Source organism: Stenotrophomonas muris, from assembly GCF_052751275.1.
Map to the genome: position 1 here is coordinate 114,953 of NZ_CP199879.1, position 57,671 is coordinate 172,623.

The window sequence follows — 57,671 nt, forward strand, 5'->3', positions numbered from 1 at the left end:
TTGAGGTAGCTGTTGCGCGGGTCGTAATACTCGTCGTGGTCGCCGCTGTAGCCCAGCTCGTCGAACAGGTGGCGGTTGATCGCCGCCATCTTCAATGGACTGTTGTCGATGCTCTCCACTTCCGAGCGGAGGTGGTCGACGTGGCTCTGGATCAGCGCATCGTAGGTCGACGGCTGCAGATCGGGGTATTCATCGCGCGCGATCAGCAGCGCGGTCGGCAACAGTGGCAGCGCCTCGTCTTCGAGGTCGGCCAGTGCATCCCAGTCGGGGAGTGTGATCCGGTCCTGCATGGCCACAGACTGGCGTCATTCGCTGGCCGTTTCAAGCGGTGCCGCGTGAAAAATGCAGGGGTCAGATCCCTTTCGCACGCGAAAGGGATCTGACCCCTGCAGGGTTGCCGGCCAGCGGCCGGCACTACTGCGGGTGCCGGGCGCAGCCCGGCCGTACCTTACTTTTCGATGCCCGGGCCGAATTTCAGCTCCGTGCCGTCCTTCAACTGCAGCTTCTCGGCCTGGCCGGCGTTGAGTTCCAGCACGTAGCGCGCCGGGCCACCGCTGGGGTAGGGCGGGCACATGTCGCCGGCCGAGCACGGCGGTACGTCGCGCTGCTGGCTGACCAGCCTGCGCTGGCTGTCGAAGTACAGGATGTCCAGCGCGATCCTGGTGTTCTTCATCCAGTACGCCTGCATTTCTTCGCGGTCGTGGATGAACAGCATGCCGTGGTCGGCCGCCATCTGGTCGCGGAACATCAGCCCGCGCGCGCGGGTTTCGTCATTGGTGGCCAGCTCCACCTGGTAGCGGGCGCCATCCAGTTCGACCCAATGGCGGGCCGCGTCGGTGGCACAGCCGGCCAGGGCCAGCAGCGGAAGCATCAGCAGCGAACGCAACAGCGACATCGTCAGGATCCTTCGGAAGGGTCAGAGCACGACCGGCGGCTCGCCGCCGACGATCACCACGTCGGCGCGACGGCGCGCGAACAGGCCCACGCAGACCACGCCCGGCAGTTGGTTGAGCTCGCGCTCCAGCTTTTCCGGATCGGTGATCTGCAGGTTGTGGATGTCCAGGATCTGGTTGCCATTGTCGGTGACCACGCCTTCGCGCCAGGTCGGCTGGCCGCCGGTCATGTCGCGGATCTGCCGGGCGACCAGGCTGCGCGCCATCGGGATCACTTCCACCGGCAGCGGGAACCTGCCCAGCACCGGCACCTGCTTGCTCGGGTCGACGATGCAGATGAAGCGCTCGCTGGCCTCGGCGATGATCTTCTCGCGGGTCAGTGCGGCGCCGCCGCCCTTGATCAGGCACTTGTTCGGATCGCACTCATCGGCGCCGTCCACGTACAGCGACAGGTTGCCGCTGTGGTTCAGCTCGATCACTTCGATGCCGTGCTGCTTCAGGCGCGCGGTGCTCTGCTCGGAGCTGGACACGGCGCCCTTGATGCGGTGCTGGATGCGGGCCAGGGCATCGATGAAATAGGCCACGGTGGAACCGGTGCCGACACCGACGATCATGCCGTCTTCGACGTATTCGATGGCTTTCTCGGCGGCCAGGCGCTTGGCTTCGGACATGGGAGAACTCTCAGGCAGGGAATCAGGATTTCTTTTCCAGCGACAGCAGCAGCTTCCACTGCGCGGCGGTCACCGGGAACACCGACAGGCGGTTGCCCTTGGCAACCAGCGGGAAGCCTTCGCCCAGTTCCTCGGCGTGCAGCTTGATCTCGTCCAGCGCGATCACCTGCTTCAGCTTGCGGTCGAAGGCCACGTCCACCAGCATCCAGCGCGGGTTCTCGCGCGTGCTCTTGGGGTCGTAGTAGTCGGATTTTGGATCGAACTGGGTGTCGTCCGGATAGGCGGTGCTGGCCACCGTGGCCAGGCCGACGATGCCCGGCACCTTGGTATTGGAGTGGTAGAACAGGATGCCGTCGCCCACCTGCATGCCATCGCGCATGAAGTTGCGCGCCTGGTAGTTGCGCACCCCGTTCCAGGGTTCGACCTTGACCTTGGCCAGGTCATCGATGGAGAAGGCGTCCGGTTCGGACTTCATCAGCCAGTAGCGCTTGCGGGCGGTCATGCGTTCACGGGGGCAGCGGAGGGGAACAGGGTGCCGTCTTCGGTGCAGATCGCATCCACCGGCACGTCCCACGACGCCACCGGCAAGGACTCGACCTGCTGCACCGCGAACGCAGCACCGACCAGCCAGGGCGGCGCCGGCCGGTCTTGGCGGAAGGCGAAGCTGCGATCATACCAGCCGCCCCCCATGCCCAGCCGCCGGCACTGTGCGTCGAAGCCCACCAGCGGGGCCACCACCAGCGCCATCTGCGCCGGTTCCAGCGTATCGTCCAGCGCTACGTCCGGTTCGGGAATGCCGTAGCGGTTGCTGGTCAGCGCCTGCCCCGGCCGCCACGGCGCGAAGCGCAGCACCTCGCCGGCCAGCACCGGCAGGCAGTAGGTGAGGCCTTCGGGCAGTTGCAGCTGCCAGCGGTGCAGGGCGATTTCGCCATCCAGCGCCCAGTAGCCGGCCACGGCGCCTTCGCGTGGGGCGAACGGCAGGGCGAGCAGGGCATCGGCAAGGGATTCGGCGGCAGCAATGCGCTCACCGGCGGAAAGGTCGCGGCGGCGTTGCCGCAGGTCGTGGCGCAGGGCCTGGCGCGGGTCGGTCATGGCAGCGTGCGGCAAGGATCAGCCGCCATTGTGCCGGAAAGAACAAGGGCGACGCCCGAAGACGCCGCCCTTGCTGGAATATTGCATTCTCCGCAATGTCGATGCATGCGAAACGACCTTGAACCCGGGGGCTCAAGTGGGAACGCTGGAGAACCATCGGGCTTCCCGCTACAAGGCGGACCTGCACTCCCGGCGCTGTCGCGCTCCCGGTGTCGTTCTTAAGGGACAAGGCGAATGTTTGCACATGCCGTCGAGTACCGCAGAGAACGCGTGGCCATTATAGCCAGCGTGCAGGATCTGGATAGGCCGTTCGTCGGCAACAGTCCGTGCCAATTCAGATATGCGAAAAGGGGACGGAGGGGATTAAGACGTTTCCGGCACGGATGGGGCGAATGCGCCTTAATCCCCTCCGTCCCCTTTTTCTAGGGGGTGCCGTCGATCGCGCGGTCGAGGCGCCTGTTCAGGTCGGCCAGCGTCTGCTGCAGGGCCACGGCCTGGCGGGCGTTCTCGTCGCGCAGCAGCTGCAGTTCGTGGGCCAGGTTCAGTGCGGCCAGCACGGCGACGCGGTCGACGGCGGCCATGCGGTTGCTGCCGCGGATTTCGCGCATGCGCGCATCGAGCAGGCGCGCGGCGGCCATCAGGCTGTCGCGTTCATCGCCGCCGACACCCACCGTGTATTCACGATCGAGGATGCGGACACTGACCGGTTCGGCGCTCATGTGTGCTGCTCCAGGGATTTGAGCCGGCTGATCATTGCTTCCACCCGCGAGCGTGCCTGCTCGTTCTTGGCCAGCAGCGTGGAACGCTCGGCCACCAGCTGTTCCTGCTGGTGGCGCAGGCTGCGGTTCTCCTCGGCCAGGCGCTGGTTGCGTTCGAGCAACGCTTCCACGCGGGCGGCGAAGTCCTGCAGCTGGGCAAGGGGATCGGCGGGTTCCATGCGGGCACGATAGGCAAGCCGGGCAAGGGCGGTCAAGCGTTGTCGCAGCAAGGCCTGGCGGCCGCAGAGAGGACGCCGCCGGGTTGCTACACTACGGGGTCTCACGGGCGCGCGCGTGCGCGCCCCGGGTTTCCTTTCCGAACGAGCCGCACGATGACCGAACTTCCCTCCGTCGACGACGTTACCCGCGCCAGCCAGGAACTGGGCCTGGGCGCTACCGCTGCCGAGCTGCACGGTGCGCTGTGTGGCTGGCTGGCCGCCGGTGGCGCCCCCGGCAACGACTGGCCGGCACGGGTGCTGGCCGACGACAACCTGCCGCCGGTGGCTGCCGACAGCGTGCTGGGGCAGCTGCTGCAGGCGACCATCAAGCAGCTGGAAGACCGCGACTTCGCCTTCGAACTGCTGCTGACAGACGGCGACGATGTGTCCGCGCAGGCCGATGCCATGTTCAGCTGGACCCGCTCGTTCCTGGGTGGTTTCGGCCTGGGCAGCGGCGGCCGTCGCCCGACCTTGTCCGAAGAGGGTGAAGAAGCGCTGACCGACATGGCCAGCCTGGCACGCGCCTCCAGCGAGGATTTCGAAGCGGGTGGCGATGATGACGACGAAGCCCTGTCGGAGATCGAGGAGTTCATCCGCGTGGCGGTACTGCTGCTGCACGGTGACGTGGTGCTGGCCTCGCGCCATCGGCAGCGCCTGAACTGATGGACATCAAGCAGCGCACCGGCATCGCGGCCGGCGAATACAAGCGTCGGCGCCGCCAGCTGATGGACATGGCCGGCGAGGACGCGATCCTGGTGCTGCCGGCCGCGGCCGAGAAGGTGCGCAGCCTCGATACCCATTACCCGTTCCGCCAGGACTCGGACTTCCGGTACCTGAGCGGTTTCCCGGAGCCGGAGGCGGTATTGGTGCTGATCCCGGGCCGGCGCCACGGCGAGGCCATCCTGTTCTGCCGCGAACGTGATGCCGAGCGCGAAGCCTGGGACGGCAGCCGTGCCGGCCAGGAAGGCGCGGTGGCGCAGTACGGCATGGACGATGCGTACCCGATCGATGATCTGGACGACATCCTGCCGGGCCTGTTGGAAGGCCGTTCGCGCGTCTACTACCACTTCGGTCGCGACGCCGATTTCGACCTGAAGCTGATCGGCTGGGTCAACCGCGTGCGTTCGCAGGTGCGCCACGGCGCGCAGCCGCCGCATGAATTCCTTGAACTGGGCCATCTGCTGCACGAGCAGCGCCTGTTCAAGTCCGGCGCGGAAGTGGCGCTGATGCACCACGCTGCGCAGATCAGCGTGCGTGCGCATCTGGCGGCGATGAAGGCTGCCAGGGCCGGCATCCACGAATACGAGCTGCAGGCCGAGCTGGAACGCGTGTTCCGCGCCAGCGATGCAGTGCCGGCGTATTGCAGCATCGTCGGTGCGGGCCGCAACGGTTGCATCCTGCATTACCGGGACAACAACGCGCGTTCGCGCGACGGCGAGCTGGTGCTGATCGACGCCGGTGCCGAGTACCGTGGCTACGCCAGCGACATCACCCGCACGTTTCCGGTGAATGGCCGCTTCAGCGCCGAGCAGCGTGCACTGCACGACCTGGTCGGCGATGCACAGGCCGCCGCGCTGGCCCAGGCCAGGCCGGGCGTGCCGTACGAGGCCGGTCACCTGGCCGCGGTGCAGACCCTGACCGAGGGCCTGCTGCGGCTGGGCCTGCTGAAGGGGACGCTGGAAAAGAACCTGTCCGAAGGCCTGTACCAGCGTTTCTACCGGCACAAGACCGGGCACTGGATCGGGCTGGACGTGCACGATGTGGGCGATTACCGCCTGGCGGGCGATTCGCGGCTGCTGGAGCCGGGCATGGCATTCACCATCGAGCCGGGGCTGTACATCGGCGTGGACGATACGACGGTGGAACCGCGCTGGCGCGGCATCGGCATCCGTACCGAGGATGATGTGCTGATCACCGACGACGGTCATCGCGTGCTGACCGAAGGTCTGGCGCGCAGCGCCGACGAGATTGAAGCGGTGATGGCGGGGTAAGGGGTGTTCTGCAGGGCTTGCAGCCCTGCACCCGCAGAGGCAACAGCAAGAGCAACAGCAACAGCAACAGCAACAGCAACAGCAACAGCGCGCATTCCGTGGGATGGCGGGGCACTGTGGGTGTGCGGGGACGCCGTGAACCCATCCATGGGGGCTTGGTCGCGGCATCCATGCCGCTCACACCCCGCAAACCCACAGTACCCCGCCTTCGACAGGTTCACGCGGCTGTTGGCAACCGCGGTTATTGGCACGCGCGGCTGTTGGTAGGTGTCGACCTTGGTCGACACGGAGCGAGCGCAGCGAGCGACCCGCTTCTGCTTTTCTTTCTTCTTTTTCCGTGGTTGGACGCAGCAGAAAACTGTCAAAGGACGGGCGGGGTGGGTTTGCAGGACCGTTGGCGCCATGGATGGCGCCATCGAGCCCCCATGGATGGGTTTACGGCGTGTCCTGCAAACCCACCCCGCCCGGCCAAGCGCGGCCTTTGATATCAGCGCCCAACCACGAGGGGCTCAGCCGTTGGCCGCCGCAAACGCCGGCCGCGTCAGGTTGTCCGCCTCGCCCTCGGTGCACAGCACTTCGTCTTCAATGCGGATGCCACCATACGGACGGAAGAAATCCACGCGGTCCCAGTTGATCGCATCACCATGGCCGGCATCCTTCACTTCGTTCAACAGCATGTCGATGAAGTACAGGCCCGGTTCAATGGTCACCACCATGCCCGGTTCCAGTACGCGGGTCAGGCGCAGGTACGGGTGGCCCGCCGGGCGCTCGATGCGGCCGCCCTCGTCGCTGGCCGCGAAACCGGCCACGTCGTGGACCTGCAGGCCGATCAGGTGGCCGATGCCATGCGGGAAGAACGCGGCGCTGACGCCGGTCTCCAGCGCGGTCTGCGGCGAGACCTTGATCACGCCGAAGTCCTTCAGCACGCCCATCAGCGAAAGATGTGCGTCCACGTGCAGCTGCCTGTAGTCGAAGCCCGGGCGCACCGCTGCGCACATCTGCTGCTGGGCGGCGTCGACGGCAGCAATCATCGCAGCGAATTCGTCGTGGCCCTGCGCGGCGTAGGTACGGGTGATGTCGCTGGCGTAGCCGTGCGCGCTGGCGCCTGCATCGATCAGGAAGCTGCGCAGCGGCTGCGGCGCCTTGCGGCCCAGCTCGGTGTAATGCAGCACGGCGGCATGTTCATTGAGCGCCACGATGTTGCCGTAGGGCAGCTCGTTGGCATCCTGGCCCACTGCCTGGCAGTACGCCATGTGGATGCTGAATTCGTCGGCGCCGTTGCGGAACGCGGCTTCGGCGGCGCGGTGGCCGCGCACGCCCAGCACCTGCGCCTGGCGCATCAGCGCGATCTCATACGGCGTCTTGCTGCCGCGGTGCCATTCCAGGTAGTTCACCACCGGTGCCGGGTTGTTCGGCACGTAGCTGCCCAGCGCGCTCTGCGGCTCGCCGAGGATCGCGCAGCGCGACGGGTCGGCCGGCAGCAGGGCCAGCGCCTCTTCGGGCTTGCGGATGATGTGGATGTCGAAGTGCTCCACCCACCAGCCACTCGGTGCGTCCGGTACCACGTGCCAGTAATCGAAGGGCTGGTGGAAAATCACCGCCGGGCGCTTGCCCGGGGTGAACACGATCCAGCTGTTGGGCACCCGGGTCAGCGGCAGCCAGGCCTTGAACTGCGGATTGACCGCGTACGGGTAGTCGCGATCGTCGAACACCTGGTAGTGCAGGGTGCCGCTGGGCACGACCAGATGGTCGAAGCCGCCGCGGGCCAACGCCTGTTCGGCACGTCGGCACAGCACGGCCAGGTGGTCGGGGTACAGGGCGCCGGGGTCTTGCTGGATCATTGCGGTGGCTCGACACGGAAAACGGCCCTAGATTCTGCCGCATACCGGGAAAAACCGCTGTGCTGGAACCGGCACTCAGGCCGTCGAAACCGGTGCCTCGTCGCTGTCTTCGCCTATCCACCGGCGCAGCAGCTGCCGATGTTCGCGTGACAGGGTGAGGAAGCGGAAGCCGGTCCAGCTCTGGCCGGGCACATGCGCCGGCTCGCTCCACAGCAGGTGCACGCCCACGTCAATGGCCTCGTGGCGGCCGTCACCGATCGGCAACGGGAAGCGGAACTGGTACAGCGCGTCCTCGCGCAGCGGGGTGCTGGCCAGCATCAACATGCCAGTCTCGGAGACATTGCCGAGCCGGCCCACCACGCATTCGCGCATCTGGTCGGTGACCGGTACCAGGTCCGAGACCTGGCGACGCGGCGCGCGGCGGGTGTCCTGCGGCGGTTGCACGTTCAAACGGACGCCTCCCTGTAACGGCCGCCGGCCAGCGCACGCAGCGCACCGAGGCTGGCCTGCCATGCGCGATCGACCAGCCGCCCTTTGTCTTCGGTGACCAGCTGCGCGCGTCCGGCGCTGAGCTGCCGGGCCAGCGTATCAAGGTCGGTATCGGCGATCTTCTGCCCGCGCGGATTGACGAACAGGGCGTGGCCGGTCAGCAGGCTGTACCAGGACAGGCGCTGGCGGCGCAGGGTGCCGTCACCGTTGTCGATGTCGAACCAGCTGCCAAAGGGCAGGGTCACGAGCTGCTGGTAGGCCGCCTCTTCGGCGCTGCTGCGCGGCGTGCGCGGGGCGTCGGCGCTGCCGCTGGCAGCATGTTCGCCCAGTCGTGCACGTGCCTTCAGGCGCGCACTGAGCTCGGTGCGCGAGGTGCTTTCATCCTCGCCTCCTGGCGTGGCCAGGCGGCGCGCAACGGCGGCGGCTTCCTCGGCGTGATAGCCGACCTGCACGAGCGCCGATTCCACCTCGTTGGCCAGCACTGCATCGGTGCCACCGTTGGCATCGACGGCCTGCGCGGTCACCGCGGCGATGCGCTCGGTCTGTAGCAGGCGTTCCTGCCACTGCGGCGAATCTTCGCCATGGCGCAGGCGGGTGAGGGTGAGTGCATCGGCCCAGGCCTGGCGCAGCAGGGTCTGCACGAAGCGCGGCGGCGCCTGTGTGTCGCAGCACTGGTCGATCTGCGCATTGGCCTGGCGACGCGCCAGTTCCAGCCGTTCCTTGCCACGCGCGGCCTCGACGTGGCGGCGCTCGGCCAGTTCGGCGCGATGGGCCGCCGCGCGCTGATGCTGCTGTACGTCTTCGTTGGCGGCGGCGAAGGCCTCGGGCGAGCGTGCATCCTGGCCGAGCAGACCCTGCACGCTCTGCGCCATGCGCTGCAGCAGCTGGGGGTCCACGTCATCGTCGCCCAGCCAGTTGGCGCCGACTTCGGCAATCTGGTTGAGCAGTTCGCGTGCAGGGTGTTCATCGCGCACGAAGAAGCCGGGGTCGGCCATCGCCGCACGCGCCAGTGGTACCTGCAGGCGCGCCAGCAGGGCGGCCGGCACCGGGTCGGGGCGCTGCTGTTGCTGCACCTGCTGCATCAGCAGGCGCAGCAGGTCGAGGTTGTCGCGGTCGTGGCTGCCCAGCTGGGCCTGCGCGCCGTGCTCGCTGCGCAGCTGGGCGACCACCGCAGCCTGCAGGTCGGCGACGCCGGTGGCCGCGCTGGACTGGGCCTGCAGCCGCGCGAGGACCGCATCGACGGCCGCACTGGGCACGGCAGCGGTGTCCGCAGGAGGGGCAGTGGCATGGCGGGCCTGCTGCAGCAATTCATGCAGCGCACTGCCGGTGGACGTGGTCACGCCAGCGGTGGCTGCGCCCGGCGTACCCGCGTCGTTGAATGCGTCCTGCACCAGGTTCGACCAGGAACCGGCCGGAGCGGAGCCGTTCCAGCCGGTCAACGGCGCGGCGGAACGCTTGGCAGGCTGGGTCGTGCGGCCGCCGCCCACCGACTGGGTGATGATCCGCCGGGTGCTCGACGAGCGTGCCAGGTACGGGGTGTAGACCAGGCCCGGCAGCACGCCATGCTGGGCCAGCAGCGCATTGGCGCGGTCCAGCACATCGCCCAGGCGTTCCAGCACCTGCCGCTCGAAGCTGCGGTACAGCGCAAGCTGCACCTCCACGCCAAGGGCGTCCTGTTCGGCGATCCGGCGCACCATCGCGCACAGGGCCTGCGGTGCCAGTGGCAGGGTGTCGGCCTCGAACGCCGGCGCCGCCGCGAGCACGCCCAGGCGCTGTCCCAGCAGGTTCAACGTATTGGTTGAACGCAGGGTCTCGCGCCGGATCATTTCGGTCAGCAGCAGGTCGCGATCCACCTCGTGCTCATCGACCAGCGACAGGCCGAGCGCGCCCGGTAGCGGGGGCGGCGAAGCAGGGGCCGCAGCGGCGGTGGACGGCTCGCGCAGGCCCGCCAGCGCTTCGGCCACGGCATCGAGCATGCGGTCGGCGAAATGGCCGGCGAAGGCGTGCAGCTGGCCACGCTGGGCCATCAGGTCCGCCTGCTGCATCGGATTGCGTGCACGGTCGGCGTCGTGCAGCAGCGTCTGCTCCAGCGCTTCGACGGTCAGGATCAGGGGCGCGGCCAGCGTTTGCCGGCACAGGCCGATCAACGCACCCAGCAGTTCACGCACCCGCGATGGCAGGTCGCTGGCGGCCAGGCGTGCTTTGTCGGCAGAGGTGATGGAAAAGACAGCTGACATCGGCGAGCGGTACCCGGATTCCCGCGGATCGATCCTGTGAATCTACCGTGTCGGCCGCAGTCGGCGCTACTTTAGGCTGAACGTGTCTCACGTTCATCGGGCAGGGCCGACGGATGAACGGTAGTGCCTGCCGCTGGCCGGCAGCGCTGTCTTTACCAGAGTGCCGGCCAGCGGCCGGCACTACCCGGTATGGCGGAAGGCTTATTCCTCCAGGAACAGGCTCACCACATCGTTGGTGAACCGGCGGCCCAGCTCGGTCGGCTGCACATGACCCTCCGCCACCTCCAGCCAGCCGCGCTGGACGGCCTCGGCCAACGGAGCGTCCAGCACGCCGCGCGGCAGCCCGGTGCGCGACTCGAAATCGCGAAGGCCGAACCCTTCGTGCAGGCGCAGCAGGTTGAGCATGTACTCGAACGGCAGGCGCTCGGCTGCGATCACATCGTCACCCCCGAAAGAGGCCGGCGTGCCAGCGCTGTCCAGGTAGGCCTGCGGATGCTTCAGCTTCCAGCGGCGCAGCACGTGTTCTTCGGCGCCCGAGCTGATCTTGCCGTGCGCACCGGCACCGATGCCCAGGTAATCGCCGAAACGCCAGTAGTTCAGGTTGTGCGCGCTTTGCCGGCCGGGGCGCGCATAGGCGCTGACCTCGTACTGGCCGAAACCAGCCTGTGCCAGCAATGCCTGGCAGTGTTCCTGCATGTCCCAGGCGTTGTCTTCATCGGGAATGCCCTGCGGCGGCCGCGCGAAGAACACCGTGTTCGGTTCCAGGGTCAGCTGGTAGTGCGAGATGTGCGCCGGTTGCAGTGCAAATGCACGCTCCAGGTCGGCCTCGGCGCCGGCCAGGGTCTGTTCCGGCAGCGCATACATCAGGTCGATGTTGAAATTGTCGTAGCCCGCGTCCTGCGCCATCTTCACCGCGCGCTCGGCTTCGCCACTGTCGTGGATGCGGCCGAGGCGCTTGAGCATGGCGTCGTCGAAACTCTGGATGCCGAAGCTGAGGCGGTTCACGCCGGCCGCGCGGTAGCGGTCGAAACGGCCATGCTCGGCGGTGCCCGGGTTGGTTTCCAAGGTGATTTCGGCGTTGGGGGCAAAGCGCAGGCGCGCGCTGGCCTGCTGCAGGAAGCGGTCGATCGCTTCCGGCGGGAACAGGCTGGGCGTGCCGCCACCGAAGAACACGCTGTGCACCACCCGGCCCCAGACCAGCGGCAGGTCCTGGTCCAGGTCGCGCAGCAGTGCATCGATGTAGGCCTCGAACGGCAACTCGCCCTTGGCCTGGTGCGAATTGAAATCGCAGTACGGGCATTTGCGCACGCACCACGGCAGGTGCACGTACAGCGACAGCGGTGGCGGCACCAGCCGCGGTGCGCTGTCGTGGTCAGCGGAGCAGGCTTCGCCGGGCAGGTGGTTGCAGTGGTCGTGGGCGTGCGGCATGGGCTTCATCGGTAGTGCCGGCCGTTGGCCGGCTTCCCTGGTTCGATCAGGTCGGGCGTCAGTACAGCGTCGCCAGCTGTTGCTTGAGCTGCTGCAGGGCAACGGCACGGTGGCTGATGGCGTTCTTCAGCGCCGGCTCCATTTCCGCGGCGGTCAGGCCGTGGGTGGTGTCCAGGAACACCGGGTTGTAGCCGAAACCATTCGTGCCACGCAGCTCACGGATGATCTGCCCTTCCCAGCGGCCTTCGCAGATCAGCGGCTGCGGGTCGGTGGCGTGGCGCAGCAGCACGATCACCGCATAGAAGCGGGCACTGCGCTGGCCATCGGGAACACCGGCCATCGCGTCCAGCAGCTTGGCGTTGTTGGCAGCGGCGTTGGTCGGGTGGCCGGCATAGCGCGCGCTGTACAGGCCCGGTGCACCACCCAGGGCATCGACGATCAGGCCGGAATCATCGGCCAGCGCCGGCAGGCCGGTCGCTTCGCAGGCGGCGCGTGCCTTCAGCAGCGCGTTCTCGACGAAGGTCAGGCCGGTCTCTTCCACGTCGCCCAGGCCCAGCTCGGCGGCCGAGGTGATCTGCAGCGGCAGGTCGGCGAGGATCTCCTGCATCTCCACCAGCTTGCCGGCATTGTGGCTGGCCAATACCAGTTTCTTCATTGACGGGGCTCCAACAGGTCCCAGGTGTTGCCATACAGGTCGCGGAATACCGCGACCGTTGCATAGGGTTCTTCGCGCGGCGATTCCAGGAACTCGACGCCTGCGGCCAGCATCGCCGCGTGGTCGCGGTGGAAGTCGTCGGTGTTGAGGAAGAAGGCAACGCGGCCACCGGTCTGGTTGCCGATGCGGCTGCGCTGTTCCTCGTCGCTGGCACGGGCCAGCAGCAGGGCGGCGGCGCTGCCGTCGGTCGGGCCGACCACCACCCAGCGCTTGTGCCCCTGGTCGATGTCTTCGAGCAATGCGAAGCCGAGCTTGCCGGTGTACCAGGCAATGGCTTCGTCATAGTCGGCCACCACCAGGGTGGTCAGGGCGATGCGCCGGTTCATGCCGACAGCGCCGCCTGCTGCGCGGCCAGCAGCTCGGCCACGCCCTTCTCGGCCAGGCCCAGCAGCGCGTCCAGTTCATCGCGACGGAAGGCGTGGCCTTCGGCGGTGCCCTGCAGCTCGATGAAGCCGCCACCGTCGTTCATCACCACGTTCATGTCGGTGTCGCAGTCGCTGTCTTCGGCGTAGTCCAGGTCCAGCACCGGGGTGCCGCGGTACACGCCCACCGACACTGCTGCAACTGCGCCCAGGACCGGGTTGCGCTTGATGTCGCCACGCTTCATCAGCACGTTCACCGCATCGACCAGGGCCACATAGGCGCCGGTGATGGCGGCGGTGCGGGTGCCACCGTCGGCCTGCAGCACGTCGCAGTCGAGGGTGATGGTGCGTTCGCCCAGCGCATTGCGGTCCACGCAGGCACGCAGGCTGCGGCCGATCAGGCGCTGGATCTCCAGCGTGCGACCGCCCTGCTTGCCACGGGCCGCTTCGCGGTCGCTGCGGGTATGGGTGGCGCGCGGCAGCATGCCGTACTCGGCGGTGACCCAGCCTTCGCCCTTGCCGCGCAGGAAGCCCGGCACGCGGTTCTCGACGCTGGCGGTGCACAGCACGCGGGTTTCGCCGAAGCACACCAGCACCGAACCTTCGGCGTGGCGGGTGAAGCCGCGTTGGATGACGACCGGGCGGAGCTGGTCGGGCTGGCGGCCGCTGGGGCGGGAGTCGGACATGGTGCGGGTTCCGTAATGGCGAGGGAGTACGCCGCCACGCCCGTGGCCTTCACGGGGCGGGCAAGGGGGCTCTGGTGAGGGCGCTAGGGTACCATTCCCCCTTTGCACGCACCGGACACATTCCATGATTCGAAGCATGACCGCCTATGCCGGCGGCGAGCGGGTCACCCCGTGGGGCACGCTGGGCTGCGAGCTGCGCTCGGTCAACCACCGCTTCCTGGAGGTCGGCACCCGCCTGCCCGAGGAACTGCGGGCGCTCGAACCGCAGCTGCGCGAGCGTATCGCCGCGCGCCTGAGCCGCGGCAAGCTGGATCTGGTGATGCGCCTGCGCGCGCCGGAGGCGGCTGCCAACCTGCAGGTGGACGAGGCCCTGCTGGGCCAGCTGGGCCGCCTGGCCCACCGCCTGACCTCCGATTTCCCGAACCTGCAGGTCAGCTTCACCGACCTGCTGCAGTTGCCGGGCGTGACCCGCGGCGAGGCAACGGATGCCGCCGCCCTGCAGGTCGAGGCGCTTGCCCTGCTGGACCAGGTGCTGGACGGCTTCGTCGAAGCGCGTGAGCGCGAAGGCGGCAAGCTGGCTGCGGCCATCAGCGAACGCGTGGACGGCATCGAACGCATCGCCACCGAAGTGCGCACCTTGATTCCGGCCATTCGCGACGGCCAGCGCGCCAAGCTGGCCGCCCGTCTGGCTGACCTGCCGCACCCGGTCGACCCGGGCCGTGCGGAGCAGGAGCTGGTCCTGTGGCTGCAGAAGCTGGACGTGGATGAAGAGCTGGACCGGCTCGGCAGCCATATCGTCGAGATCCGCCGCGTGCTCAAGCAGCGCGAGCCGGTCGGCCGCCGCCTGGACTTCCTGCTGCAGGAGTTCAACCGCGAAGCCAATACGCTGGGCTCGAAGTCGGTGGACAGCCGCACGTCCAATGCCGCGGTGGAGCTGAAGGTGCTGATCGACCAGATCCGCGAGCAGGTGCAGAACATCGAATGATGTTGCGTGCAGCGATACAGCAGGGGCGCCTTCGGGCGCCCTTGTCGTTCCAGCGCATCAGCGCACGCTGACGCCCGGCGCCCCTTCACCCAATCGCCCGACCACGGCCGCCTGGCCGAACCCTGCGTCGTGGAAGCAGGCCAGCACCGCATTCACTGCCTCCGGGGCGCAGGACACCAACAGCCCGCCACTGGTCTGCGGATCGGTCAGCAGTGGCTGCCAGTGGCCGGCCAAGCGTTCGGCGAAGCGCACTTCGGCGCCATACGAGGCCCAGTTGCGGGCGGAGGCGCCGGTCACGCAGCCGCGCTGCAGCAGCTCCAGCGCCTGCGGCAGCAGCGGCACCTGTGCACTGTCCACTTCGGCAGCGACGCCGCTGGCGCGGCACACTTCCAGCAGGTGGCCGAGCAGGCCGAAGCCGGTGACGTCGGTCATCGCGTGCACGCCGTCCAGCGCGGCCAGCGGCACGCCCACGCTGTTCAGGCGGGTAGTCGACGCGATCATCTGCCGGTAGCCCTCTGCATCCAGCACTTCTTTCTTCAGCGCCGACGAGTACACGCCCACGCCCAACGGCTTGCCCAGCACCAGCACATCGCCGGCGCGGGCATCGGCATTGCGCTTGAGCCGCTGAGGATCGAGCACGCCGATCGCGGCCAGGCCGTAGATCGGTTCCACCGAATCGATGCTGTGGCCGCCGGCCACCACGATGCCGGCGTCGGCGCAGGCACGCTCGCCGCCCTGCAGGATGCCGCGGATGGTGTCCTGCGGCAGGGTGTTGATCGGCATGCCGACGATGGCCAGCGCGAACAGCGGCCGCGCGCCCATCGCGTACAGGTCCGACAACGCGTTGGTGGCGGCGATGCGGCCGAAGTCGAACGGGTCGTCGACAATGGGCATGAAGAAATCGGTGGTGGCCACGATTGCCTGCCGGTCATCGAGGCGGTACACCGCGGCGTCGTCGCTGGTCTCGCGGCCAACCAGCAGTTCGGCCGGTGCGGGAAGTGCTGGAACGCCGCGCAGCAGTTCGCTCAGCACGCCCGGCGCGATCTTGCAGCCGCAGCCGCCGCCATGAGCGAGAGAGGTCAGTCGTCGCGTGGCATCGGCCGTGGATGGGGCGGGTGACTGCGCGTGCGTGGCCATGCCGACATCTCCTGCGGAAACACGAATGGCGGAAGGCAGCAGGAGTCGAACCTACCAGGGAACGATCGACGCCCCCTACTGGGTTTGAAGCCCAGCCGCATGCCCGGATGCGCATGCCTTCCGAAAGTACGGCGGTACCGGTGGGCTCAGTCGCGGGCTGCGTTCCACTGCAGGTCGCCGCGCGGCCGATGCTGGTCACCGACGCGTCGAGTGTAGCCAACGCGATTGAAGAACTCCAAGATCTGGATGCTGCGTTTGCGGCCCAGGCCGATGGCATCGCGGAAGGCCGCCGCATCCACCGCGCCGCTGGCCTGTGACTGCTGCGCGACGATCGCGGCGAGTTCCGCAATGCGTGCGGGTGCATAGAACAGGTCCGGCACCACCTGGAACAGTTCGCCACGTGCGGCGGCGCGGCGCAGGACGGCGCGGACATCGTCTTCGGTCAGTCCGAAGTCGGCGGCCAGAGTACGCACCCACGGCGGATCGAAGCCACCGGCGTGCAGTTGCGGCAGCACGCGTTCCAGCAGCAGGCGCTCGCGTTCCGGTGGCGCATGGTCATGGCCGGGCAGGCGCCACCAGGCGCCCACGCGTTGCACGCTGCCGTCGTCCAGCAGGTCCTGCAGCAGCGCATTCCAGAGCCCCGTCGCAAGCGCGGGCAGGGTGCTGCGTTGCAGGCGCCCGCTGTCGACACCGGGTTCGTCCGGGCGTCGCTCATGCCAGCTACGCAGCGATGTGATCACCTGCTCGTGCAGCACCTGCCAGTGCGAGGCAAGGATGACCACCGTGTCCTCGCGGGTGATGATGCGCTGTGCGTCTGCAGGAAGATCGATCCGGTCGGCCGCGCGCCGGCAGTAGCGTTGCAGCGCGGCCATGGCAATGCCGAAGGGCGCCTGCTGCAACAGCGGGCCGATTCCCGCACCTGTGGCCAGCTGCTCCAGTGCGCCCAGCCAAGCGAGCCGTGCCGGGCTGCGCCGGCGCCGCTGTGGCGGGTCCGGGTCGAGCACGACGCCACCGCCCAGCGTGTGGGTCGCGGCGGAATCGCGGGCGATGAAGCGTTCACCACACATCGCACAGACCGGTGCATCGAACACCAGCTGCACCAACTGCCCATCACCTTGGTCACGGTCCTCCAGCAGCACCACATGGGCCTGCCGGTGCATCGTGCCCCAGTGGATGTGCAGGGGTGCCCAGTCGCGCAGTGGTGCTGCCCGTGCGGACAAGCGCAGGCGCACATCGACGCGGGTGGTGGCCAGCAGCGCGCGCGGGTCGGCAATCCAGTCGCCACGATGAATCTCGTCGCGGGCGATGGCGGCCAGGTTCAACGCGCAGCGCTGTCCGGCCATGGCGTGATCGCTGGGCTGGTTCTGCGCGTGGATGCTGCGTATGCGCACATCGGTGGCGGCGGGCATCAGTTGCAGGTGCTCGCCCACCGTGACGCCGCCGCCATGTACCGCGCCGGTCACCAATGTGCCGTGGCCGGCCAGCGAGAACACGCGGTCCACCGGCATGCGGAACAGCTCGCTGCGCAGCGCGGCCTGGCGCGCGTTGGCATCGCCGGCGGCCCATGCGTGCAGGTGGGCGCGCAAGGCGTTGATGCCTGCGTCATCGGGGGACGTGCTGTTGCAGGCGAACACGGGGGAACCCTGCAGCGGCATTCCGGCCAGCAAAGCGGCAATCTCGATCTCGACCCGGGCGATGCGCGCGGCGTCCACGCGGTCGATCTTGGTCAGCGCCACCGCGCCGCGATCCACGCCCAGCAGCTGCAGGATCGCCAGATGCTCGCGGGTCTGCGGCATCACGCCGTCGTCGGCGGCGACGACCAGCAGGGCGACATCGATACCGGTGGCGCCGGCCACCATCGTGTGGACGAAGCGCTCATGACCCGGCACATCGACGAAACCCAGCATCGCGGCGGGGCCCGTGCCGTTCGCGCTTTCCACCGGGACATAGGCATAGCCCAGTTCAATGGAGATGCCGCGCGTGCGTTCTTCCTGCAGGCGATCGGTTTCGATGCCGGTCAGTGCCCGCACCAGGCGCGTCTTGCCATGGTCGATATGCCCGGCGGTGCCGACGATCATGGTTGCAGCGTGCTCCATTGGGCGAGGAAGTCCGCTTCGTCGGCCGGTTCCAGGCAACGCAGGTCCAGCCACAATGCGTCCTCGCCGATGCGGCCCAGCACCGGTCGCGGCAGCTGGCGCAGGCGCTTGGCCAGGCGGTCCAGGCCGCCACGTTGCGCAGTGGTGATGCGCAGGCCGGCACTGCCGAGCTGCGCCTGTGGCTGCGCACCACTGCCGATCTGGCTGTGCATCCGTGCCTGTTCAAGCATGTAGCCGGTCGGCAGCGCCGAGCGCAGCGGCGGCAGCAGGCGCTGGGCCTGCGCATCCATGTCCTGCTGCGTGCGCGAGAGCGTACGCAGTGTCGGCAGCCGTTGCGCCAGCAGCTCCGGCTCGCGGTACAGCGCCAGTACCGCCTCCAGCGCGGCCAGGCCCATCTTGTCCATGCGCAGCGCACGCTTGAGCGGGTTGCGGTTGATCCGCGCGATCAGGTCGGCGCGGCCGGCGATGATGCCGGCCTGCGGCCCACCCAGCAGCTTGTCGCCACTGAACGAGACCAGGTCGGCACCGGCCGCCAGTGTTTCCTGCACGGTCGGCTCGTGTGGCAGGCCGAAGGCCGCCAGGTCGCACAGGCTGCCGCTGCCCAGGTCCACCACCAACGGCAGGCCATGGTCGTGCGCGATCGCTGCCATCGCCGCGGTGTCGACCTTGGCGGTGAAGCCGGTGATCGCGTAGTTGCTGGCGTGCACCTCCATCAGCAGTGCGGTGCGCGCGCCGATGGCATGGGCGAAGTCGGCCGGGTGGGTGCGGTTGGTGGTGCCCACTTCCAGCAGCCGCGCGCCGGCACTGCGCATCACATCGGGAATGCGGAAGGCACCGCCGATTTCCACCAGTTCGCCGCGCGACACCACCACCTCGCGGCGGTTGGCCAGGCTGTTGAGCAGCAGCAGGACCGCCGCCGCATTGTTGTTGACCACGGTGGCGGCTTCGGCGCCGGTCAGCTCGCAGACCAGCGCCTGCACCCGTGCATCGCGGTCGCCGCGGCGGCCGCGGGTGATGTCGAATTCCAGGTCAACCGGTGCGGCCATCGCGCGGGTGACGGCCTGCACCGCGGACTCGGGCAGCAGGGCGCGACCCAGGTTGGTATGCAGCACGGTGCCGGTCAGGTTGAACATCGGCTGCAGGTTCAGCCGTGCATCGGCGATGAGTGCGGCATCGAGCGCCGCGACCAGTGCCGGGCCGTCAATGGCCTGATGCAACTGCTCGGCCGAGAGCTGCGTGGCACTGATGCGCTCACGCAGCGCCTGCAGATGTACGCGCAGCAACTGGGTGATGCGGCTGCGGCCGTGGCCCTCGATCAGTGTTGCCAAGGCAGGCAGGCGCAGCAACCGGTCCAGCGAGGGCAGCGCGGAAGCCGATGCCGGGGTGGGGGGCGTGGCTGTCATCGCCTCACTCGCCGTCGGATTGCCACAGCAGCGGATTCTGGCTGGCGCGTGCATAGCCTTCCTCGCCCAGCAGCAGGTCCAGCGCCAGCGTGCCAAGGTCATCAGCCACCGGTTCCAGCGACGGATCTTTTTCCAGATACAGGATCTTGCGGTAGCTGTGGCAGTGGTCGCAGGTTTCTGCACGTACCGCGCTCTCGCGCACCGCCTGGCCGGTATCGCCGTCGGCATCAGCCAGGGCGCGATAGGCGATGTCCTTGCCAGCGGCGCCACACTGGCTGCACTGCACGCGCACGTAGTGCCACTGGCAGGCGCACAACGAGCACGACAGGTAGCGGTAGGAGGCATAGGGCGGGCGGGCCTGCACCATGCTGGTCACCGGCAGGGTGCCGCACAGCGGGCACAGCCCTGGCGCATCGGCCAGCGGCTTCAGGTCGCTGGGGCGGAAGCTGGCCGCCAGTACTGCCCAATACACCTGCAACGCATTCATCACCAGCAGCGCAGCGACCGCGTCGACCGGGGGCGCGTCAGCGCGTTCCAGCACGGCGTGGGCCTGCGCATCCAGCCAGGTGTCGTCGGCGGCGGCGACGCGCAGCAATTCCTGCCGTGTTTCCGCCGGTAGCCCCGCTTCGTCGGCGCAGTGCCGGCACAGCGTGCGCAGCCAGTCGCGCCAGCGCCCGTCCAGATGAAGTGTGTTGGCGGGCCGCAACGGCATGCCGGCACTGGCGGCCGCGCTGGACTGCTGCGCGCGCGCGTGGTCCTGCAGCGCCTCGCGTTGCTGGGGTGTCAATTCCTCCAGCAGCGCCTGCTGTGCATCGGCCAATGCCGCCAGCAGCTGCAGGTAACCGCCGATGGCGCTGTGCGCGGCCAGGCTGCGCAGGCGCGCCGCGCGTGTGGCGAACAGCGACCCGGTATCAGGCAGGATGATGCGCGGCACGTCGCGCGAGGCGAGCGTCTCGATCTCACCGGGTTCAAGGATGCGTTGCGCCATGCAGGGCCAGCCAGAAGAACCAGCCTCCATCCTCGCCGTTGTCAGCGCTGGCGTCCAGCGCACTGTAGGCCATTTGAAATGGTCGGGGTCAGATCCGTTTTCCACAGGAAAACGGATCTGACCCCATCGGTTGTTGCCGTGTTCATCGTGTCGACCAAGGTCGACACCTACCAAAAGCACCGGGGAACTGTCGAAGGCGCCTCTGCAGGTGCAGGGCCGCAGGCCCTGCCGTTACCCCTCTTCCCGACGTCCGCGCAGGATGTCCCGGAACCATTGCCGGTGATGCTTGTACGCCCACCCATAGGTCACCTTGCCCTGGGTCATCGCCCGCACCGAGCCCTTGATCCAGAGCGCCGCATAGATGTGCACCACGATCGCGCACACCAGCACCCAACCGAACAACGCATGGGCCAGCACCGAGAAGCGGATCAGCCCGATCGGGAAGAGATGGCTGAAGTATTGCCGCCAGATCACGAAGCCGGTCAGCAGTAGTGCCGACAGGCAACCAATGATCGCCCAGAACAGGAGCTTCTGGCCGGCATTGAAGCGGCCCACCGGCGGCAGCTTCTCATCCTCGTTGCGCAGCACATCGCGCATGCCGCGCATCCATGCGCGATCGTCGGCCGTCGGCAGATTGTCGCGCCACATGCGGAACGCCAGAAACGCAAAGCCGACCACCATGGCCAGCCCGATGAACGGATGCAGGATGCGCGTCCACGGGCCGCCACCGAACAGCTGGGTCAGCGGAAACAGCGCGGGATGGAACAGTGCCAGCCCGGACAGCGCCGTCAGCACGAAGCAGATCGCCACGATCCAGTGATTGATGCGGGTCGGCGCGCGGTAGCGGATGATCTGCCGCGGGTGCGGGGCGTACTTCATGGCCGCTGCTCCTCTTCGATCCTCTTCGCCTCGTGTTCGGCTTCCTCTTCTTCCTCGTCATTGACCGTGTTGCGGCCGATGCCGATGTAATGCAGGAAGCCGGCGAAGGCGGTGGCGGCGATCGCCAGCACGCCCAGCGGCTTGGCCACGCCCTTCCAGACTTCCACCATCGGGCTGATCCGCGGGTCCTTGGGCAGGTCGGCATACAGCTCCGGCTTGTCCACATGCTGCAGCACGTACATCACGTGGGTGCCACCCACGCCCTGCGGGTCGTACAGGCCGGCGTTCCCGTAGCCGCGCGATTTCAGGTCTTCCACGCGGCCGGCCGCGTGCTCGGTCATCGCCTGCTTGCTGCCGAAGGTGATCGCCCCGGTCGGGCAGGTCTTCACGCAGGCCGGTTCCTGGCCCACCGCCACCCGGTCCGAACACAGTGTGCACTTGTAGGCCTTGTGGTCCTTCTTGGAAATGCGCGGCACGTCGAACGGGCAACCGGTCACGCAGTAGCCGCAGCCGATGCAGTTCTCTTCCTGGAAGTCGACGATGCCGTTGGCGTACTGGATGATCGCGCCCGGCGACGGGCAGGCCTTCAGGCAGCCCGGGTCGCTGCAGTGCATGCAGCCCTCCTTGCGGATCAACCACTCCAGCTTGCCCTTCTCGTCCTCGTACTCGCGGAACTTCATCACCGTCCACGACTGGTCGCTCAGGTCGGGCGGGTTGTCATAGCTGCCAACGCAGCTGCCGACCTCGTCGCGCAGGTCGTTCCATTCCATGCAGGCGACCTGGCAGGCCTTGCAGCCGATGCATTTGCTCACATCGATCAGCTTGGCGACCTGGCCGGTGTGCGCACCGCGCGCTTCCGGCGAGGGCGTGGTGGTGGCCGAGCGGCGGATGATGTCCAGCGATTGCAGTGACATGGCGTGTCTCCTACACCTTCTCGACCTTGACCAGGATGCACTTCGATTCGGGCGTCTGCGAGTTGCCGTCACCGATGGCGTTGGTCAGCGTATTGGCGATGTATCCGGGCTTGGCCGCACCGAGGAAGCCCCAGTGGATCGGCACGCCCACCTGGTGCACGGTCCGGCCATCGATCTGCAGGGCCTTGATGCGCTTGGTCACCATCGCCACCGCTTCGATGTGGCCACGCTTGGAACTGACCCGCACGCGGCTGCCGTTGCTGATGCCCAGCTCGTCGGCCAAGGCCGCGCCGATCTCGACGAACTGCTCGGGCTGGATGATGGCGTTCAACTTGCCGTGCTTGGTCCAGAAGTGGAAGTGCTCGGTCAGGCGGTAGGTGGTGGCCACATGCGGGAACTCGTCCGGCGAACCGATCTGTGCGCGATCGCTGGCGAATACGCGGGCGGCCGGGTTGTTCAGCGTCAGTGCCTGGCCGGGGCTGAGCGGATTGCTGCGCAGTGGCGTGTCGAATGGCTCGTAGTGCTCCGGGAACGGCCCTTCGGCCATGCCGGCCTTGGCGAAGAAGCGGGCGATGCCTTCCGGGTTCATGATGAACGGGCCCATCCCGCCGGCGGGATCTTCGTCGGCCTTGAAGTCCGGTACGTCCACGCTGCCCCAGTTCTTGCCGTTCCAGGCCAGCAGCGTGCGGCGCGGGTCGAACGGCTGGCCGGCCACGTCGCACGACGCGCGGTTGTACATCACGCGGCGATTGGCCGGCCACGCCCAGGCCCAGCCCAGCGTGTTGCCGATGCCGGTGGGGTCGCTGTTGTCACGCCGCGCCATCATGTTGCCGGTCGGGCCCCAGGCACCGATGTAGATCCAGCAGCCCGACGCGGTGCTGCCATCGTCGCGCAGGTCGCCGAATGCGGCCAGCTGCTCGCCGGCCTTGCGCACCAGCCTGGTCGGATCCTTCGGATCGAACACGTCGGCCAGCGCCCTGCCGTTGTATTCCATCGCCAGCTCTTCCGGCGTCGGCAGCTCCGGGTTGGAATACTTCCAGGCCAGGTCGCGCACCGGCTCCCACCACGCACCGCCGTCCTTCTCGTACATCGCCTTGATGCGATGGAACAGCTCGGACATGATCTCGATGTCGCTGCGCGCTTCACCCGGCGGATTGGCGCCCTTCCAGTGCCACTGCAGCCAGCGCGAGGAGTTCACCACCGCGCCGTTCTCCTCGGCGAAGGACGTGGTGGGCAGGCGGAATACTTCGGTCTGGATCGTGCTCGGGTCGACGTCGTTCAACGCGCCGTGGTTCTGCCAGAAGGCGATGGTCTCGGTTTCCAGCGGGTCCATGCTGACCATGAACTTCAGCTTGGAGAACGCGCTGATCAGCTTGCCCTTGTTAGGCGCCGAGGCCAGCGGGTTGAAACCCTGGCAGATGTAGCCGTGGATCTTGCCCTCGTTCATCAGCTCGTACGCCTGCAGCATGTCGTACGGCTTGTCGAGCTTGGGCAGGTAATCGAAGCACCAGTTGTTGTCGGCGGTGGCGGCATCGCCCCACCACGATTTCATCAGGCTGACGTGGAACTTCGGATAGTTCTGCCAGAACGACATCTGGTTGGCGCGCAGCGGCTTCTGCGTGCGCTTGGCGATGTAGGCGTCGTAGTCCTGCTCGTCCTGCCTCGGCAGCGTCAGGTAGCCGGGCAGCAGGTCGGACATCAGGCCGATGTCGGTCAGGCCCTGGATGTTGGAATGCCCGCGCAGCGCGTTCATGCCGCCACCGGCCACGCCGATGTTGCCCAGCAGCAGCTGCACCATGGTGCCGGCACGCACGTTCTGTGCGCCGATCGAGTGCTGCGTCCATCCCAGCGCGTACAGGATGGTCATCGCCTTGTCCTTGCCGGCGGTGGACGCGATCATGTCCCAGATCTGGCGGATGCTGTCGGCCGGCGTGCCGCAGATGCGCTCGACCATCTCCACGGTGTAGCGCGCGTAGTGTTGTTTCAGCAGGTTGTAGACGCAGCGCGGGTCCTTCAGCGTCGGGTCGCTGCGTACGTAGCCGTCGTCACCGTAGGCGTAGTCCCAGCTGGAACGGTCGTAGCTGCGCTTCTCTTCGTTGTAACCCGAATACAGGCCGTCCTTGAAGGCGAATTCGTCCTTCACCAGGAACGGCATGTCGGTGTAGTTCAGCACGTACTCGTGCTGGATGCGGTCCTCGGTCAGCAGGTAGTTGATCAGGCCGCCCAGGAACACGATATCGGTACCGGTGCGGATCGGCGCGTACACGTCGGCCACCGCGGCCGAGCGGTTGAAGCGCGGATCGACCACGATCAGCCGGGCCTTGTTGTGGGCCTTGGCCTCGGTCACCCATTTGAATCCGCACGGGTGTGCCTCGGCGGCATTGCCACCCATGATCAGGATCAGGTCGGCATTCTTGATGTCGACCCAGTGGTTCGTCATCGCACCACGGCCTAGCGTCGGGGCAAGACCTGCCACCGTCGGGCCGTGTCAGACACGTGCCTGGTTGTCGAATGCCAGCATGCCAAGGGAGCGGACGACCTTGTGGGTCAGCACCGCGGTTTCATTGCTGGTGGCCGAGGCCGCCAGCATGCCGGTGGTCAGCCAGCGGTTGACCGTCTGCCCGGCTTCGTTCTTCTGCACGAAGTTGGCATCGCGGTCTTCCTTCATCAGCCGCGCGATGCGGTCCAGCGCATCGTCCCAGCTCAGCCGCTTCCAATCGTTGGAGCCCGGTGCCCGGTACTCGGGGTAGAGCAGGCGCGACTTGCTGTGGATGATGTCGGCCAGGCCGGCGCCCTTCGGGCACAGCGTGCCGCGGTTGACCGGATGGTCCGGGTCACCCTCGATATGGAAGATGCTCGGCTCGGCGTTCTTGGCGCCGTCGCCGAGGCTGTACATCAGGATGCCGCAGGCCACCGAACAGTAGGTACAGGTGTTGCGGGTCTCGGTCGCGCGGGTCAGCTTGTACTGCCTGACCTCCGCGAGCGCGATGCCGGGCGCGAAGCCCATCAATGCCAGGCTGGAGCCGACCAGGGTTGTCCCGGTCACTTTCAGGAACTGGCGGCGGCTCATCGATGGCATGCCGTTCTCCTGGGATGGCGGGGAGGCACGGGCCTCCGGGCTGTCGTTGGGTACGGCCCGGTTATAGCACAGGCCCCCGCACGCCCATGTGGCACAAGGCCCGGCGCCGGCGGGGCGGGCGCGCAACGGGGCCGCTCTGGTAAAGTTGCGTGCCCGCCCCCCGGGGAAGCGTCTGCCGGGCCTGGTTCCAGGATGTTCCGCGCAGCCCCCGCCGTCCTGGCGCGATCCTCCGCGCCGGATCTGGAACACCGAGGAAAAATTTTGCGAAATCAACCAGTTGGGTTCCGCGCATGAGCGCCCCGTCGAAGCCGTCGGACGCCGTTGCGCGCGGCACGCTGTACATCGTTGCCGCCCCCTCCGGCGCCGGCAAGAGCAGCATCGTCAATGCCACCCTGGCGCGTGACCCGCAGATCGCGCTGTCGATCTCCTTCACCTCGCGCGCGATGCGCCCGGGGGAAGTGAACGGCCAGCACTACCATTTCGTCTCTGCGGAAAGGTTCGAAGAAATGATCGCCGCCGGCGACTTCTTCGAGCATGCGTGGGTGCACGGCGACTGGAAGGGCACGGCCCGGCAGTCGGTGGAGCCGCAGCTGGCCGCCGGCCAGGACGTGCTGCTGGAAATCGACTGGCAGGGCGCGCAGCAGGTGCGCCAGCTGGTGCCGGGCACGGTCACCGTGTTCATCCTGCCGCCGTCCAGGCAGGCCCTGCAGGATCGCATGCGCAAGCGCGGCCAGGACAGCGAGGCGGTCATCGCCCAGCGCCTGGGCGCGGCGCGCGATGAAATGCTGCACTTCAACGAGTTCGACTACGTCATCGTCAACGAGGTGTTCGACACCGCCGTGGACGAGTTGTGCGCCATCTTCACCGCCAGCCGCCTGCGCCGGGAGGCCCAGAAGGTCCGCCACGCCGGCCTGATCCAGGCCCTGCTGACTCCCGATCCGGGCGCAACTGACTGATTCCAAAAGAATCGGGTAGGGGTTGGCTTGATTTTGTCCAGCCCCTGCCAGTACACTCCGTCCCCTTTCCCTCATTCGACTGAGCGGCCGACCGGTCGCCGGGAGCCCGTATGGCCCGCATCACCGTAGAAGATTGCCTGGAAGTCGTTAACAACCGTTTCGAACTGGTCATGATGGCATCCAAGCGTGCCCGCCAGCTCGCCAACGGCGTGCAGGCCACGCTGGACAACAGCGAGACCGAGGACAAGCCGACCGTGCTGGCGCTGCGCGAAATCGCCGCCCGCAAGATCGACAACGCGCTGATCGACGAAGTCGAGAAGGCCGAGCGTGAGCGCGCCGAGCGCGAAGCGCTGGAGTGGGCTGCCGCCGAAGTGGTCGCTGACGAAGACATGTCCAAGAACGACGATTGATCGCATCGATCAACGTAATCGTTGGATACACCGAACAGCCCGCCCCGTGCGGGCTGTTTCGCATTCAGGATTTGCCGTAAACGTCGCGCTGGAATAGGCTGCGGGCATGAACCCAGGCCCCACTGCCAAGGTCGCCGCAGCCCCCACTGCCGCCGTACCCGACTACGTCCTCCAGCTTGAACGCGCCGCCCATTACCTGCCGCCGGAACAGCTGCCGCTGTTGCGCCGTGCCTGGGAAGTCGGAGCCTCCGCGCACGCTGGGCAGACGCGCAAGTCGGGTGAGCCCTATATCACCCACCCGGTGGCGGTGGCCCAGGTGCTGGCCGAGCTCGGCCTGGACGTGGAAGCGCTGATCGCCGCGATCCTGCACGACACCATCGAAGACACGCCGCTGACCCGCGAGGCGCTGGCCGCCGAGTTCGGCGAAGCCGTGGCCGAACTGGTCGACGGCGTCACCAAGCTGGACAAGCTGAAGTTCCGCGACCGCCAGGAGGCGGCCGCCGAGAGCTTCCGCAAGATGCTGCTGGCGATGTCGCGCGACCTGCGCGTGATCATGATCAAGCTGGCCGACCGCCTGCACAACATGCGCACGCTGGGTGCGCAGAGCCGCGAAGCGCGCGGCCGCATCGCCCGCGAGACGCTGGAGATCTACGCGCCCATCGCCCAGCGCCTGGGCATGAGCCTGGTCAAGAGCGAGCTGCAGAACCTCGGTTTCAAGGCGCTGTACCCGTGGCGCCACGCCATCATCGAGAAGCACATCCGCAGCCAGCCGGTGGTGCGCCGCGAAGCGATGGCGCAGGTGGAAGTGCAGCTGTCGCAGCGCCTGGCCAAGGAGGGGATCGAGCATCGGCTGATCAGCCGCATCAAGACCCCGTGGAGCATCTACAACAAGATGCGCGACGAGAACAAATCCTTCGACCAGGTGATGGATGTGTTCGGCTTCCGCCTGGTCGTGCGCAGCGTGCCCAGCTGCTACCACGCGCTGGGTTCGGTGCATGCCACCTTCAAGCCGCTGGATGGCCGTTTCCGCGACTTCATCGCCATTCCCAAGGCCAACGGTTACCAGTCGCTGCACACGGTGCTGTTCGGGCCGTATGGCTCGCCGATCGAAGTGCAGATCCGTACCGAGGAAATGGACCTGATCGCCGAACGCGGCGTGGCCGCGCACTGGACCTACAAGTTCGGCGGCGATTCGCCCAACAGCGCACAGAGCCGTGCCCACGCGTGGATCGTCGAGCTGATCGACTCGCAGCGTGCCGCCGGTTCCTCGCTGGAGTTCCTGGACAACGTCAAGGTCGACCTGTTCCCGGACGAGGTCTACCTGTTCACCCCGAAGGGCAAGATCCTGGCCCTGCCGCGCAATTCCACCGCGCTCGATTTCGCCTACGCCGTGCATACCGACGTCGGCAACATGGCGGTGGCCTCGCGCGTGGACAAGAAACTGGTGCCGTTGCGCACCAAGCTGGTGTCGGGGCAGTCGGTGGAGATCATCACCGCACGCTCGGCCACGCCGAAACCGCAGTGGCTGGAATTCGTGGTTACCAGCAAGGCGCGCACCGCCATCCGCCACCAGCTCAAGCAGCTGGAGCACGAGGATGCCGTGCAGCTGGGCCACCGCATGCTCGACCGTGCGCTGGAAGCGATGGATTCGTCGCTGGAGCGGCTGCCGAAGGGGCGCCTGGATGCGTTCCTGGCCGAACACCGCTTCCCGCGCCTGGAAGCCCTGCTGGCCGAGGTCGCACTGGGCAACTGGATGCCGACCCAGGCCGCGCAGGCGCTGATGGCCTACGCCGAACTGCGTGGCGGCCCGCATTCGCGCCACCACTCGCAGGAAAAGATCCTGATCAACGGCAGCGAGCGTGGCGTGGTCACCTTCGCCGGCTGCTGCCAGCCGATTCCCGGCGACGAGATCATGGGCTACCACACCGCCGGCAAGGGCATCGTGGTGCACCGCATGGACTGCCCGAACCTGGCCGAGCTGCGCAAGTCGCCCGAGCGCTGGGTGCCGATCGGCTGGGACACCACCGTCTCCGGCGACTACGACACCTCGCTGGTGGTGGAAGTGGAGAACGGCACCGGCGTGCTGGCACAGCTGGCCGCTGCCATCGCGCAGAGCCACTCCAACATCGAGCGCGTGGACTACCTGGATCGCGATTTCAACGCCGCCGTGCTGGCGTTCAACATCCAGGTGCGCGACCGCAACCACCTGGCCGAAGTGATGCGCCGCCTGCGCCGCCTGTCGGTCGTGCAGTCGGTACGCCGCCAGTAGGTCCACGCCATGCGTGGATGACGTTCCGCGCACACGACATACGGGGTCGGATCCGTTTCCCGCCGGGAAACGGATCCGACCCCCAGCCGATGCCGCGCCCACCCGGTACAATCACCGCTCTGTTTTCCCCCAAAGCACCGGAGCGACCCATGTCCCGCCAGATCATCAACACCGAAAAGGCCCCCGCCGCCATCGGCCCGTACTCGCAGGCCGTGCGCGCCGGCAACACCGTGTACTTCTCCGGCCAGATCCCGCTTGACCCGGCCACCGGCGACATCGTCGGCGCTGGCGACGTCGAAGCGCAGGCCCGTCGCGCCTTCGACAACCTCAAGGCCGTGGCCGAAGCCGCCGGCGGCTCGCTGGACAAGGTCGTGCGTCTGGGCCTGTACCTGACCGACCTGGGCGAGTTCGCCAAGGTCAACGCGGTCATGCAGGACTACTTCCAGGCCCCGTACCCGGCCCGTTCCACCATCGAAGTCTCCGGCCTGCCGAAGGGCGCCAGCTTCGAGGTCGACGCGGTGATGGTCATCGACTGACCACCACGTGGCACGCAAGGCGGCGGTCACCCCGGTCCTGTCACCGTCCGGCGAAGCATCCCTGGCGATGCTCGCCGGCGTCGGTCCGGCCGTGGCCGCCAAACTGCAGGCGCGTGGCCTGGCCACCCTGCAGGATCTCTGGCTTCACCTGCCCCTGCGCTATGAAGACCGGACCCGGCTGACCCGCATCGAAGACCTGCGCAACGGCGTGCCGGCGCAGGTGGAAGGGCGGGTGGTCGCGGTCGAGCGCGGCATGCGCTACCGGCCGATGCTGAAGGTCGCGGTGGAGGACGAAGGGCAGGGCACCCTGGTGCTGCGCTTCTTCCATTTCCGCCAGCAGCAGGTCGGCCAGTTCGCGGTCGGCAACCGGCTGCGCTGCTTCGGCACGCCCAAGCCCGGCCACCTCGGCCTGGAAATCGTCCATCCCAGCTACCAGGTGCTGGGCCGCAACGATGATCCCGAACTCGGCGACCGCCTCGACCCGGTGTATCCCACCGTCGAAGGCGTGGGCCCGATGACGATGCGCAAGCTGATCGGCCAGGCCCTGGATCGCCTGCCCGAGGAAAGCACGCTGGAACTGCTGCCCAGCGGTTGGCTCGATGGCCTGGGCCTGCCGTCGCTGCGCAGCGCGCTGCTGACCGTGCACCGGCCACCGCCGGATGCCGACCTCGCCGCGCTGGCCGCCGGCACCCACCCGGCGCAGCGCCGCCTGGCGATGGAAGAACTGCTGGCCCACCACCTCAGCCTGCGTCGCCAGCGCATTGCCTTGCAGGCACACCATGCGCCGCCGCTGGCTGGTCCTGGCAAGCTGGCCAAGGCGCTGCTGAAGCAGCTGCCGTTCGCGCTCACCGGCGCGCAGGCGCGCGTGTTCAAGCAGATCCGCGAAGACCTCGCGCGCCCCAGCCCGATGCTGCGGCTGGTGCAGGGCGACGTCGGTTCCGGCAAGACCGTGGTGGCCGCACTGGCGGCGATGCTGGCGGTGGAGCAGGGCAAGCAGGTCGCATTGGCAGCGCCCACCGAACTGCTGGCCGAACAGCATCTCAACAACCTGCGCGGCTGGCTGGAGCCGCTCGGTGTGCGTATCGCCTGGCTGGCCGGCAAGGTCACCGGCAAGGCGCGCGCCAAGGTGATGGCGCAGGTCGCCAGCGGCGAAGCGCAGGTGGTGGTCGGTACCCACGCGCTGATGCAGGAGGCGGTGGTGTTCCAGGATCTGGCCTTGGCCATCGTCGACGAACAGCACCGCTTCGGCGTGCACCAGCGCTTGGCGCTGCGCGACAAGGGCGCGGGTGGCAACAGCGTGCCGCACCAGCTGGTGATGACCGCCACGCCGATTCCGCGCACGCTGGCGATGTCCGAGTACGCGGACCTGGATGTGTCGGCCATCGATGAACTGCCACCGGGACGCACGCCGGTGCAGACCGTCGCCCTCAACAATGACCGCCGCCCGGAGCTGATCGAGCGCATCGCGCTGGCCTGCCAGGAAGGGCGGCAGGTGTACTGGGTGTGCACGCTCATCGAGGAAAGCGAAGAACTGGATGCCACCCCGGCGCAGGCCACCTACGAATCGCTGCAGGCACTGCTGCCCGGCGTTCGCGTGGGGCTGGTGCACGGACGCCTGAAAGCCGCCGAAAAGCTGGCGACGATGGTGGCGTTCAAGACCGGCGAGATCGACCTGCTGGTCGCGACCACGGTCATCGAAGTGGGCGTGGACGTACCCAATGCTTCGTTGATGGTGATCGAGAACGCCGAACGCCTCGGCCTGGCCCAGCTGCACCAGCTGCGCGGCCGCGTGGGGCGTGGTTCGGCGGTATCGCGCTGCGTGCTGCTGTACCAGGCTCCGCTTTCGCAGATGGCGCGTGAGCGCCTGCAGACCATGCGCGAAACCAACGATGGTTTCGTCATCGCCGAGAAGGATCTGGAACTGCGCGGCCCCGGCGAACTGCTGGGCACCCGCCAGACCGGCCTGGCCGGTTTCCGCATTGCAGACCTGGCCCGCGATGCCGGCCTGCTGCCCGGCGTGCATGACCTGGCCGAGCGACTGCTGGCCCAGCAGCCCGCGTTGGCCGATCGCGTGGTGCAGCGCTGGATCGGCACCGCCGTGCGCTACGCCTCGGCGTAAGTGGGGGGGGGCAGGCCCCTTTGCACAGCAAAGGGCTCTGACCCCATCCCCGGGACGCTCATCCACGCACGGCGTGGATCCACTGTAGAGCCGAGCCCACGCTCGGTTGCTGTGCGCGTTGCGCGCGGGAGTCGAGCATGGCTCGACTCTACAGAGAGCTCTTCCCCGCCATCCGCGGGAAACCCGTTTTCGGCGTTGCTGTTGAAGTTGTCGGCCAGCGGCCGGCACTACCGCGGGTGCAGGTCGCAGCCCTGCCGCCCCCCATACTTGCAACGGTCATCATCCCGGTCCACACTTCGTTGCCGATCTGAAGACGGCAACGATGACCCACAAGATCCCCCTGTTGATCGACACCGACCCCGGTGTAGACGACGCCCTGGCCCTGCTGATGGCCTTTGCCGATGAGCGGCATGACGTGGTCGCCCTGACCATCGCCGCCGGCAATGTCGGCCTGCAGTACACCGTCCGCAACGCCCTCAAGCTCTGCGACATCGTCGGCCGCACCGACGTGCCGGTGTTTGCCGGCAGCCCGGATCCGCTGCTGCATCCTTCCGTAGACGCTGCCCACGTGCATGGCCGTGATGGCTATGGCGACGTGGACCTGCCGCCGCCGAGCCGCCAGGCCGAAGCCGAGCATGCTGCGCTGGCCATCCTGCGCCTGTCGCACGCGCATGCCGGCGAACTGATGCTGGTGATGCTTGGCCCGCTGACCAACCTCGCGCTGGCACTGAAGCTGGACCCGACCCTGCCCCAGCGCATCAAGCGCATCGTGGTGATGGGCGGCGCGGTCACCTGCCACGGCAACATCACCCCGGCGGCCGAATTCAACATCGCCTTCGATCCGGAAGCGGCGCATGTGGTGTTCACCTCGTTCAAGCACCTGCTGGTGTCGGACTGGGAGGCCACCGTCGCCCACGGCCTGCCGCTGGAAGAAGCCGAGAAGTGGCTGCAGGCCGACTCCGATCGTGCCCGCTTCTACGAGCTGATCTCGCGCAAGACCCGTGGCCTGTCCGAAGACAGCAAGGGTGGCCGCTGGTACACCGCCGACGCGGTTGCCATGGCCTGGGCACTGAACCCGGAAGGGCAGCTGCGGGTCGAGTCGCGTCCGCTGAACGTGGAGCTGAATGGCACGTTCAGCCGCGGCGCCACCATCGTCGACTGGAACCGCCAGACCGGCCAGCCGGACAACTGCGATCTGCTGATGGCCTACGACCAGCAGCGTTTCGAGGCCCTGGTACGCCAGGCCCTGGGCGCGAACTGAAGCCGATTGACCGGCACCGGTTGCCCCGGGCGGCAACCGGTGCTTATAATGCCGCTCTTGACCACCAGCCCATTTACGGTGTGAGCCCATGAAGGCCGATATCCATCCGAACTACCGCGACGTCGTCTTCCATGACGTCACCTCCGATTTCAAGATCCTGACCCGCTCGACCATGGCGACGAAGGAAACCATCAAGTGGGAAGACGGCAACGACTACCCGCTGGTGAAGGTTGAAATTTCCTCGGCTTCGCACCCGTTCTACACGGGCAAGCACAAGGTCATCGACACCTCGGGCCGTATCGACAAGTTCCAGAAGCGCTACGCGCGCTGATCTGTCGATCCAGCTTCGAACCGACGGCCGCGCTCTGCGCGGCCGTTTGTTTTTCCCCAACGCCTACCCAACGGGCGTTTGGATGGACAGAACACTGCGTTCGTGTGACAACGCTTTTGCCGATCCGGGCCGCTTGCTGGCCGGGTTCTGGCCGCCTGCCGTCTACGACTTCTGTCTAGCGCCGGGCAAATGCTGCTGTGCGATAATGGCATGATCCCCGGCACAGGCCGAGGACGTCATTCACGTGCCTGACCAATGCGCTTGGGCAGGCGCCTTCCCATGAAGGAGCGCACACAGTGTCCGATCTTGATCAGGTCACGCTCAACGCCGGCGATAAGTCCGTCGTTCTGCCCGTCATCAAACCCACCCTTGGCAACGACTGCGTCGACATCGCGAAGCTGACCAAGGAAACGGGGTTCTTCACCTACGATTCCGGCTTCACCGCGACGGCCAGCTGCAAGTCCGCCATCACTTACATCGACGGCGACAAGGGCGTGCTGCTGTATCGCGGCTACCCGATCGAGCAGCTGTCGGAAAAGTCGAGCTACGTCGAAGTGGCCTACCTGCTGATCAACGGCGAGCGCCCGAGCGCCGAGCAGCTGAAGGCCTTCACCGATGAGCTGACTGCCGAAGCCAATGTCGACGACTCGATCAACACCCTGATCGGCAGCTTCGCCAAGGACGCCCACCCGATGGCCATCCTGGCTGCTGCGATCGCGCAGCTGTCGGCCATCTACCACGACGCGCTGGACCTGTCCGACGCCGAACAGCGCCGCCAGGCCGCCGTGCGCCTGATCGCCAAGGTGCCGACCCTGTCGGCGCTGATCTACCGCCATGGCAAGGGCCTGCCGGCCAACAAGCCGGACACCTCGCTGGACTATGTCAGTCGCTTCCTGAAGCAGACCTTCGAGTCGGCTGACGGCCAGTACGATCTGAACCCGGATGTGGTCAAGGCGTTGGACCTGCTGTTCATCCTGCACGCCGACCACGAGCAGAACGCCTCGACCTCGACCGTGCGCCTGGTCGGTTCGACCGGTGCCAACCCGTACGCGTCGGTCGCCGCTGGCGTCACCGCGCTGTGGGGTCCGGCCCACGGCGGTGCCAACGAAGCCGTGCTGAAGATGCTGGAAGAGATCGGCAGCGCCGACAACGTCGAGTCCGCCGTGGTCAAGGCCAAGGACAAGACCTCCGGCTTCCGCCTGATGGGCTTCGGCCACCGCGTCTACAAGAACTTCGACCCGCGCGCCAAGGTCATCGGCGAGATGACCAGCAAGGTGCTCAAGCAGCTGGGCGTGCAGGATCCGCTGCTGGACGTGGCCGTGAAGCTGGAACAGGCCGCGCTGCAGGACGAGTACTTCGTCGCGCGCAAGCTGTACCCGAACGTCGATTTCTACAGCGGCATCATCTACAAGGCGCTGCAGATCCCGACCGAAATGTTCACCGTCATGTTCGCCCTGGGCCGTACCTCCGGCTGGGTCTCGCATTGGCTGGAACAGCAGGTCGATCCGGAAATGAAGATCGGCCGTCCGCGCCAGGTCTACACCGGCAGCGACGTGCGCGACTACCAGGGCTGATCGCCCCGCGTAGGTTGTGCCGAGAACGCCCCGCATGCGCGGGGCGTTTTTTTTCTGCCGCCCTGGTGGGTGCCAACCAAGGTTGGCACGCTTTCGACACTCGCGAAAAACCATCCACGCATGGCGTGGATCCACTTGTTCCCGCCCCTGGTTGGCACGCTCCCCATCCACGCGTGGCATGGATTTACCGCGTTCCCGCCTTGGTAGGTGCCAACCTTGGTTGGCATGCTCTTCAACGCGCCAAGACCGCGTGATTCAGGGGTCTCATCAGCTTCACAAGCGCTCGCGCAGCCTCAGGACGCCAGCTGCATCCGCAGCACCTGAAATGGAGCGTCCATCCCGATGAGTACCCGATTCGACCCACCCGAGCGCGGCCCGCTCGGCGCTGACGTCGCCGCTGTCGTCACTGCCCCCATCGTTCCGCCCGCCAGCGAAAGCGCGGTGTCGTGGGGAGCCATCTTCGCTGGCGCCGCCGCCGCCGCTGCGCTCTCTCTCATCCTGCTGATCCTCGGCGTGGGCCTGGGGTTGTCGTCGGTGTCGCCCTGGTCGTTCGAAGGCGTCAGCAAGGAAACCTTCGGCTGGTCCAGCATCGCCTGGCTCACCTTCACCGCGCTGGCCGCTTCCGGCCTGGGTGGCTATCTGGCGGGTCGCCTGCGTACCAAGTGGACGCAGATCCACGGCGACGAAACCTACTTCCGCGACACCGCGCACGGCTTCGTGTCGTGGGCGGTGGCCACGCTGCTGACCGCGGGCCTGCTGACGTCGGCCATCGGTGGCGTGCTGGGTGCGGGCGCAAAGGTGGCCGGCGCCACTGCCGGTGCCGCTGCGTCCACCGTCGGCGTGGCTGCAGCCGGTGCCAGCGGCGCTGTGGCGGCTGCGCCGGAAGGCGACCTCGACTATTGGGTGGATGCGCTGTTCCGCAGCACGACCCACGCAGGGCCGGCCGATCCCGCAGCGCCGCCGCCGGGCGCACCGATGGACCCGGATGCCGCGCCACCGCCGGCAGCGGGCGCCGGTCCGCGCGACGCGCGCATGGCCCCACCGCCGCGACCGGCGCCGGGCAACGGTCCGATCGGCGATCGCCGCGAAGTGCGTGCCGAAGTGAACCGCATCATCGTCAACAGCCTGCAGGGGGAAGGCCTGGATCCGGCCGATACCCAGTATCTGTCACAGCTGATCGCGCGCGATACCGGGATGAGCCCGGCTGAAGCGCAGGCCCGCGTGACCGATGTGCAGACGCGCATGCGTGCAGCGCTGCAGAAGGCCAGGAATACCGCCAAGCAGGCTGCCGACGATGCGCGGAAGGCGACCGCCTACGCCGCATTGTGGCTCTTCATCACCCTGCTGATCGGCGCGTTCTTCGCCAGCCTCAGCGCCACCTGGGGCGGCCGCCGCCGCGACCTGTAATCCACCCTTCCATGCAAGGAGACCTGCCATGAAGATGATTCTGCTCTGGTTGCTGGGCGTGCCGATTCCGCTGCTGATCCTGTACGCGATCTTCTTCTGATCGCGCACCACCGCGCCGTGTCATCGGGCCGCCGAAAGGCGGCCTGATGCCATCCCGCAGATCCACGCCACGCGTGGATGCCCCACAGTAGAGTCGAGCCATGCCCGACTCTACAAACGCAATGCAATGAGGTTTATTGCATTCAAACAGTGAGGGAAATTGCATAACCCTCAAACATAGAGCGCCTTCAAAAATTCTCCTTAACGTTCAACGTTTTAGGAATGCTTGAATGGCCTGCATGGCAATGGATTTCTAACATTCTCTCCGTCGCCCGCACCCATCCCCGCGGGCGGCGCTTCCCTCCCTTTTCTCCTTGGGGAGGGGAGCTTTCAAATTCCCCCTTGTCCGAGAGAGACAATCATGCACGCCATTATCAAGAAGGCCGCGCTCGCTGCAGCGCTGGCCACTGCTTCACTGTCCGCGCACGCTGTTGAAACCAGGATCTCCGTCTACGCCGACGTCGATCCGACCCTGGCGCTGCTGCGCGATGACGGCACCCCGCTGCCGGACCTGGTCACGCTGACCCACGATCCGCTGCGCGGCCTGATTCCGGACACCCAGCGCGTCCGCATCCACTCCAACGATGAAGCCGCCGATATCGAGGCCCGTATCGACGGTCCATTCGTGCTGGCCAACGAGACCGGCGCCGTCACCGTGCCGATGACCATCAGCCTCAACAACCGCGCACTGGGTACCACTGCCATCGAGTACAAGGCGGCTGATCTGTTCACCGGCGCCGGCTCCACTCCGGGCGCCTCGATTTCGATGCCGTTGACCATTGCCCAGACCACGCCGGCGCCGATTGCCACCAAGGGCCGCTACGCCGGCATCGTCAGCGTCGTGTTGAACCAGAAGGCCACCACGCCGTAATCCCCGCGCGCCGGTCCGCACGCCGGGCCGGCCGCTTCTACAGCGGTACCCCCATGATTCGACACGCCCCCGCCGTCACTCGGCTGGCGGTCGCGCTCGCCCTGGCAATGGTTGCTCCCTTGGTGGCGGCCCGCGGCGTGCCCGCCGGTTTCGAGGATCTGGTCGATGGCCAGACCGAACAACTCGACATCCAGCTGTTCGGCCGCTCGGCCGGGCTGTCGCCGGTGCGCGTGACCCTGGAGCACGTGCAGCTGGAAGATCCTGCGCGCGTGCTGCAGGCGCTGGCCCTGCCTGCCGAAGCACAGGCCGCGTTGCTACCGGCGCTGTCGCAACCGTTGCCGCGCAACAGTCACCTGGCCTGCCGCTTTGGTGGCGCCACGGCGGGGTGCGGCTATCTGGACCCGCCCGAAGAGCCCACCGCGGCGCGCGCGCTGTACGACGAAGGCGAGGGCGCCGTGCGCCTGTTCGTGGCGCGGCAGTGGATTCCCGGCGAGCCGGCAGCGGAGCGTTACCACAAGGTCACGGCCAATGCCGAGAACGCCTTCCTGCACCAGCAGACGCTCAATGTGAGCGGTGGTCGCGATTACCAGGCACTGTCCGCGCGCGGCGTGGGCACGCTGGGCCTGTTCGACCGCGGTCATCTGTCCGCCGAGTGGTACTACACCCAGCAACGCTACCGCAGCCGAAGTGACGACGACTTCCAGTTCGACAACGTCTATTACCGCCATGACCTGGGCCAGGCGCATTACCTGCAGCTCGGGCGCATGGATCGCCGCAACCTGTCCAGCCCGCAGGGTGGCACCTTCAGTTTCAGCATGCTGCCGCTGGACCGTTTCCAGGGCGCGCGCGTGGGTACCACCCAGGCCTATGTGGACACCGATGCCGCCGTGCAGGCCACGCCGCTGACGGTGCTGCTGGCGCGCGACGCTCGCGTCGATGTGTTCGATGGCGAGCGGCTGCTGCAGACCTTCTACCTGCAGGCCGGCATCAACCAGATCGACACCCGCAATTTCCCGTTCGGCAACTACCTGGTGCGCATGCGCATCTACGAGGACGGTGTGCTGGTGCGCACCGAGGAGGCGCCGTTCGACAAGGGCGGCGACTGGACCAACAGCCAGTGGCAGTGGTTCGTGCAGGGCGGCCGCCGCAACGAGCGACGCAGCGATCGTTTCGACGGTGAGTCGGTTGCGGTGGCGGGCGTACGCGTGCCGCTGGGCCGCGATGCCGCACTTACCGCGGGTGCCGCCAACCTCGGCGGCCACAGCTACGGCGAGCTGCGCCTGGACCTGCGCCGCGTGCTGGCCACCCAGGAAATGCGCGCCTCGCTCAGCGGCATGCGTGGAAGCGATGGCAGCAATGGTCAGCAGCACCAGCTGTCATACCGGCGCAAGGCGTCGTGGAATCTTTACCAGCAGCGCATGCGCGGCAAGGCCTGCCAGTTCGAGGCCGATGCACGCGACCAGCTGGGCTGCACCAACTCACTCAGCGGCTCGGTATCGCTGCCGCTGGCCGGCGGCAACGTCTACGTGGGCTACACCCGGCGCCAGACCTGGCGCACCGGCTGGCATCGGCCTGAATTCGAGCAGGACCCGTTGTTCGGGCTGGATCCCTTGCTGCCGCCCGGTCCGCTGGAGCCGCGCCGCGAGCCCGTGCTCAGCCGGACCTGGCAGGCCAGCTTCAGCCGCAGCCACCGCTGGCAGGACTTCAGCGTGTCCACGCGCGTGGGGCTATGGCAGCAGCGCAGCACCGACAGCGTGCGCGGCAGCAACGAGCGTGACCGTGGCATCTACTTCAACCTCAGCCTGACCCGCCTGCAGCGTAACCATGACAGCAGCGGCCAGCGCCGCTACGCGGTGGACGTGCGCCAGCCGCAGCATCAGCGCCCGGCCATCGACTACAGCGTGGGCCAGAGCCTGCGCCAGGACCGGGACACGTACTATCGGGAGCTGAACGCCGAACTGCGCGCCAACAACAACGATCGCTACAGCGCGTCACTGAGTGGCCAGCTGCAGAACGGCATCGGCAACACCACCGCCAGCATCGCGCACTATCAGCAGCGGGGGCGTGGCGAGACCGGCTACAGCGGCAGCCACAGCTCCGGCTTCGCACTGGGCCGTCGTGGTTTCTACTGGAGCGGTGCCAACGGCGCCGAGGCCGGCTTGGCCGTGCAGGTGGACGGTTTCGACGATGCCGACCTGCATGGCGTGGCCGCGGAATTGCAGGTGGGTGGGCTGCGCCGACAGCGTCTGCAGATCGGCGAGCGCCGGCTGCTGCCGCTGCAGGCCTATCAGTCGCAGCGCGCCGAAGTGCAGGATGCCAGCACGCTGGACAGCATCGCCGCGATCCGCGTGACCGGCGTGGGCGGTGCACGGCCGATGTTCCTCACGCCCGGCAAGCTGATGCGCATGCCAGTGCCGATCGAAGTGACCTACACCTTCATCGGCAACGCCAAGGACCTTGCGGGGGCGCCCCTGGGCGGCGCCCGCATCCTCAATGCGCCGGTGCCCGGCACCAGCGCCAACGGCAGCTTCGTTGCCGATTTCCCGCGCCGCGAAACAACGCTGTACCTGCTGCAGGACGACCGTCTGCTGCATTGCCCGTTGCAGGTGCGCGAGCGCCGCCAGGTGGTGCTGCTGGTCGGCGCCGTGCACTGCGAGCCGCTGGCCGTGGCCCAGCTGCCCCCCGAGATCCGCCAGCAGGCCCGCGTGACCCGCCTGCTGCAGGAACGCGCGTTGATCGCCGCCACGCCCCAGACCGCTGCTGCAGGAGGTGCGCCATGAGCCGGCGTTGGATGTGTGTGTTGATGCTGGTGTGTGCGCTGGTTCTGGTGATGCCACGGGCGTGGGCGCAGTGGCCGCCGGAGACGCATCCGACGGACCAGAGCCGGGACATCGTGATGAGCTGGGATCGCTCGGCGGTGCCGGGTGATGTGGAGCTGTGGGCGCCGCGGACGGTGCTGGGGTTCAGTCACGATCTGGCGATGAAGTATGGGCAGATCCATGTGGTTTGTGGGTCTGCTTCTGATAGTGAGTTTGGGCGGTGCCCGACGGAAAGTGAGCCGACCATGTCAGGGGGCACAACAGAGATTGCGTTGCGTCTCGTTGAGCTGAGGACTGGCCTGCAAACGGAGATTCGTGCGGTGGGAAGCTTGCAGCGGGCGATGTCGGGCTATCGCTGCGCTAGCGATCTCTGGGACAGTGACAAGCGCATTCTGAACGGATCATTCTGGTTCACCTGTGGCATAGGTAGCGGGGCAGATCAGCCGCTCGGAACCGGCGTCGAGATGATCCTGCCTCAACGCGAAATTTCGCGTCTCGTCGCAGGCCACTGGAAGGCCACGATGCGCCTGAACATCAAGGCCGATCCTGCTGCAGCACCCGTCGCCACAGCCACCTTCAACTTCGACTTCACCGTCACCGACTACGACGCGATCTCGATCTACTTCCCCGGCTTCGACGGCATCGCACCGCTGGTCAACATGGACCTGCGCTACGACCCCATCCGCAAGATGGTCGGCGGCTACAAGGAAGTGGACATGTGCCTGTACGACGGCGTGGGCTCGCAGAGCGAGTTCCTCGGCGTCACCGTGCGCGACAGCGGTCCACGGCCCCCGCCCGGAAGGGACTTCGCGGTCTGGCACGGGGACGGTGGCAGCGATGACACCCAGCGCCTCGACTACCAGGTCAGCCTGAAATACGGCGGCAACCGTCTGGCGATGAAGAACGGCGAAGAACAGCTGCTACGCGGTATCGACAGCGCGCAGTTGCGGCTGGTGATGCTGCCGGGCATCAGCCAACCCGTGTACTGCGTGCCCACGCCGCTGGTGCTGGAAACGCCGCCTACGCCCATCGCCAGCAAGCGGCCCGGTCTCTACGACGGCGAGTTGACGGTAGAGCTGCGCGTGCCGACCGCCAAACCCTGATCCCCACGGAGCCTCATCATGAAGAAGCTGCTGTTCTGCCTGTTGCCGCTGAGTGCGCTGCTGGCCCCGCCGGCGCATGCCAACCTCTCCATCCATCCGATGCGCGCGGCCGTCGATGGCAAGCGCGGTACGCAGATCCGCGTCTACTCGCACTCCACCCAGCCGCAGTACGTGCAGGCACGCCTGTTGCGCATCTCGAATCCTGCCCAGGTTGGCGAGGAAGAGGTGGAAATGGAGGCGGCCGATGCCGCGGTCGCCATCACCCCTGGGAAGTTCGCACTGAGTGGCGGAGGCAATCGCCTGATCCGGGTCATTCCGCTGCGTACTGTCGAGAAGGAAGCGGCCTACCGCGTCTATTTCGAGGGGGTCAGGGGCCCGGACGGGACCCTTCTCGAAGATGACGAGCAGGCTGCCCAAGCCAACGTCGGCGTCAGCCTGGTCTGGGGTGCGCTGGTGAACGTGCTGCCCACCAACGGCAGCGTGGATCTGCAACTGCAGGGCGACACCCTGCGCAATGTGGGGACCCTGCGGGTCGGCATCACCGGGCTGGCCGAATGCAGCGCCAGTGGTGCCTGTACGACCCACGACTTTGCCAAAAGCCTGTACCCGGACGCGGAGCTGAAGCTGCCGTTCCAGCCTCAACCGGGCAATACCGTGCAGCTGCATTACCGCCTGTCCAAGGACGGCTACCGCGAGCACGTAACCACCCTGGCGCCGAGCGCCTGATCGTTCTGGCCCCGCACTATTCGCGGGGCCTCATTTCCGAAGTCCTGTTAAGGGAGAGAGCATGAACCACATCTATCGTCGTATCTGGAGCAATGCAAAGCAGTGTTGGGTGGTCGTGGGCGAGCTGGTAGCAGCGCGTGGAAAGCCACGAAGCACCTTGATTCATCGTCGCGGGACCGCACTGGTTGTCTTCATCGCACTGGCCGGTGCGGTGGACAGCGCGAATGCGGGTCTCGATGTCGGTTGTTCGGGTGACAACGGGAACATCCGGCACTGCATCCCATTTATGGGTGTATGGGATCCAAAGATGTCGACGGGCTATGCCGATATGAGTTTGGATGTGACGAACTCGATGGCGATCGGTGCGGGGTCCAGAATATACGGAAGCTATTCATTCGCCTTCGGTCAAGGCGCACGGATCGAGAAGCGGAACAGTGTCGCGTTTGGATACCACTCTACATCTTCCGACGTTGACAGCGTGGCGATCGGTTACACGTCGCGCACCGGCAGCAATGGGGGTCACAATGTCGCAATTGGGGCCAAGGCCTTTGCCGATTACATTGGCGCAACCGCTTTGGGTAACAGCTCAACGGCTCGCGCTGAGAATGCTGTCGCCATTGGAAGCGGCGCCTCGGCCACCGCATCGAATGCGGTCGCCATTGGTGCCAACTCGGTAGCCAATGGAAGCAACACAGTATCGGTGGGAAGCAACAGCATTAAACGAAGGATCGTGAATGTCGCATCAGGCAACATTTCCTACGGTAGTGCGGATGCGGTCACCGGTGGTCAGCTGTATGAAACAAATCAGAATGTAGCATCGGCGCGAAGCACAGCGGATTCGGCTTACTCGACCGCCAGGGCGGCCAGGACTGTTGCCGATACGGCGAAGTCCAATGCGGACAATGCCTTGTCGAAAGCCAATGTGCTTTCCGGCCTCCTGAGCCAGACGGCTGCCTCGGGGAACGTTCGCCTAGGTGCAAGTAACAGCGGAACCGTGCTGGACGTCCGCAACAGCGCCAGCGCCAATCGCAGGATCACGGGCGTGGCGGATGCCACGCTAAGCACGACGAGTACGGATGCTGTGTCTGGCAAGCAGCTCAATGCCACCAACACCAATGTAACGGCCGCACGGTCCGTCGCCGACTCCGCCAAGACCAATGCCGACAGTGCGCTGGCAAAGGCCAATACGCTCTCCGGCCTTCTGAGCCAGACGTCTGCTTCGGGAAATATCCGTATAGGCGCAAGCAACAGCGGCACCGCACTGGACGTCCGCAACAGTGCCAGCGCCAATCGCAAGATCACGGGCGTGGCGGATGCCACGCTGAGTACGTCCAGCACCGATGCTGTGTCAGGCAAGCAGTTGAATGCCACCAACACCAAGCTGGCAGATGCACAGCGCGTCGCAGACGCGGCAGCCGCGCGCCTGAACGCATCCGCCCCGGCTATCGGGCTGGCGGCAGAGGCGGAAGGGAGCGGAAGCACCGCCAGCGTAGCGATGGGGCGCTCGGCGAAGGCCTACAACACCAACAGCATCGCAGTTGGTGCAGATGCTCGGGCCGGTGTCGACGCCAACGGCGACAAGAGCGCTGCCACCGGTGCAGTTGCTCTCGGTGCTGCAACGCGCGGTGGCAATGGCGCGGTGGCGGCAGGCCTGCGTGCTTCGGCAGTGGGTGATCGCGCCGTGGCCGTAGGCAATGATGCGACGGCCGCGGCGACCCATGCCGCCGCGCTGGGCTACAAGGCAGATGCGAGCGGCAATCAGGCCGTCGCCATTGGCCGGGAGGCCGCCGCATCGGCCTTGTATTCGACGGCGCTTGGCAATCTTGCAAAGGCGGGTGCCGAAAGTGCCGTTGCGTTGGGCGACCGCGCCCTGGCATCGCACACGGGAAGTGTCGCTCTGGGCAACGGCTCCCAGACCACCGGCATCAATCAGGTCTCGGTCGGCAGCTCCAGTATCAAGCGCAAGATCGTCAACCTGGCGGATGGCGCTGTCAGCAGCAGCAGTACCGAGGCCATTACGGGCAAGCAGTTGAATGAAACAAATGGCCGGGTAACGACTGCACAGAATGCCGCCAACGGCGCGCAGACCACCGCCAATGCCGCACAGGTTGATGCCACCAAGGCCTTGGCTGAAGCCACCGTTCTGGGTGGGCTGGTCGGGCAGGTTTCGGCCACGGGGATTGTCCGCTTGGGTGAAAAGAACAGCGGCACCGTACTGGATGTGCGGAATAGCGCGAATGCGAACCGTAAGCTGACCGGCGTGGCGGATGGCGTGGTCAGCGCCGGCAGCTACGAGGCTGTCAATGGCAGGCAGCTCAATGCCACCAATGAGAAGGTGGTGGCTGTGGAGGGCGTGGCCAGCTCTGCAGCTGCGGACGCGACCCTGGCAAAGGTGGATGCGGCCAAGGCGCTGGCCGAAACAGCGGTTCTGGGTGGGCTGGTGGCGCAGGTCTCCGCCTCTGGCGATGTTCGTTTGGGAGAGAAAAACAGCGGTACGACCCTGAATGTGCGTAATAGTGCAAATGCCGACCGGACGATCAGTGGTGTGGCGGATGGATTGCTGAGCGCAAGCAGTGCTGAGGCTGTGTCCGGGAAACAACTGTATTCAACGAATGGGCGCGTCTCAGATCTAGAGGATGTCGCGCAGTTTGTGAGTATCGGATCAGCTCCCTTCAATGAGCGCGCACAAGCCGGTGTCGCAGGTGTCGCGGTCGGAAATTCTTCCAAGACGGGACTAGATGGGGGAACCGCGGTAGGCACGTTTGCGGAGGCGATGGGGAAGAACTCCACCGCAATTGGTCGAGCGGCAGCTGTTTCTGAAGGTTCCGAGAATGGATTCGCCATGGGGGCAGGTGCACAGGTTGGCGGAGACGCTGGCGGCGCGTATGCAGGTGTGGCGATTGGTGCTAGCGCAAGCGTTGAAGGTGGTGCTCATGGCTCGCTGGCACTTGGAAATGGCTCGCTAGCGGATGAAGAAGGAGTTGCGTCATTCGGGGGCGTCGGCATCCAGCGCCGTCTCGTGAATATTGCCCGAGGCACTGCTGACCACAACGCCACCACCGTCTCCCAGCTCAAGGATTCCCTCGCCACGCTCGGCGGAGGCGCAGGCATGGATGCCAATGGCAACATCATCGCCCCGACCTACGCGGTGCAGGGTGGAACGCAGAACACCGTCGAGGATGCACTGATGGCACTCGATGGCGCTGTCATCACCGCGGGCCGACGCGCGGACAAGGTGGAAGGTCAGCTCAGCTCGATCTTCCAGGATTCGCCGTCGGCCCGTGCCGATGGCATGAACCAGATCACGCTGAATGGCGTGAATGGCATGGTGCTGACCAACCTGGCTGACGGCCGAGTGGCGCCAGGAAGCCGTGATGCCGTAACCGGCAGTCAGTTGTACGCCGCAGAGCAGAAGATCTCGCAGAATCGGAATGATCTGGAGTCGATGCGCAAGGAGCGGGAGATGGGCGAGCAGGCGATGCGTGGATTGGATGCGAGCGTCATCGACTACGGTGGTGCGCGTTTGACTGGCGTGGCCGAGGCGAAGTTGTCGGCTGATAGCTCGGATGTTGTGCGCGGGAGTCAGCTCTATGAGACCAATGGTCGACTCGATGCACTGGAAGATGCTGGTCAGTTTCTCAGTGTGGGTACAGGTCCCACGACTGGTCGCGCGGAGGCCGGCCGAGCCGGGGTCGCGCTTGGCATCCTTGCAAAGGCGGGCACCGAAGGAGGAACTGCGATTGGGTCACGCTCTCTTGCGTTGGGGGTGAACTCGGTGGCACTTGGGCGGGGATCGACCGTCTTCAATGGGTCCGATTTCAGCATTGCCATTGGGACGGGCGCGGAAGTCGGAACGTATGATGGTGGAACCGCGATTGGTGGGATCGCTCTCGGCATCGGTGCGAGGGTTCGGAATGGTGCCGACGGTTCGATGGCGCTTGGGTTCGACTCGTATGCGACCGAGGTAGGAGTTGCATCGTTCGGTAATGGTGAGATGAAGCGCCGCCTCGTAAACATCGCCAACGGCACCGCAGACCACAACGCCGCCACAGTCGGCCAGCTGCGCGGTGCACTCTCCGCCCTCGGCGGCGAAGTCGATGCCAGCGGCAACATCGTCGGCCCCAGCTTCAACGTGCAGGGCCAGTCCCAATCCACCCTCAACGGCGCATTGGAAGCGCTCGACGGCGCCGTGGTCAGCACCACCTCGCGCGTGAACCAGGTCGAATCCCAGCTCCGCTCCGTGTTCCAGGAAACTCCCTCGGTACGCGCAGACGGTGCCGCCCAGCTCATCCTGGCCGGTGCCAATGGCATGGTCATTTCCAACGTGGCCAACGGCCTGATCGCGGCCGGCAGCCGCGATGCGGTCAATGGTGGCCAGCTGCATTCGATGCAGCAGCAGATCAACGGCCGCATGGATGGGCTGGAGCAGCGTATCGACGATCATCCGCAGGCCCGCGCCATGGCGGCGGCATCCACACCTTCGCCGTCCACCGAAGAGATCGCGCCGACGCCGGAAACCAGCGGCTCGCCGCAGATCGCCTCTACCGGTGAAGGTGACAAGCCGACGCCGCAGCCGAAGCCGAAGCAGGACGACACGCCCAAGCCGCAGGTCGACACCGCCGACCTGGAAAAGATGCTGGCCCGGGCCAACGAGTACACCGATGGTGCGATCAGCACCTTCGAACGCCGCCTGGACAAGATGGACAAGCGCTTCAACCGCATGGCGGCGATGAGCAGTGCGCAGAGTGCGATGGCGATGAATACCGCCGGCCTGGCTACCTACAACCGCCTGGGTGCGGGCGTGGGTTACAGCGAGGGTGAGTCGGCGATGGCGGTGGGCTACCAGCGTGTGCTGAACGAGAAGGGTTCGGCCACCTTCAGCCTCAATGGTGCGTTCACCAACAGCGGTGAGCGCAGCATGGGCGTCGGCGTGGGCATCGGCTGGTAAGCCGTGCAGCCCCGGCGTGGTGCGCGTAATGAACCCCGCCGCGCCGGGGTCCTTGCCGAGGAGATGGCAATGTATCGATGGGTAAGCCGATTCATCAGCTACCGCACGTTCTATCTGTGGCGGGCGCGTTTCTACTACTACACCCGCAATCTGGATCGCTGGGTGCAGTTCACCTTGTTGTGCCTGGTGGGCATGGTGCTGGTGCTCTGGTACCACTGGCGGGTGGCGAGCGTGCCGCCACCGCGCGTGCATCCGGAGGCCGCCGCGCTGCGCGTGGACAACATCACCCAGGAAGCGATCCACCGCATCGTGCTGGTGCGCCATGGCGGCCCGACACCGGGCGAGCCGTTCACCACGCCGGAAGACGTCCGCGCGGGAACGCTGCGCACCCTGCGGGTGCGACAACTGCTGGACAGTGAGAGGGTGTGGCAGCTGAAAGCCCACATGCTGGCCGACATGGCGGCGTACATCGAAGCCACGGGCAGCTGCTTCCCCTTCCCATGCTGGCAGGTGAGCCACCGGCTGGAGCTCATGCGTGCGGCGGAGGCGGAGAACGCGGCCATCAACCGGGGGCTGGAGCCGGTGCTGGAGGTGCCGTTGGACAGGATGCCCAACCTCAACGGCGGTGAGCGCGCGCGGATACAGACGGCGTGGTCGGACCCGTTCGGCGATGTCTACAACCAGACTTGGTTGCTGGGCGATCTGCAGAACATGCACGCGCGGATGATGATGGCGTACCCGCAGCGGGTGGGAGCACCGTGGCTGATGCGCCTGCTTGGCGATGAGCCGGAGGAGCAGCACCATGATGTCTGGTAGGGCAGCGCGCCTTCTGTAGAGCCGAGCCATGCTCGGCTGCTCTTGGGCCAGGTGTCCGCATGCCTGATGCATCGTGCGGACCAACGGTCCGCACCCACCAGAAGAAGGAAGCAGGCAGCGCGCCTTCTGTAGAGCCGAGCCATGCTCGGCTGCTCTTGGGCCAGGTGTCCGCACGCCTGATGCACCGTGCGGACCAACGGTCCGCACCTACCAGAAGAAGGAAGCAGGCAACGCGCCTTCTGTAGAGCCGAGCCATGCTCGGCTGCTCTTGGGGCAGGTGTCCGCATGCCTGATGCACAGTGCGGACCAACGGTCCGCACCCCAAGGTCGGCGCAACCGTCACCCCCCGATATACGCGGTGATCTCCGCCTGGGCCAGCAGCTGCCGCAACTGTGCGACAGACGCGCGTCGCATCGGCTTCTCATCCACCGGCGACAAGGGCGCCTGGCGCAGGGCGTCATACGGCAGCACGGCCAGGTCGAAGGTCAGCTCTTCGGCGCTGAACACCCACACCGGTACCTCCAGGCAGCGTTCGCGGTCCATCCGCAACCGGCGCGTCCGCGATTCGGCGGGAATGCCGTGTTCGTCGAGGAAGCGATGCACGGCTTCCGGGTCGTCGCTGTGCAGGTGCAGCTGCACGGGGCTGTTGGCATCGGCGGTGCCCTCCAGCACCGGGCCGGCCAGGCGCGGTGCGAAGCCGTGCAGGAACTCCAGCGCACGCAACGCGGCTTCGCGGCGGCGCTGCAGTTCGTTGCCGTGCTGGGGGCCGGAGAACAGCCGCTGGTACTCGCGGAGGGCGTCTTCGATCTCGGTGTTGCGGGGCAGGGAGGCATCGTCGTGGATGCCGAGCCGGCTGGCGGCCTTCAACTTGGCCTGGTGGTAGTCGCGGATGCCGCCTTCGGCCATCAGGCGGGCGGCTTCGTGGGCGAGGCGATGGCGCCGCTCGCGGGTCTGGCTGGCAGCATGCTGACGGGCGCGATGCATGCGATGACTCCTGTTGCGACCTGGCTACAGACTAGCGCAAGGATGTGACATCCGCGTGGGTATTTCATGGAGGCGAGCAAGCGGGTGTCGTTGATCCTGTAGAGCCGAGCCCATGCTCGGCTGCTCTACCGCAGGCGCCCGGAGCCGAGCATGGGCTCGGCTCTACAGCCGCATGGGTGCCAACTCACCGTTGGCACCCACCAGAACCTTCCTCAGAAGATATCGAACGCGGCGGCGTCGGCCTGCGGCGTATTGAGGTTCAGGTCGTAGTCGGTCAGGCGGTCCATGTCTTCCACCTTCACCCACTCGGTCGCGCCGTTGAGGGTGGCCTGGACCATGCCGCTGGGCGGGTCGTTCTGCGCGATCGGGGTGTCCTTCAGCGCGGTGCGCATGTAGTCGATCCAGATCGGCAGGGCGGCCTTGCCACCGTATTCGCGGTAACCCAGCGAACGGAAGTCGTCGCGGCCCACCCACACGGTGGTCACGTACGGGCCACCGAAGCCGGAGAACCAGGCGTCGCGGTGGTCGTTGGTGGAGCCGGTCTTGCCGCCCACGTCCTCGCGGCCGAGCACCTTGGCCTGAACGCCGGTACCGCGCTGGACCACGTCGCGCATCATCGATACCAGCTGGTAGGCGGTGCGGGCGTCGATCGCGCGCGGGGCAGTGCGGGCATCCGGGTTGGCCGGTGCCGCCGGGGTTTCGACCTTGGCTTCGGCCTTGGCGGCGGCCGGGTCCACCTTCGGGGCCGGAGCGCCGAAGTTGAAGCCGTCCACCACCTGGTTGACCGGCTGGTCACTGCTGCCGGCGCAGTCGCGGCAGGCCAGCGCCGGGTTTTCCTTGAACACCAGGTTGCCGTCGCGGTCATTGACCTGGTCGATCAGCCAGGTGTCCACGCGCGAGCCGCCGTTGGCGAACACGGCGTAGCCGCGCGCCACCGACAGCGGGGTCAGCGAGGCGGTGCCCAGCGACATCGACAGGTTCGGCGGCAGCTCCGATTCGGCAAAGCCAAACTCGCTGATGTACTTGCGTGCGTAGTCCACGCCCATGCCATCGAGCAGGCGCACCGACACCAGGTTGCGTGACTGCACCAGCGCTTCGCGCAGACGCATCGGGCCGCGGAAGCCGCCGCCGTCGTTCTGCGGGGCCCAGGTCTTGCCGCGGCGATCGCGGAACACGACCGGGGCGTCGAGCACGATCGAGGCCGGGTTGTAGCCCTTGTCGAAGGCGGCTGCGTAGACGAACGGCTTGAAGCTCGAACCCGGCTGGCGGCGGGCCTGGGTGGCGCGGTTGAACTTGTTGCCGGAGAAGCTGAAGCCACCCACCAGCGCCTTCAGCGCGCCGCTGTGGGCATCCAGCGAGACCAGCGCGGACTGGCCGCGCGGGATCTGGTCCAGCAGCCACTCGCCCTCCTTGGCCCCGGCGCGCACGCGCACGATGTCACCGCGCTGCACCAGCTTGCCCGGGGTCTTGTTGGTCCACTTGGCGGCGCCGGCCGGCAGCACGATCTCGCTGCGGTTGGCCAGCACCACGGTGGCGCTGCCGTCGGCGCCGGTGCTGGCGACGATCGCCGGCAGCAGGCCGGCCTGGCCGTACATGCCGCGCAGGTGCTCGGCCAGGGCGGCGGCGTCTTCGCCGGCACCCACCTGCACCTGCTTCTCCACGCCGTGCCAGCCGTGGCGGTGGTCGTACAGCAGCAGGCCGTCGCGCACCGACTGGTTCGCGGCGGTCTGCAGGGTGGAGTCGATGGTAGTGGTGACGTGATAGCCCTTGTTGACCACGTCGCCGCCGAAGCGGGCGATCATCTCCTGGCGCACCAGCTCGGCCACGTACGGAGCATCGACCTGCACCGGCGGCTCATGCGCGGTGGCGTGCATCGGCACGGCCTTGGCCGCGTCGGCCTCGGCCTGGCTGACGAATTTCAGGTCGGCCATGCGCTGCAGCACGTAGTTGTCGCGGCGCTGGCGGGCACGCTCCGGGTTGGAGATCGGGTTGCCCGACGAGGGGAACTTGGGGATGCCGGCCAGCGAGGCCATCTCATCCAGGTCCAGCTCGTTCAGTTTCTTGCCGTAATAGAACTCGGCGGCAGCGGCCACGCCGTAGGCGCGGTTGCCGAAGAAACTCTTGTTCAGGTACAGCTCGAAGATCTCGTCCTTGCTCAGCTCGGACTCGATCTTGCGCGCCAGCAGGATCTCGGCCAGCTTGCGGGTGTAGCTGTACTCGGAGCTGAGGAAGAACTGGCGGGCCACCTGCTGGGTGATGGTGGAGCCACCCGGCACGCGCTTGTCGCTGGTGGTGGCCAGCAGCCAGACCGCCCGGCCGATGCCCATGTAGTCCACGCCGCCGTGCTCGTAGAAGCGGGCGTCCTCGGTCGCCAGGAAGGCCTGCTTCAGCTTCTCCGGCACGTCCTTCATGGTGATCGGGGTCCGCCGGGTCTCGCCGAACACCGCCATCAGCTTGCCATCGGCAGCATAGACGTACATCGGCTCCTGCATTTCCACGTCGCGCAGGGTCTGCACGTCGGGAAGCTTGGAGGAAACGGCGTAGTACAGACCGCCCACGGCGGCCGCGCCGATCAGCGCCAGGACCAGGACAATCAAGAAGATCCAGCGCAGCCAGCGGCGGAGTCGAGTCATCGGGTTCAGATTCCGATTGCGAATTTCGTGGTCGCAGAGTATAGATTACGCAAGGTGCCGGCTGGGGTCGGCACCGGGGAGCGCAAGGGGAACAGTCAGGGGCTGCATGGTGAATCCGTGAAGGAATTCACAGCAGGGCCGTTGCCATTTGCTAAGAATACGTTATTAATGCTTGGGCGCAGGTCTTGCGTCCAAGTGCCCGTCGGCAGGGGAGAAACCGTGGGGCTCATCCCAAAAAGTCAGTCGCCGCTCGTAGGCGTCGACATCAGTTCGACTGCGGTAAAGCTTTTGCAGCTGTCCCGCAGCGGCAATCGTTTCCGCGTGGAACATTACGCTGTGGAACCTCTGCCGCCCAATGCGGTGGTGGAGAAGAACATCGTTGAAGTGGAGGCCGTGGGTGAGGCCATCCGTCGGGCGATGAACCGTTCAGGCAGCAAGGCCAAATTGGCCGCTGCCGCCGTCGCGGGGTCGGCAGTGATCACCAAGGTGATCCCGATGCCGGCCGATCTCGACGAAAACGACATGGAAGCCCAGATCGAGCTGGAAGCGGTCAACTACATTCCGTATCCGATCGAGGAAGTGAACCTGGACTTCGAGGTGATCGGGTCGATCCCGAACAACCCGGAGATGGTCCAGGTGCTGCTGGCCGCGTCGCGTTCGGAGAATGTCGAGCTGCGCCAGTCCGCGCTGGAACTCGGTGGCCTGCAGGCCAAGGTGATGGACGTGGAGGCCTTCGCGGTCGAGAACGCCTACGCTCTGGTCGCCAGCGAGCTGCCGGTATCCATCGACGGCGTGGTCGCGCTGGTCGACATCGGCGCCACCATGACCACGCTCAATGTCCTGCGCGGCGGCCGCAGCCTCTACAGCCGCGAGCAGGTGTTCGGTGGCAAGCAGCTGACCGATGAGATCATGCGCCGCTACGGGCTGAGCTACGAGGAAGCCGGGCTGGCCAAGCGCCAGGGCGGCCTGCCGGAAAGCTACGAGATGGAAGTGCTGGAGCCGTTCAAGGAAGCCACGGTCCAGCAGATCAGCCGCCTGCTGCAGTTCTTCTACGCAGGCAGCGAATTCAACCGCGTCGATCACATCGTGCTGGCCGGCGGCTGCGCCGTGCTCGGTGGCCTGCCGGAGATGGTCGAGGAACAGCTGGGCGTGCCGACCGTGGTCGCCAACCCGCTGGCGCAGATGACCCTGGGGCCGAAGGTGAACGCGCATGCGTTGGCCCAGGATGCCCCCGCGCTGATGATCGCGACCGGTCTGGCGCTGAGGAGCTTTGACTGATGGCACGCATCAATCTATTGCCCTGGCGCGCCGAGCGGCGCAAGCAACGCCAGCGCGAGTTCTACGCAATGCTGGGCATGGCCGCCGTCGGTGGCCTGCTGCTGTCGCTGATGATCTGGTTCTACTACGACCGTCAGGTGAGCGGCCAGATGGACCGCAATGCCTATCTGGAAGCCGAGATCGAGAAGGTCAAGGAACAGAACAAGGAGATCGACCGCCTCGACGCGCAGAAGGAACGCCTGCTGGCGCGCAAGAAGGTGATCGAGGAGCTGCAGGCCAAGCGCTCGCAGATGGTCCACCTGTTCGACGCGCTGGTGCGCACCATTCCCGACGGCGTGGTGCTGACCGCGCTGAAGCAGGAAGGGGATGTACTGACGCTGGAAGGCCGCACCCAGTCCAACGCCCGCGTTTCGGCCTACATGCGCAACCTGGAGACCTCCGGCTGGATGACCAACCCGGAGCTGTCGATCATCGAAGCGCGTGACCCGGAGAAGGACAAGGACGGCAAGGCCGGCCCGCTGGCCGACATCAAGGCGCTGCCCTACGTGTTCGTGGTCAAGGTGAAACTGCCGGCACAGAGCGAAGAGGTGTCGGCGACGCCGGGCCTGAACGCCGATGGCTCGGTGGCGACGGCTGCCCCGGCACCGGTGGCACCGTTGGCCGCAGGTCCGGATGCCGCGACGCCTGCGGCCCCGGCAGCGGGCCAGCCGGCAGCAGCTCCCGCCGCACCGGCCACTGCACCGGCCACGCCGGCCAAGCCGAACCAACCGGCCGCTCCGGCCGCCGCGCCGGCCCCGGCACCTGCCCCGAAGCCTGAGGGCAGCCGCCTGGCGCAGCCGCCGCAGGCCTTCAATGCGCTGCTGCAGGGGGACCGCGCATGAGCCAGAAGATCGACATCAAGAACCTGGATTTCAACGACATCGGCAACTGGCCGCAGAAGGCCAAGATCGTCTTCTGCTCGTTGCTGGCGCTGGTCATCATGTTCGTGGCGTGGATGCTGCTGATCAGCGGCAAGCGCGAAGAACTGGCCGGCCTGGAATCGAAGGAAGTCGAGCTGCGCACCGAGTTCACCAAGCAGCAGGAACGCGCGGTGAACCTGGGGCCGCTGAAGCAGCAGCTGGCGCAGATGGAGCAGGTGCTGCAGCAGATGCTGCGGCAGCTGCCGAGCAAGACCGAAATGCCCGACCTGATCATCGACATCTCGCAGACCGCGCTGTCCAGCGGCCTGACCAACGAGCTGTTCGAGCCGGAGCAGGAGCAGATCAAGGAGTTCTACGCCGAGAAGCCGATCAAGCTGCGCATGGTGGGCAGTTACCACCAGTTCGGCGCGTTCGTCAGTGGCGTGGCCTCGCTGCCGCGGGTGGTGATCCTGACCATGCATGACATCAACCTCAAGCCCAAGGAAAAGACCGGCGGCAACGTCCGCAGCGGTGCACTGGAACTGTCCGGTACGGTCAAGACCTACCGCTACCTGGACGAGACCGAGGTGCAGGCGCAGCAGGCGTCCGACGCTGGCAAGGAGGGCAAGAAGTGATGCGCGCGCAGACCGTACGTGGTGCGATGGTGCTGGCTGTGCTGCTGCTGGCTGGTTGCGGCCGTGGCGTGACCAGCACGCCCGGCGACGCACCGAACCTTGAGAAGTGGGTGGAAGGCGAGCGCGCGCGACCGGCGCAACCGCTGGAGCCGCTGCCGGTGATGCAGCAGTTCGAGACCTTTGAATACTCCGCGCAGGGCATGCGCGATCCGTTCACCGATGCCTGGACCAATCCGCAGCAGGGGAACGGCGGATTGCGACCGGACCCGAACCGGCGCAAGGAGCCGCTGGAAGGCTTCCCGCTGGATGCGCTGGACATGGTCGGCACCATCGGTACCGGCGCAGGTACCGTGGCGCTGGTGATGGGGCCGGACAAGGTCACCTACCGGGTTCGCCCGGGCGGTTACCTGGGGCAGAGCGACGGGCGGGTCACGGCGGTCTTCGAAGACCGCGTGGAGCTGATCGAACTGGTGCCGGATGGCGCGGGTGGCTGGCTGGAACGGCCGGCAACGCTCTCGCTTGAAGATCAATGATCGTTTACTGGGGATAGCACGATGACCTTTCACCAAGCCAAGGGGCTGCGTCCCATCCGGCGCTCTACCTTGAACCGTGTCAGCGCGCTGGGAGTCGCGCTGATGCTGGCCTGCGCTCCGGCGCTGGCTGCCGCACCGGCGGAAAAGCCGGTGGGCGCCACCGTGGCACCGGCCGCCGCGCCGGCGGGCCTGTCGGTGGCCAAGATCGATTTCAAGCGTGGCGATGACGGCGCCGGGCGCCTGATCGTGCAGTTCGACGGGCAGGGCGCGATCCCTGACCTGCGCACGCAGGGCAACAGCGTCGTGGTCGACGTCGGCAATGCCCGGCTGCCGGCCAACCTGCAGAAGCCGATGAACGTCACCGACTTCGCCACGCCGGTACAGCGCATCGACGCCAAGCCGTCGGGCGCCGGTACCCAGCTGGTGCTGAGCACCGGTGGCGCGGTGGAGTCGCTGGCCTACCAGAGCGGCAACGAATACGTGGTCGAGATCAGCCCGCGCCAGGCCCAGGCCGCCGTGGGTGCGGTCACCGCCGGCAGCGTCACCCAGGCGGCCAAGGCCGTCGGCCAGCGCGGCTTCACCGGCAAGCCGGTGACCTTCAACTTCCAGGACGTGCCGGTGCGCACCGTGCTGCAGTTGATCGCCGAGGAGTCCAACCTGAACGTGGTGGCGTCCGACTCGGTGCAGGGCAACGTGACCCTGCGCCTGGTCAATGTGCCGTGGGACCAGGCGCTGGACATCGTCCTGCGCGCCAAGGGCCTGGACAAGCGTCGTGACGGCAGCGTGATCTGGGTGGCGCCGCAGGCCGAACTGGCCAAGTTCGAGCAGGAGAAGGAAGACGCGCGCATCGCCATCGAGAACCGCGAAGACCTGCAGACCGACTACATCCAGATCAACTACCACAGCGCCACACAGATCTTCAAAGCGCTGACCGAGGCCAAGGGGATCGGCGGCGGCGGTGGTGGTGGCAGTGGTGGTGGTTCGGGCAACTCCTCGCAGGAAGACAGTGGCTTCCTGTCCTCGCGTGGTCGCATCGTGGCCGACGAGCGTACCAACACGCTGATGATCAGCGACATCCCGAAGAAGATCGCGCGCATGCGCGAGCTGATCAACGTGATCGACCGCCCGGTCGACCAGGTGCTGATCGAAAGCCGCATCGTCATCGCCACCGACACCTTCGCCCGCGAGCTGGGCGCGAAGTTCGGTGTCAGCGGCAGCCGCGACAATGTCTATTTCAGCGGCAATCTCGAGGCCAACCGCTTGACCCGGGAATCGCAGGTCAAGTCCGCGCAGGACAACGCCAAGGCCGAGCGCGACTGGATCGCCGGTGGCCGGGTGGGCCCGGCTCCTGTCCCGGTGGGCTCGACCATCACCCGTGGCCTGAACTGGAACCTGCCGGTGGCTGCCGCCAGCAACCCGGGTTCGCTGGCACTGTCCATCCTCAATGCCGGTTACCTGCTGGACGTGGAGCTGTCGGCCATGCAGCAGGAGTCGCGAGGCGAGGTGATCTCCAACCCGCGCGTGGTCACCACCAACCAGCGCGAAGCGATGATCAAGCAGGGCAAGGAAATCGGCTACGTCACCATCAGCGGTGGTGGCGCTGGCGGCGTCGCGACCCCGAACGTCCAGTTCAAGGAAGTGGTGCTGGAGCTGAAGGTCACCCCGACCATCACCAACGACAACCGCGTGTTCCTCAACATGCAGGTGAAGAAGGACGAAGTCGACCAGCTGATCCAGCTGGAGGGCTACGGCACCGTGCCGTCGATCAACCGTCGCGAAGTCAACACCGCGGTGCTGGTCGAGGATGGGCAGACCGTGGTGATCGGTGGCGTCTACGAGTTCACCGATCGCAACAGCATCAGCAAGGTGCCGTTCCTGGGCGACGTGCCGTTCCTGGGCAACCTGTTCAAGAAGCGCGGTCGCAACAAGGACAAGGCCGAACTGCTGGTGTTCGTCACCCCGAAGGTGCTGCGCGTGGCCAAGCAGAACTGAGCCCGCGCCTCCCGCGAAACGAAGAAGGGCCGCCCCGTGCGGCCCTTTTTCGTTTGGGCTGGCGGCATGCACGAAGCAGATCCATGCCCGGTGTGGACGGCTGTTCAGCGGTTCTTGATGCCAATCGCAGGGCACCCTGCGATGATGTCGGGAACCCGTGCCGTCCTGCGCCGGTCAAAGGCCCCCATGAACCTGCCACCGCCGATGCCCGAAACCGTCTCGCCGCCGCCCGCGCCGGCCACCTCCCGCCTGCATGCGGCGTTCACCCAGCTGCGCGACGCGCTGTCGGCCGAGATCGTCGGCCAGGCGGCACTGGTCGAACGCCTGCTGATTGCATTGTTGGCCGACGGCCATCTGCTGGTGGAGGGCGCGCCGGGCCTGGCCAAGACCACGGCGATCCGTGCACTGGCCTCGCGCCTGGAAGCAGACTTTGCCCGCGTGCAGTTCACCCCCGACCTGCTGCCGGCCGACCTCACCGGCACCGAGATCTGGCGCCCGCAGGAGGGCCGCTTCGAGTTCGTGCCCGGCCCGATCTTCCACCCGATCCTGCTGGCCGACGAGATCAACCGGGCACCGGCCAAAGTGCAGTCGGCGCTGCTGGAGGCCATGGGCGAGCGCCAGGTCACGGTTGGCCGCCATACCTATGCGCTGCCGCCGCTGTTCCTGGTGATGGCCACGCAGAACCCGATCGAGCAGGAGGGCACCTTCCCGCTGCCGGAAGCGCAGCTGGACCGTTTCCTGATGCATGTGCGCATCGGTTACCCGGACCAGGCCGCCGAATCGGAAATCCTGCGGCTGGCCCGTGAGCGTGCCCGTGGTGCATTGGGCGAGGCTGCGCCGGCGCCGGACAAGATGCCGATGCAGGACGTGTTCGACGCCCGCCGCGAAGTGCTGGACCTGCACATGGCACCGGCACTGGAGCGCTACCTGATCGAACTGGTGCTGGCCTCGCGCGATCCCGCGCGCTACGACGCCGGCCTCGGCCGCCGCATCGCCTGGGGGGCAAGCCCGCGCGGTTCCATCGCACTGGAGCGCTGTGCCCGTGCGCGGGCGTGGCTGGCCGGCCGTGACTTCGTCACGCCCGACGACGTGCGTGCAGTCGCCGCCGACGTGCTGCGCCATCGCGTGCTGCCCAGCTATGAAGCCACCGCCGAGGGCTGGGACGGCGAGCGCCTGGTGCAGGAGCTGCTGGCCCGGGTGCCGGCACCCTGAGCCTGCGCATGACCGATCCATCCCTGGAACAGGCACCGTCCGCGCTCGAAGGTGACGGGCTGCGCCCGCAGCTGGCCGAACTGGTCGCGCTACGGCGGCTGGCACAGCGTCCGCCGCCGCCGCGCCGTGGCCGCACCGGCAACGCGGGCCAGGCACCGTCCCAACTGCGCGGCCGCGGCATGGAATACGCCGAGTCGCGCGAATATGTAGCTGGCGACGACGCGCGCCACATCGATTGGCGCGTGACTGCGCGCACCGGCCGCGCCCATACCAAATTGTTCCAGGCCGAGCGCGAGCGGGTCAGCCTGATCGTGGCCGATACGTCGCCGGCGCTGTACTTCGGCACGCGCGTGCGCTTCAAATCGGTACAGGCCGCCCGTGCCGGTGCGGTTGCCGCG

At 66.8% G+C, this 57,671-nt stretch carries 48 protein-coding genes, 1 tRNA gene and 1 other RNA gene (2 of these 50 running past the window's edge); 25 read left to right on the top strand and 25 right to left on the bottom strand.

Annotation, left to right across the window (positions count from 1 at the left end):
* From ACUVWL_RS00460 to ACUVWL_RS00495, 8 genes are all read right to left on the bottom strand, one after another.
* On the bottom strand, positions 1-290 hold the 5' portion of the coding sequence (locus tag ACUVWL_RS00460; RefSeq protein ID WP_024957828.1) for a SirB1 family protein. Its footprint begins 556 nt before the window's first position; the window shows 290 of its 846 coding nt (coding positions 1-290); its start codon is at positions 288-290; the stop codon falls past the left edge of the window.
* A 158-nt stretch (positions 291-448) separates the two neighbouring features.
* Positions 449-895 (bottom strand): DUF192 domain-containing protein, encoded by a 447-nt coding sequence (locus tag ACUVWL_RS00465; RefSeq protein ID WP_014648292.1) that lies wholly within the window; start codon positions 893-895, stop codon positions 449-451.
* Between the two features lie 21 nt (positions 896-916).
* The gene (rpiA, locus tag ACUVWL_RS00470) at positions 917-1,564 is read right to left on the bottom strand and encodes a ribose-5-phosphate isomerase RpiA (RefSeq protein WP_014648291.1); all 648 of its coding nucleotides are present in this window, start codon (positions 1,562-1,564) and stop codon (positions 917-919) included.
* Positions 1,565-1,586: 22 nt separating this feature from the next.
* Positions 1,587-2,066: an EVE domain-containing protein gene (locus ACUVWL_RS00475; protein WP_014648290.1), complete on the bottom strand. Its 480-nt coding sequence runs from the start codon at positions 2,064-2,066 to the stop codon at positions 1,587-1,589.
* Positions 2,063-2,656, bottom strand: a complete 594-nt coding sequence (locus ACUVWL_RS00480) for a 5-formyltetrahydrofolate cyclo-ligase (protein WP_164077189.1) — start codon at positions 2,654-2,656, stop codon at positions 2,063-2,065. The genes ACUVWL_RS00475 and ACUVWL_RS00480 overlap by 4 nt, the downstream gene beginning before the upstream one ends.
* An 83-nt stretch (positions 2,657-2,739) precedes the next feature.
* Positions 2,740-2,925: non-coding RNA, 6S RNA (gene ssrS / locus ACUVWL_RS00485), on the bottom strand.
* Between the two features lie 153 nt (positions 2,926-3,078).
* Positions 3,079-3,375: a cell division protein ZapA gene (locus ACUVWL_RS00490; RefSeq protein ID WP_005410899.1), complete on the bottom strand. Its 297-nt coding sequence runs from the start codon at positions 3,373-3,375 to the stop codon at positions 3,079-3,081.
* Entirely contained in the window at positions 3,372-3,593 is a 222-nt protein-coding gene (locus ACUVWL_RS00495; protein WP_005410898.1) for a TIGR02449 family protein, read from the bottom strand. Before ACUVWL_RS00495 ends, ACUVWL_RS00490 begins: the two co-directional genes overlap by 4 nt.
* A gap of 153 nt (positions 3,594-3,746) precedes the next feature.
* On the opposite strand from ACUVWL_RS00495, the gene ACUVWL_RS00500 reads away from it, so the two are divergent.
* On the top strand, positions 3,747-4,295 hold the full coding sequence (locus tag ACUVWL_RS00500; protein WP_014648288.1) for a YecA/YgfB family protein: 549 nt from the start codon (positions 3,747-3,749) through the stop codon (positions 4,293-4,295).
* 5 nt (positions 4,296-4,300) lie between these two features.
* Positions 4,301-5,623, top strand: a complete 1,323-nt coding sequence (locus ACUVWL_RS00505) for an aminopeptidase P N-terminal domain-containing protein (RefSeq protein ID WP_126412545.1) — start codon at positions 4,301-4,303, stop codon at positions 5,621-5,623.
* A 509-nt stretch (positions 5,624-6,132) separates the two neighbouring features.
* Here ACUVWL_RS00505 and pepQ read toward each other — a convergent pair.
* The 7 genes from pepQ to rph all read right to left on the bottom strand — a co-directional run bounded on the left by pepQ (position 6,133) and on the right by rph (position 13,381).
* Positions 6,133-7,464: a Xaa-Pro dipeptidase gene (pepQ, locus tag ACUVWL_RS00510; protein ID WP_329890371.1), complete on the bottom strand. Its 1,332-nt coding sequence runs from the start codon at positions 7,462-7,464 to the stop codon at positions 6,133-6,135.
* A gap of 75 nt (positions 7,465-7,539) precedes the next feature.
* Positions 7,540-7,914, bottom strand: coding sequence for a PilZ domain-containing protein (locus ACUVWL_RS00515; RefSeq protein ID WP_111206028.1), 375 nt, complete (start codon positions 7,912-7,914; stop codon positions 7,540-7,542).
* Positions 7,911-10,190, bottom strand: a complete 2,280-nt coding sequence (locus ACUVWL_RS00520) for a DUF1631 family protein (protein WP_053494772.1) — start codon at positions 10,188-10,190, stop codon at positions 7,911-7,913. Before ACUVWL_RS00520 ends, ACUVWL_RS00515 begins: the two co-directional genes overlap by 4 nt.
* Before the next feature lie 201 nt (positions 10,191-10,391).
* Positions 10,392-11,618: a radical SAM family heme chaperone HemW gene (gene hemW / locus ACUVWL_RS00525; protein ID WP_014648283.1), complete on the bottom strand. Its 1,227-nt coding sequence runs from the start codon at positions 11,616-11,618 to the stop codon at positions 10,392-10,394.
* A gap of 58 nt (positions 11,619-11,676) precedes the next feature.
* Positions 11,677-12,273, bottom strand: a complete 597-nt coding sequence (gene rdgB / locus ACUVWL_RS00530) for an RdgB/HAM1 family non-canonical purine NTP pyrophosphatase (protein ID WP_032956061.1) — start codon at positions 12,271-12,273, stop codon at positions 11,677-11,679.
* Positions 12,270-12,659 (bottom strand): VOC family protein, encoded by a 390-nt coding sequence (locus ACUVWL_RS00535; protein WP_329768540.1) that lies wholly within the window; start codon positions 12,657-12,659, stop codon positions 12,270-12,272. The genes rdgB and ACUVWL_RS00535 overlap by 4 nt, the downstream gene beginning before the upstream one ends.
* Positions 12,656-13,381 (bottom strand): ribonuclease PH, encoded by a 726-nt coding sequence (gene rph / locus ACUVWL_RS00540; protein ID WP_014648280.1) that lies wholly within the window; start codon positions 13,379-13,381, stop codon positions 12,656-12,658. Before rph ends, ACUVWL_RS00535 begins: the two co-directional genes overlap by 4 nt.
* A 124-nt stretch (positions 13,382-13,505) precedes the next feature.
* Between rph and ACUVWL_RS00545 the strand changes: the two genes are divergently transcribed.
* The gene (locus ACUVWL_RS00545) at positions 13,506-14,366 is read left to right on the top strand and encodes a YicC/YloC family endoribonuclease (RefSeq protein WP_005410888.1); all 861 of its coding nucleotides are present in this window, start codon (positions 13,506-13,508) and stop codon (positions 14,364-14,366) included.
* 57 nt (positions 14,367-14,423) lie between these two features.
* Here the strand turns inward: ACUVWL_RS00545 and selD are convergent, their stop codons facing one another.
* From selD to fdnG, 8 genes are all read right to left on the bottom strand, one after another.
* Positions 14,424-15,503: a selenide, water dikinase SelD gene (gene selD, locus ACUVWL_RS00550; RefSeq protein WP_227864381.1), complete on the bottom strand. Its 1,080-nt coding sequence runs from the start codon at positions 15,501-15,503 to the stop codon at positions 14,424-14,426.
* A 26-nt stretch (positions 15,504-15,529) separates the two neighbouring features.
* A tRNA-Sec gene (locus tag ACUVWL_RS00555) sits at positions 15,530-15,625 on the bottom strand.
* A 24-nt stretch (positions 15,626-15,649) separates the two neighbouring features.
* On the bottom strand, positions 15,650-17,581 hold the full coding sequence (gene selB, locus ACUVWL_RS00560; RefSeq protein ID WP_126411319.1) for a selenocysteine-specific translation elongation factor: 1,932 nt from the start codon (positions 17,579-17,581) through the stop codon (positions 15,650-15,652).
* Positions 17,578-19,002 carry an L-seryl-tRNA(Sec) selenium transferase gene (gene selA, locus ACUVWL_RS00565; protein WP_445978737.1) on the bottom strand — a complete coding sequence of 475 codons (1,425 nt, stop codon included), beginning with the start codon at positions 19,000-19,002 and terminating at the stop codon, positions 17,578-17,580. Before selA ends, selB begins: the two co-directional genes overlap by 4 nt.
* Positions 19,003-19,006: 4 nt before the next feature.
* The gene (gene fdhE, locus ACUVWL_RS00570) at positions 19,007-19,990 is read right to left on the bottom strand and encodes a formate dehydrogenase accessory protein FdhE (RefSeq protein ID WP_032956068.1); all 984 of its coding nucleotides are present in this window, start codon (positions 19,988-19,990) and stop codon (positions 19,007-19,009) included.
* A gap of 231 nt (positions 19,991-20,221) precedes the next feature.
* Positions 20,222-20,869 (bottom strand): formate dehydrogenase subunit gamma, encoded by a 648-nt coding sequence (locus tag ACUVWL_RS00575; RefSeq protein ID WP_049440476.1) that lies wholly within the window; start codon positions 20,867-20,869, stop codon positions 20,222-20,224.
* Entirely contained in the window at positions 20,866-21,783 is a 918-nt protein-coding gene (gene fdxH / locus ACUVWL_RS00580; protein WP_049440473.1) for a formate dehydrogenase subunit beta, read from the bottom strand. Before fdxH ends, ACUVWL_RS00575 begins: the two co-directional genes overlap by 4 nt.
* 10 nt (positions 21,784-21,793) lie before the next feature.
* Positions 21,794-24,862: a formate dehydrogenase-N subunit alpha gene (gene fdnG / locus ACUVWL_RS00585; RefSeq protein WP_445978738.1), complete on the bottom strand. Its 3,069-nt coding sequence runs from the start codon at positions 24,860-24,862 to the stop codon at positions 21,794-21,796.
* A gap of 290 nt (positions 24,863-25,152) precedes the next feature.
* Here fdnG and gmk point away from each other — a divergent pair, with 290 nt between their 5' ends.
* The 15 genes from gmk (at position 25,153) to ACUVWL_RS00660 (ending at position 47,107) form a co-directional block, all read left to right on the top strand.
* Positions 25,153-25,818 (top strand): guanylate kinase, encoded by a 666-nt coding sequence (gene gmk / locus ACUVWL_RS00590; RefSeq protein WP_014648271.1) that lies wholly within the window; start codon positions 25,153-25,155, stop codon positions 25,816-25,818.
* A gap of 110 nt (positions 25,819-25,928) precedes the next feature.
* Complete coding sequence (rpoZ, locus tag ACUVWL_RS00595) at positions 25,929-26,228, top strand: DNA-directed RNA polymerase subunit omega (protein WP_005410877.1); 300 nt, start codon at positions 25,929-25,931, stop codon at positions 26,226-26,228.
* A 106-nt stretch (positions 26,229-26,334) separates the two neighbouring features.
* Positions 26,335-28,497: a RelA/SpoT family protein gene (locus ACUVWL_RS00600; protein WP_005418955.1), complete on the top strand. Its 2,163-nt coding sequence runs from the start codon at positions 26,335-26,337 to the stop codon at positions 28,495-28,497.
* 149 nt (positions 28,498-28,646) lie between these two features.
* Positions 28,647-29,033, top strand: a complete 387-nt coding sequence (locus ACUVWL_RS00605; protein WP_005418954.1) for a RidA family protein — start codon at positions 28,647-28,649, stop codon at positions 29,031-29,033.
* A gap of 67 nt (positions 29,034-29,100) precedes the next feature.
* Positions 29,101-31,152, top strand: a complete 2,052-nt coding sequence (recG, locus tag ACUVWL_RS00610; protein WP_445979153.1) for an ATP-dependent DNA helicase RecG — start codon at positions 29,101-29,103, stop codon at positions 31,150-31,152.
* Between the two features lie 322 nt (positions 31,153-31,474).
* Positions 31,475-32,413 carry a nucleoside hydrolase gene (locus tag ACUVWL_RS00615; RefSeq protein ID WP_180835297.1) on the top strand — a complete coding sequence of 313 codons (939 nt, stop codon included), beginning with the start codon at positions 31,475-31,477 and terminating at the stop codon, positions 32,411-32,413.
* 88 nt (positions 32,414-32,501) lie between these two features.
* Entirely contained in the window at positions 32,502-32,744 is a 243-nt protein-coding gene (locus ACUVWL_RS00620; protein WP_010484049.1) for a type B 50S ribosomal protein L31, read from the top strand.
* 296 nt (positions 32,745-33,040) lie between these two features.
* Positions 33,041-34,318 carry a citrate synthase gene (locus ACUVWL_RS00625; protein WP_014648268.1) on the top strand — a complete coding sequence of 426 codons (1,278 nt, stop codon included), beginning with the start codon at positions 33,041-33,043 and terminating at the stop codon, positions 34,316-34,318.
* 342 nt (positions 34,319-34,660) lie between these two features.
* Positions 34,661-35,725 carry a hypothetical protein gene (locus ACUVWL_RS00630; protein WP_445978739.1) on the top strand — a complete coding sequence of 355 codons (1,065 nt, stop codon included), beginning with the start codon at positions 34,661-34,663 and terminating at the stop codon, positions 35,723-35,725.
* 460 nt (positions 35,726-36,185) lie between these two features.
* Complete coding sequence (locus tag ACUVWL_RS00635) at positions 36,186-36,695, top strand: CS1 type fimbrial major subunit (RefSeq protein WP_111206035.1); 510 nt, start codon at positions 36,186-36,188, stop codon at positions 36,693-36,695.
* 53 nt (positions 36,696-36,748) lie between these two features.
* Entirely contained in the window at positions 36,749-39,475 is a 2,727-nt protein-coding gene (locus ACUVWL_RS00640) for a TcfC E-set like domain-containing protein (protein ID WP_445978740.1), read from the top strand.
* A complete protein-coding gene (locus ACUVWL_RS00645; protein WP_445978741.1) occupies positions 39,472-40,617 on the top strand; it encodes a CfaE/CblD family pilus tip adhesin in 1,146 nt (381 codons plus the stop codon). Before ACUVWL_RS00640 ends, ACUVWL_RS00645 begins: the two co-directional genes overlap by 4 nt.
* 18 nt (positions 40,618-40,635) lie before the next feature.
* Positions 40,636-41,343: a pilus assembly protein gene (locus tag ACUVWL_RS00650; protein ID WP_445978742.1), complete on the top strand. Its 708-nt coding sequence runs from the start codon at positions 40,636-40,638 to the stop codon at positions 41,341-41,343.
* 61 nt (positions 41,344-41,404) lie between these two features.
* Positions 41,405-46,291: an ESPR-type extended signal peptide-containing protein gene (locus ACUVWL_RS00655; protein ID WP_445978743.1), complete on the top strand. Its 4,887-nt coding sequence runs from the start codon at positions 41,405-41,407 to the stop codon at positions 46,289-46,291.
* A gap of 69 nt (positions 46,292-46,360) precedes the next feature.
* Positions 46,361-47,107, top strand: coding sequence for a hypothetical protein (locus tag ACUVWL_RS00660; protein WP_445978744.1), 747 nt, complete (start codon positions 46,361-46,363; stop codon positions 47,105-47,107).
* Between the two features lie 339 nt (positions 47,108-47,446).
* Here ACUVWL_RS00660 and ACUVWL_RS00665 read toward each other — a convergent pair whose 3' ends face one another.
* Together ACUVWL_RS00665 and ACUVWL_RS00670 are read right to left on the bottom strand one after the other, a co-directional pair.
* Positions 47,447-48,091 (bottom strand): hypothetical protein, encoded by a 645-nt coding sequence (locus tag ACUVWL_RS00665; RefSeq protein ID WP_111206040.1) that lies wholly within the window; start codon positions 48,089-48,091, stop codon positions 47,447-47,449.
* A 212-nt stretch (positions 48,092-48,303) separates the two neighbouring features.
* Positions 48,304-50,724 (bottom strand): penicillin-binding protein 1A, encoded by a 2,421-nt coding sequence (locus ACUVWL_RS00670; RefSeq protein WP_046432301.1) that lies wholly within the window; start codon positions 50,722-50,724, stop codon positions 48,304-48,306.
* Positions 50,725-50,943: 219 nt separating this feature from the next.
* Here ACUVWL_RS00670 and ACUVWL_RS00675 point away from each other — a divergent pair, with 219 nt between their 5' ends.
* The 7 genes from ACUVWL_RS00675 to ACUVWL_RS00705 form a co-directional block, all read left to right on the top strand.
* On the top strand, positions 50,944-52,002 hold the full coding sequence (locus tag ACUVWL_RS00675) for a pilus assembly protein PilM (protein ID WP_014038321.1): 1,059 nt from the start codon (positions 50,944-50,946) through the stop codon (positions 52,000-52,002).
* Positions 52,002-52,883 (top strand): PilN domain-containing protein, encoded by an 882-nt coding sequence (locus ACUVWL_RS00680; protein WP_014648259.1) that lies wholly within the window; start codon positions 52,002-52,004, stop codon positions 52,881-52,883. The genes ACUVWL_RS00675 and ACUVWL_RS00680 overlap by 1 nt, the downstream gene beginning before the upstream one ends.
* Positions 52,880-53,536: a type 4a pilus biogenesis protein PilO gene (locus ACUVWL_RS00685; RefSeq protein WP_014648258.1), complete on the top strand. Its 657-nt coding sequence runs from the start codon at positions 52,880-52,882 to the stop codon at positions 53,534-53,536. Before ACUVWL_RS00680 ends, ACUVWL_RS00685 begins: the two co-directional genes overlap by 4 nt.
* Positions 53,536-54,069: a pilus assembly protein PilP gene (locus ACUVWL_RS00690; protein ID WP_005418914.1), complete on the top strand. Its 534-nt coding sequence runs from the start codon at positions 53,536-53,538 to the stop codon at positions 54,067-54,069. The genes ACUVWL_RS00685 and ACUVWL_RS00690 overlap by 1 nt, the downstream gene beginning before the upstream one ends.
* 21 nt (positions 54,070-54,090) lie before the next feature.
* Positions 54,091-56,061: a type IV pilus secretin PilQ gene (locus ACUVWL_RS00695; RefSeq protein WP_032962161.1), complete on the top strand. Its 1,971-nt coding sequence runs from the start codon at positions 54,091-54,093 to the stop codon at positions 56,059-56,061.
* 186 nt (positions 56,062-56,247) lie between these two features.
* The gene (locus ACUVWL_RS00700) at positions 56,248-57,273 is read left to right on the top strand and encodes an AAA family ATPase (protein ID WP_014648255.1); all 1,026 of its coding nucleotides are present in this window, start codon (positions 56,248-56,250) and stop codon (positions 57,271-57,273) included.
* 8 nt (positions 57,274-57,281) lie between these two features.
* Positions 57,282-57,671 carry the start of a DUF58 domain-containing protein gene (locus ACUVWL_RS00705; protein WP_134809232.1) on the top strand. It continues 540 nt past the right edge of the window, so 390 of the gene's 930 nt are visible here — the first part of the coding sequence; its start codon is at positions 57,282-57,284; its stop codon lies off the right edge, out of view.

Excerpts from the sequence above, each read along its gene's own strand:
- pepQ (WP_329890371.1), bottom strand. The coding sequence starts at position 7,464 with ATGATCCAGCAAGACCCCGGCGCCCTGTACCCCGACCACCTGGCCGTG.
- ACUVWL_RS00490 (WP_005410899.1), bottom strand. The coding sequence starts at position 3,375 with ATGAGCGCCGAACCGGTCAGTGTCCGCATCCTCGATCGTGAATACACG.
- recG (WP_445979153.1), top strand. The coding sequence starts at position 29,101 with ATGCTCGCCGGCGTCGGTCCGGCCGTGGCCGCCAAACTGCAGGCGCGT.
- ACUVWL_RS00605 (WP_005418954.1), top strand. The coding sequence starts at position 28,647 with ATGTCCCGCCAGATCATCAACACCGAAAAGGCCCCCGCCGCCATCGGC.
- ACUVWL_RS00500 (WP_014648288.1), top strand. The coding sequence starts at position 3,747 with ATGACCGAACTTCCCTCCGTCGACGACGTTACCCGCGCCAGCCAGGAA.
- selD (WP_227864381.1), bottom strand. The coding sequence starts at position 15,503 with ATGGCCACGCACGCGCAGTCACCCGCCCCATCCACGGCCGATGCCACG.
- fdhE (WP_032956068.1), bottom strand. The coding sequence starts at position 19,990 with ATGGCGCAACGCATCCTTGAACCCGGTGAGATCGAGACGCTCGCCTCG.
- rpiA (WP_014648291.1), bottom strand. The coding sequence starts at position 1,564 with ATGTCCGAAGCCAAGCGCCTGGCCGCCGAGAAAGCCATCGAATACGTC.
- ACUVWL_RS00655 (WP_445978743.1), top strand. The coding sequence starts at position 41,405 with ATGAACCACATCTATCGTCGTATCTGGAGCAATGCAAAGCAGTGTTGG.
- ACUVWL_RS00600 (WP_005418955.1), top strand. The coding sequence starts at position 26,335 with ATGAACCCAGGCCCCACTGCCAAGGTCGCCGCAGCCCCCACTGCCGCC.
- ACUVWL_RS00670 (WP_046432301.1), bottom strand. The coding sequence starts at position 50,724 with ATGACTCGACTCCGCCGCTGGCTGCGCTGGATCTTCTTGATTGTCCTG.
- ACUVWL_RS00615 (WP_180835297.1), top strand. The coding sequence starts at position 31,475 with ATGACCCACAAGATCCCCCTGTTGATCGACACCGACCCCGGTGTAGAC.
- hemW (WP_014648283.1), bottom strand. The coding sequence starts at position 11,618 with ATGCCGCACGCCCACGACCACTGCAACCACCTGCCCGGCGAAGCCTGC.
- ACUVWL_RS00645 (WP_445978741.1), top strand. The coding sequence starts at position 39,472 with ATGAGCCGGCGTTGGATGTGTGTGTTGATGCTGGTGTGTGCGCTGGTT.
- ACUVWL_RS00665 (WP_111206040.1), bottom strand. The coding sequence starts at position 48,091 with ATGCATCGCGCCCGTCAGCATGCTGCCAGCCAGACCCGCGAGCGGCGC.
- rph (WP_014648280.1), bottom strand. The coding sequence starts at position 13,381 with ATGTCCGACTCCCGCCCCAGCGGCCGCCAGCCCGACCAGCTCCGCCCG.
- selA (WP_445978737.1), bottom strand. The coding sequence starts at position 19,002 with ATGACAGCCACGCCCCCCACCCCGGCATCGGCTTCCGCGCTGCCCTCG.
- rpoZ (WP_005410877.1), top strand. The coding sequence starts at position 25,929 with ATGGCCCGCATCACCGTAGAAGATTGCCTGGAAGTCGTTAACAACCGT.
- ACUVWL_RS00495 (WP_005410898.1), bottom strand. The coding sequence starts at position 3,593 with ATGGAACCCGCCGATCCCCTTGCCCAGCTGCAGGACTTCGCCGCCCGC.
- ACUVWL_RS00660 (WP_445978744.1), top strand. The coding sequence starts at position 46,361 with ATGTATCGATGGGTAAGCCGATTCATCAGCTACCGCACGTTCTATCTG.
- rdgB (WP_032956061.1), bottom strand. The coding sequence starts at position 12,273 with ATGAAGAAACTGGTATTGGCCAGCCACAATGCCGGCAAGCTGGTGGAG.
- ACUVWL_RS00545 (WP_005410888.1), top strand. The coding sequence starts at position 13,506 with ATGATTCGAAGCATGACCGCCTATGCCGGCGGCGAGCGGGTCACCCCG.
- ACUVWL_RS00575 (WP_049440476.1), bottom strand. The coding sequence starts at position 20,869 with ATGAAGTACGCCCCGCACCCGCGGCAGATCATCCGCTACCGCGCGCCG.
- gmk (WP_014648271.1), top strand. The coding sequence starts at position 25,153 with ATGAGCGCCCCGTCGAAGCCGTCGGACGCCGTTGCGCGCGGCACGCTG.
- ACUVWL_RS00700 (WP_014648255.1), top strand. The coding sequence starts at position 56,248 with ATGAACCTGCCACCGCCGATGCCCGAAACCGTCTCGCCGCCGCCCGCG.
- ACUVWL_RS00635 (WP_111206035.1), top strand. The coding sequence starts at position 36,186 with ATGCACGCCATTATCAAGAAGGCCGCGCTCGCTGCAGCGCTGGCCACT.
- ACUVWL_RS00695 (WP_032962161.1), top strand. The coding sequence starts at position 54,091 with ATGACCTTTCACCAAGCCAAGGGGCTGCGTCCCATCCGGCGCTCTACC.
- ACUVWL_RS00630 (WP_445978739.1), top strand. The coding sequence starts at position 34,661 with ATGAGTACCCGATTCGACCCACCCGAGCGCGGCCCGCTCGGCGCTGAC.
- ACUVWL_RS00620 (WP_010484049.1), top strand. The coding sequence starts at position 32,502 with ATGAAGGCCGATATCCATCCGAACTACCGCGACGTCGTCTTCCATGAC.
- ACUVWL_RS00640 (WP_445978740.1), top strand. The coding sequence starts at position 36,749 with ATGATTCGACACGCCCCCGCCGTCACTCGGCTGGCGGTCGCGCTCGCC.
- ACUVWL_RS00520 (WP_053494772.1), bottom strand. The coding sequence starts at position 10,190 with ATGTCAGCTGTCTTTTCCATCACCTCTGCCGACAAAGCACGCCTGGCC.
- ACUVWL_RS00690 (WP_005418914.1), top strand. The coding sequence starts at position 53,536 with ATGCGCGCGCAGACCGTACGTGGTGCGATGGTGCTGGCTGTGCTGCTG.
- ACUVWL_RS00480 (WP_164077189.1), bottom strand. The coding sequence starts at position 2,656 with ATGACCGACCCGCGCCAGGCCCTGCGCCACGACCTGCGGCAACGCCGC.
- ACUVWL_RS00650 (WP_445978742.1), top strand. The coding sequence starts at position 40,636 with ATGAAGAAGCTGCTGTTCTGCCTGTTGCCGCTGAGTGCGCTGCTGGCC.
- ACUVWL_RS00535 (WP_329768540.1), bottom strand. The coding sequence starts at position 12,659 with ATGAACCGGCGCATCGCCCTGACCACCCTGGTGGTGGCCGACTATGAC.
- ACUVWL_RS00685 (WP_014648258.1), top strand. The coding sequence starts at position 52,880 with ATGAGCCAGAAGATCGACATCAAGAACCTGGATTTCAACGACATCGGC.
- ACUVWL_RS00680 (WP_014648259.1), top strand. The coding sequence starts at position 52,002 with ATGGCACGCATCAATCTATTGCCCTGGCGCGCCGAGCGGCGCAAGCAA.
- fdxH (WP_049440473.1), bottom strand. The coding sequence starts at position 21,783 with ATGTCACTGCAATCGCTGGACATCATCCGCCGCTCGGCCACCACCACG.
- ACUVWL_RS00465 (WP_014648292.1), bottom strand. The coding sequence starts at position 895 with ATGTCGCTGTTGCGTTCGCTGCTGATGCTTCCGCTGCTGGCCCTGGCC.
- ACUVWL_RS00475 (WP_014648290.1), bottom strand. The coding sequence starts at position 2,066 with ATGACCGCCCGCAAGCGCTACTGGCTGATGAAGTCCGAACCGGACGCC.
- selB (WP_126411319.1), bottom strand. The coding sequence starts at position 17,581 with ATGATCGTCGGCACCGCCGGGCATATCGACCATGGCAAGACGCGCCTG.